This window comes from Paenibacillus sp. UMB7766-LJ446, assembly GCF_030226665.1.
Classification (GTDB): Bacteria; Bacillota; Bacilli; order Paenibacillales; family Paenibacillaceae; genus Paenibacillus; species Paenibacillus vandeheii.
This window is the reverse complement of record NZ_JASOYM010000013.1, coordinates 173,015-225,304: the sequence shown is the minus strand read 5'-3', so window position 1 is coordinate 225,304 and position 52,290 is coordinate 173,015. Positions and strand designations below refer to the sequence as shown.

Here is a 52,290-nt window from a genome sequence, read left to right as displayed (position 1 = left end):
AAGTATTGAAAAGAGCGATATGCTCATTTTGAAACTGACGAGATTAAAAATCTCATTTATGCTTCGAAATCATACGGCCCGAAGACGCGTACCGATTTCTCAGCGTCGATCTTGCAAGCAAGATCGTTACTCACTCGTTGTTCAGTTTTCAAAGATCAAACTTGATTTGTGTTACTCTTTTTCGTCTCAACCGCGTTTTCGGCGGCGACTTAAATAATGTAACACATTCCGTTTGTTTTCGTCAAGAACTTTTTTTAATTTCTTTTTTTGAAGCTTTAGCTCTTCACGATTTCCTGTGCAGAATTTATCATTTGTTGACGATAAGCTCGTTTGAGGAACGAAATATAATGTATCATATTTCCTGAATAAGAGTCAACTTCTTTTTATAAATTATTAAACAAACAAAAAAGGAAGGTTTCCCCTCCTACGTTATTTACCATTTTGCGGTCGGCTTTACGAGTATTCACCCCTCAACCCAATAACGGATTTCCCGTCCATCTCCACCTATAAAGGATGGCCAACCTGCCGATTCTTTTACTATAGAACGAAATACCAGCTTACGAAGAATGAGCGGCAGATCCTCCCGTACAAATCTCAACTGCGGATGATGGACAAGTTCATCCATACTCCACGGTTCCCTTCGACTTCCCAGCACACGTAGAAGCAATCCGGAGCAATCGCTCATTTTTGACATCACTGAGAACTCACAAGCAAGCAGTACAAGCTCAACTCTCTGTTCCAGCGTCTCCGAACTTACTGTAAGCTCCTGATATAGCTTCCACAAAGCACGATCCAAACTCTGTACATGTGTCCAGACAGCATGATCCGGGTAAATCCCCTGCTCAATGAGTACAATTCGAGCCCAGTTCCCCAGTGCTTCAAGCACATTGTAGTAGGCATCTACAACATGACCCTCTTGAATGTAACGTTTGGCTTCCACATACATTTTTAAAAAACTAGCGAATTCATGAAGCAGCTTTTGCTCACGCAATTCGGTTCCAAAAGCAGATAGTTCCTCTCGCAAATCGCTCAAGGCGTTATCCGCTTCCCAGATAATCTCCCCTTCAATCAGACACTGCATGATGTTATTGTTATCCCCCGTAATTACACTGCTCTGCAATTCATGACGACTGACATAGATCATTTGATAACGAACATCACCATATTTGTAGTGTCCAACCTTGGATATCAACTGGTCGGTATTATGAACAACAAGTACGAGCAATTCAAAATCCTGGATTAGGGAGCCGTGGAATCGCTCACCCGGGTGGGAATAAGCGATAGCACCAACTGCCCCTGTCTCTTCCGACTGTTCGGACAAAAAAGCAAGGTTCTTTAGTTCCACGATTCCCTCCATACAATTCATGGCAGATAAGCGCCAAGTCAGTTATAATGTAATTCTACATGCTGACTAAAGTTTCCTTCTTATCCAGGTCCGATACTACTCATACGATAGGAGCATTTTTCATGATTTTTAAATCAGCAAAAATTAATGCTTTTCGCACTTGGGGACTACTACTTACCATGCTAGGCATGGGCCTAATGGTACTGGGAACTGCCGGAATTGTGTTCTGGGGACACGCGGGTAAAGTATTTGCCGCTGTGGGACTGGTGATCGGACTGATTGCCATGATGGCTAGTCTGGCCATTTATTTCTGGGCTGGTATGCTTTCCACAAGCGCTGTACAAGTGGACTGTCCGGAATGTGGCAAGTTAACCAAAATGCTCGGCAAGACGGATCGTTGTATGTTCTGTCACACCATCCTTACCCTGGACCCTAATCAGGCCAATATAACAAGTTCACAGCTGAAAGCGCATTCCACTCCTCCATCCCCTTCCGACACAGATCATGGCGTGAGTTCCAACAGCTAGATTTTCTTTTCATCAAAGCCCAGAGACAGAAAAAAGGCCCGGTATCTTCACCGGACCTTTTTTTTGAATTCAGAAAGACTTTAAAATAATTGATATAAGTTCAATACAGCTATTTCAGGTCTATTTCGAATACCCTGCCTGTTTGAGCGTCTCCCATGCGGATGCATCGGCAAAGCTTCGATTCCATGCAGCTACGCCTCCCAATTTCAGCGAAGCAACCAAATCAACACGTGCCTGAAGTGAAACGGTATCCTCTATCCAGATTTTCTTGGTGGCCCCATCCTCGGAATATTCCACATAATTCTGTCCGCTTTGTTTATCCAAGACAGGTTTGAGTTTCTTTTCCTTGATCAGGTCTGCGATAGTACTCATGCCTACCGCTTTGGAAGACACTTTCACTTCTCCTTGATCATTGGCCTCTTCCGTCCAGATTCGAGTATATAGCGGTACAGCCATAATCAATTTGTTCGAGGGTACTTCATCCTCCTCCAGGATCCGTCTCATAGAAGATTCGGTCCAAGGAAGCGAGGCAACCGAACCAGCCTTTGGACTTGCGGCCCAGTGCTCATCATATGCCATAACGACAATATAATCGGCAAAAGAGCCTAACGAGCGACGATCCAGAAAAGCGGACCACATCTCACTGTTCGATTTCGGCGTGACATCAACCGAGAGCATCAAGCCATGTATACGCGCCATCGCCTTGATTTCGCGGACAAATTGAGTGATATTCGGTCCATCGTCTGTATAGACGTTTTCAAAATCAATGTTAATGCCGTCCAAATGATAAGTCTGTGCATATTCCAGCATCTGCTCAATAATATGCGTACGTGTCTCATATGAGGCCACGGCTTCTTTCGTAATATCCGGGTCAAAGCTGTTATCCATCAAGGCCCACACTTCCATACCGGAACGGTGAGCCCAGTTGACGTATGCTTTATCCCCTTTGCTTTTTACGTTGCCTTGTCCATCTGTAATATGGAACCACGTGGGGCTGACGACGTTGACTCCAGGCATTTTGCCGATCGAAGCCACATCAGGCTGTCGATTGTATACGGCTTCCCAAACCAGGTTTACCGGTTTATTCTGCCACTTTTTCTCCGCTGCGGTCAGTGTGAATGCGGGCTTGTCCAGCTCCTTTTTCTCCGTAAGGGTGACATATTTATTAGCTACATAACCGGCATAACCATTATCCAACTGCACAAAGCTCTGGTCATCACCCGTTTGCCAAACTCTTACTCGTGCGTCCTGCTCCATATCGGCAATGATGGGAGAAGATGCTCCCCCACGCTTATACAAAGGAACCGTTTTGTCTGCCTTGGAAGACAAGGTATCAATCTCTGCATACTGAATGGTGTCGCCTCCACGCATCAGTATCACTGCACCCGTTGTAGCATCTTCCTGTATAGCTAATCCGTATACTTCTTTGAGTGGCTTGAGCGGAATATAAGCTTCTCCCCCAACGACCTCCGGTTTAACCGTCATAGGATAATCTCGATGATTAAGTTCTGCCTTCGTACTACCTTCCTTCATATGAAGCACTCGCTGCGGTGTTGCAATAATGATATCTCCTGTGTCAGCTTCGTACCGTATTCCGGAATCAATCGCCTCTTGCAGCACCGATACAGGCAACTTAAGCTGATCTCCCGTTCCTGCAGCCTCACCATCCATCAATTGTCCGTCCACAAAAATAGGTTGATTCATGCCAATCCAGTCGGGGTCTTCGTGACTCTGACTAAGCCAAACATTCGTTATTAGCCAATAAGCACCGCCTGCAATAACACAGGCAGCCAAAAATCCAGGCCAGAACGAGCGGCGCTTCTGACGTGTATATCTGCTTTTTCTACTCAAACGTCTACCTCCGTTAATCAATCATACTGAATCATGAAATATCTAACCTGCTGAGAGCTATATACATTCTATCGTCCTAAAAACAAAAAACGTGAAGAATCCAAACTGAATTCTGCACGTTAATATTGTAATTCAACTCTCTTAATCCCTGCAACTTTTACAAACACCATATACTTCCAGTCGGTGACCATGTACTTCAAAGCCTGTACTTGACTCCGCCTGAAGCTCCACGCTTTTTAGCGAAGGATAACTAAAGTCTTCAATCTTGCCGCATTTATCACAGATAACATGGTAATGATCCGTCACATTGGCATCGAAGCGACTTGAGTTATCTCCGTATGTCAACTCCCGGACCATGCCCGCTTCCAGAAACATCTTCAAATTGTTATATACAGTCGCCACGCTCATACTGGGAAACTGGGGTTCAAGCGCACGGTAAATTTCATCGGCTGTCGGATGCCCCATGGATTCCATCAGATAATTCAATATGGCATGACGCTGGGGTGTAATACGGACACCGGTCGTTTTCAGATGCTCCAACGCATGTTGGACACGTGTTGCCATAAAACCCACCGCCTTACCTTTCATTACTCTGTCGAGACAAAAGCATTATCATGTTGTCTCTTCTTTCAGAGTTGATCCTCGGCTGGAACAACAGCATTACATTGGCCTGCCGTGTAACCTTGCCAGTTTATATTTATTGTACGGCGATTGCAAGTTTATTGTCAACGCGCCAGTCAGGGAACTTCGGACGTTTCGTCTTGGGAATTCTGTCCGTCTTCGGTCATTTGTTCCAAGTTATCATCCGTATTTTCCGAATCCAGTGAATTCGTCCCAACAGGAGGCACTGCAGGATTACGATCAATAGTGAGGTCGCTGTTCCCCTCAACTTTAACCGTATACTCTCCTTCACCAAGCTGACCCTCAATCGTTTTATTCTTCACGGTAAACGGCAGATCCGTTTGCAAATCTCCATAACTGCTGGAACCACTTAGGCTATAATCCCCACGCTCCGGAAGCAGAATGTTAATCGCACCTACAGCGCTATAAATGTCCCAGTCACCGCCTACTTTGGCGGATACAATGCTTATGCTTCCATTGAGGGATTGAGCTTTGACCGCCAAACTCGCGCCGTCTACATTAATACTTCCGTTTCTGGTATCCGCTGTGATCTCTCCAACCGAGTCGGTAATGCTAATACTTCCGACTTGTGTAGTCAGATTCACATTTCCAGAAATCCCACGAGCCTTCATATCTCCTCGATTACTGTTCAAGTCCACATTCCCGATCGCATTTGCCACAATGACATCACCATTCAGTGTTTTACCCGAAATATCACCTACGGCATTCGTAATTCGTATACGTCCATTCCCTGTCTCAGCCAAAATGGTGCTAATAGCTTCCGGACGATTCAGCAATATGGCTCCATTAGACGTTCGAATATCGAGATTGAAACGACGATCATCCGGGATCGTTATGGTAATATTCATTCGTGGTTGTGTTTTCTCGTTTTCTCCATACGTTTTGCCTGTCGTCTTGATATGAATTACTTTTGTCCCGTCCGTCTCAACAAAGGAAGCGTCTGCCACAGCTTTGGCCTGTACTTCGGTTGTCTGATCCACCCAAACTACCGTGCGCACTTCAATCTCTTCCGTGTCCCCTCGCTGTACCGAGATATCCCCGTTCACTCCCTCAACAATAATGTCCGAAGTATCCATACCTACAGGCACCCGAATCGTACCCTTATCTTCCATGTACCCTGCTGCCTGGCTATAATCCATAGATGCCGCTCCCAGGTTAAGACTCACCCTGTTCCACAAATGCATGTAATGATCCTGCTCTGTAACGATAAATACAGAGGCTGTCAGGAGAAGGGAAGTCAGGATACCTTTCGCATCGGGTCTGAAGCGCATTTTAATTTTGTCACCTTGATCTGAAGCTACATTCCCTCTTCTGCGTGTTACTAAGAACAAAAGTATGTATTCCACACCCAATACTACGAGCAAGAGGGGCCACCAGTCGACCATCTCATATACATAGTCCGTTCCCCACCGTTTATCCAAAATCAACAGCACACCGACAGCTATGATTAAAGCGGCAGCCGTATAGCGGCCGACCCGGACTTTACGGTTCATGGCTATCCCTCCTTGAATAGTTCACACTAGATTTTCTTCTTGCGAAGCATGACCCAGATTTCTCGTCCAAAAAGGATAAGTCCTCCTGCGATCATCAGAACAGCAAAAGTGTATCCGCCATACACAGCGATTAGCTCTTTAAACCAACGCGGTTTGCGAAAGAACAAAACTAACAGCGATCCCCCTACAATAAGAAGCAGCCCAAACGAAATGCCTCTCTCCCACACCATCATAGCTTCCCCTGCAGAACGTTCATTAGGGATCGGCTTGTCCGAGCTATTGTGAGTAATCGCTCTTCTTCTGCGCATCATCACCCAGTCCGCAGACTGTAATACATCGAATACATTGTAAAAGTAAATCACCGGAATAAACAATGCCAGCAGGATAAGCAATGGTACATTGATCTGTATTCCAATAGATGAGAAGTACAAGAGTGCTGACAGGTCCAGAAGCACAAGCATCATGAAAGTCAGACCTCTCATATATAGTCGGAGATAGATATGGCCCAGACCCGGAATAACCGCACTTAGCAACCCGGCAATAAACTTGTGAGTCCGATTTCGGACAGGTTTTCCTCGCGTTCCGCTGGAATGAATGTTCGACTGACGTTTCCGATTCATAAACGACTCCTTTCTTCCGGGCTGATGTTCCCGCTCTTCATGCATTTGGTTAGATAGTACCCTAAAGAGCCGGGAGAGTAACTGGAAGAAATATGGTTATGAGCAAAAACCCTCCGGCACTAAAGGCTTCAGAGGGTTTAATTCATTTATTCGACCGACACCTTCGTTACATGTTCCCACTGTCTTAATTTGGATACAAGCTGTACTGCACTGAACTCATGTGGCATGTAAACATGCAGCACAATTTCAATTTTGCGTTCAACCGATATCATTTCTGCATAAGCCAAATCCTGCTCATTAACCGTTATTTTACGGATTTTGATCTTCTCCTGCTCCAGAAATGAAGATACCTGTTCCAGAAAGCCAGGCTCAGACAAGGTATGAAGCGTAACGACATGCAGTTTGTTTCCCCGTATATACCTAAGCTCCAACTTATTGAAAACCCAGAGGTTAAGCAATACTAAGACTGTTGACACGATGGAAGCAAAAAAGAATCCCGCGCCTGTTGCCAGTCCGATGGCTGCCACCACCCAAATGGAAGCTGCCGTTGTCAGTCCCGTAATCGACTTTCCGGTAAAAAGAATCGTGCCCGCTCCGAGAAACCCAACGCCAGTAATAACGGCTGTCGCCAAACGGGCCGGATCAATCCTAACATTTAATTCATTTGCAAAATCTTTAAAACCATAAACAGATAACATCATAATGAGTGCAGATCCAAGACATACCAGAATGTGGGTACGCAAACCGGCAGCATGATTGGAACGTTCCCGCTCCAGGCCTACAAGCCCTCCAAGCAGCATAGCCAGTAGTAATCTCAATAAAATGTGCCACTCATCTATCAACCAGGGATTGCCCAAAACCGGTGTTCCTCCTCCACGTTGTTTACATCATTAATCTTTATTCTTATGAAATGTCGTTAATTCCACTCCCGGTGCAATCTGTACAACTTCCACGGGTTTGAAACCGAATTTGGTATACAAGTGGACGGCTGGTTGATTCAACGTTCCTGTAGAAACGATATAACGCGGAAGATCCGGATGCTGTTCAAACACATACGTCATCAAAGCAGCAGCAATTCCTTTACGAAAATGTTCAGGGTGCACCATCATTCGTGTAATCGTCAATGTATTGATCTCTTCCTCATCCACTGCAACCGCACCAAGCAATTCGCCATCCGTGTCCAGATAGCCATAAAAAGTCTCTCCACAATTCTGCAGTGTCTCCATCGTATCCATTAAAGGCGGAATTTCCTGAAATCCGATGATTTCCGCTTCAAGCCGATAAGCCACATGCTGTAACCGCCACAACTGACCTACCATCTCCACATCGTTCAAGGACAACGATTGAATCTTCATACCTTCTTCATCTCCTTCGTACATCACTGAATCCAGGACAACGAAATCAAACCTGTACCCCTAACACAAAAAGAGGCTGTCACAGGGACGAGCCTCTTTCTGTCCGGCCTCACCGGATGGATTAGCGGTTCAGTACATCTGTAAGCAGTTGGTTGGCCAGTCCCGGATTGGCTTTGCCTTTGCTTTCTTTCATGACTTGACCAACGAGGAAACCAATGGCCTTCTGCTTGCCAGCCTTGTAATCTTCCACGGACTGCGGGTTGTTCGCAACGACCTGCTCTACAATGGCGAGAATGGCACCTGAGTCACTAATCTGGACCAGACCTTTTTCTTCAACGATTTGCTGTGGAAGCTTGCCGCTCTCCAACATTTCCTTGAATACCGTTTTGGCGATCTTACTGTTAATTGTACCTTTTTCAAGCAATCCAATCATCTCACCCAGACCTTGGCCAGTCAGTGGCACCTGAGTCAATTCAAGGTTGCTTGTATTCAAATAACCGAGCAAATCGCCCATAATCCAGTTGGATACGGCTTTGGCATCATTGGTGTATTTCAGACTGTCTTCAAAAAGATCAGCGACCGCTTTGGATGACGTAATAACCTCTGCATCATAATTAGGCAGACCATAGTCAGCGGTATAACGGGCTTTACGCTCGTCCGGAAGCTCCGGTATGGAAGCTCTGATCCGTTCTTTCCAGGCTGCATCGATATGCAGCTTCACCAAATCAGGGTCCGGGAAATAACGATAGTCATGGGCTTGCTCTTTACCACGCATCGACAGTGTTTTCCCTTGAGCCTCATCCCAGCGACGAGTTTCCTGAACCACTTCACCGCCGTCGTCCAAAATTTCCGCTTGGCGATACTGTTCATATTCCAGACCACGCTGAACACCGCGGAAGGAGTTCATGTTTTTCAGCTCGGCTCTCGTGCCCAGCTTCTCCTGTCCATGCGGACGCAAACTGATGTTGGCATCACAACGCAGGGAGCCTTCTTCCATCTTCACATCAGACACATCACAGTACTGCATGATGGCACGTAATTTTTCAAGATATGCACGCGCTTCTTCCGGGGAAGAAATTTCAGGTTCGGAGACAATCTCCACCAGCGGGGTACCGACACGGTTGAAATCGACCAATGAAGCATAGCCGCCGTCAACGTGGGTAAGCTTCCCTGCATCTTCTTCCAGATGAAGACGCGTAATGCCGATTCGTTTCGTTTCACCGTTGACTTCAATATCGATCCAGCCGTTCTCACCAATTGGTTGATCAAATTGTGAGATCTGATAAGCTTTCGGAGAATCGGGGTAGAAGTAGTTTTTGCGGTCAAACTTGCTGACATCAGCAATGGTGCAGTTAAGGGCCATGGCTGCTTTCATCGCGTAATCTACAGCTTGGCGATTCAATACAGGCAATACGCCTGGATGTCCGAGACAAACCGGACAAGTATGTGTATTGGGCGGAGCTCCAAAGGCAGTGGAGCAGCCGCAAAAGATTTTGGAGTTTGTATGCAACTCGACATGGACTTCAAGTCCAACGACCGTTTCATATTTAGATGCGGACATTTCTATATTCCTCCGTTCCTGGCAGTCTACAGCTGCGGACGCTGCTTGTGGAATTCCGTATTTTGTTCAAACGCATGTGCTACGCGCAGTACGGTCGTTTCATCAAAGGCTTTACCGATAATCTGCATGCCGACAGGTAGGCCATCCGAGAATCCGCAAGGGATGCTGACTGCAGGTACACCAGCCAAGCTGACCGGGATGGTCAGAATGTCATTGAGATACATGGTAAGTGGGTCATCAACTTGGGAACCAAGTTTGAATGCCGTTGTTGGCGCAGTTGGTCCAATGATGACATCATAATTGGCAAATACGTCGTCGAAGTCCTGTTTGATCAACGTACGCACTTTCTGAGCTTTCAAATAATACGCATCGTAGTAACCCGAGCTGAGCGCATAGGTTCCAAGCATGATGCGTCGTTTTACTTCGGGACCAAAACCTTGACTGCGGGACTGGTGGTACAGATCCAGCAAGTTTTCCGGATTGTCTGCACGAACACCATAACGCACGCCGTCGAAGCGAGCCAGGTTCGAAGAAGCTTCCGAGGAAGCGAGAAGATAATACGTAGCCACCGCATATTCGGTATGCGGAAGGGATACTTCTTCCCATGTTGCGCCGAGTCCTTCGAGGACTTTCAAGGCAGAAAGAACGGTCTCTTTTACTTGCGGATCAACGCCTTCACCAATGTATTCCTTCGGAACAGCGATGCGAAGCCCTTTGACATCCCCTGTCAGTCCGCTCAAGTAATCCGGGATATCCACTTTCGCAGATGTCGAATCTTTGGCGTCATAACCAGCAATGGCTTGCAGCACATAGGCTGAATCCTCGACATTTTTCGTCAAAGGTCCAATCTGGTCCAGGGAGGATGCGAATGCAACCAGACCAAAACGTGAAACGAGTCCGTAGGTAGGTTTCAAACCGACAACGCCGCAATAGGAAGCAGGCTGTCTGATGGAGCCCCCTGTGTCTGATCCCAATGTGAAATAAGCTTCTCCAGCAGCCACAGCAGCAGCCGATCCACCGCTGGAACCACCTGGAACACGATCGAGTGCCCATGGGTTACGTACAGGGTAAAAGCTTGAATTTTCATTGGAGCCGCCCATGGCAAATTCGTCCATGTTCAGTTTTCCGATCGTGACGGTATCCGCCAATTTCAGCTTCTCGACAACCGTTGCATCATATACCGGGTCGAAGTTGCGTAAAAACTGGCTGCCGCATGTTGTGCGAAGTCCATTTGTCACGATGTTATCCTTAATGCCGACGGGCAGACCGAAAAGCAACCCTTTCTCCTCGCCACTGACGAGTCGATCATCCAGTTGACGTGCACGAGCACGCGCTTGTTCTTCATCCAGTGCCAGATAAGCCTTAACTTTCTCTTCACGTGCACCAATGTTCTGATATGCCTGATCCACCAGATCGCTTACCGACAGCTCCTTGGCGTGCAGCTTGTTATGTATCTCCGGCAACGATTGTTCAAATAAACTCACGTAATTCGTCCTCCTTCCGGTTATCCGTTATTCCATTACAGCAGGCACTTTGAACTGCCCGTCTTCTTCTTCCGGTGCATTGCGCATCACCTGTTCAATTGACAAACTTTCCTTCGTCTCATCATCACGCATCACATTGCTGACGTGCAGCACGTGAGTGGTAGGTTCAATGTCATCAGTGTCCAGCTCATTCAGCTTCTCAGCATATTTTAAAATCGCGTTCAGCTGCCCTGTCAGGGTCTGCTCTTCTTCAGCAGTCAAATTAAGCCGGGCCAGCTTGGCTACATGCTGAACGTCATTATTCGAAATACTCATTTCCGGATGCCTCCTTCATTTCGTTCTGATTCCTGAAACCGCCGCAAACGAATCGTTCGTTTAACGGGCTAAAGTCCCAAGATAACTTTTTTCATTATAGGTGAGATAGTTCGACAATTCAATGCATACGACTCGAGTTACCGAATATGCAAAATAACCCCACAACGGTGGAGTCCTCCTGTAATGCATATTTCAAAACCCATTTAGCAAAATTACCACATGCAATATCAAGATTACACGCGCTTCAAAGTTCAACCGTTCTAAATCTAATCAAAAAAGAGCCGGCATCAGCCGACTCTTCAAATTCTAAATCCATGCACGCAGATTAACCTGCTTTATAAAATCCGCCTGTGACATAACATCGTTCGCGGTTTCCTCTTCCTCTTCCACAGCTTGAAAGTCTCCGTTCATCAGATGATGAAACAGTTTCTCATTGTGTGTCGCAAGGGCGTAATCTATCAACGCTTCCCGCTCGACCCGCTCAGCTTCTTGCTTCAGCAGAACCTCTTCCAGATCGACGTCGCCGGATGGAACAAAAAAGTTCCGATTTACCTGCGGCACTCGAAGAACGTAATCGAACGCATTGTCCGGATTCCGGTCATAAGCGATGATGAAACCATATTCCCCCACAGGAAGATTCTGCTCAAACGCATCCGCGACGATGACAACCTTCTCTCCTAATCGCAGCATCGTCTAACCTCCTGGTAGTCTATCTTTTTATTATTTGTATAGTCTACTAGAAAAGAATAGCGCTGTCTACGATTACTAGAATTAAACAAAACATTTGTGCAAAATCTTTTTTTTAGTTGCATAATGTTATTATTTTTTCGATGTTTGCTTAGGGGGCCTGCGGTTTGCTCGAACAGCAACAAACCAGTATATGATCAAAGGCATCGGGAAACTGGTAATTCCCCACAATCCCCATAACCAGGGAAAGCGGCCACGCCTGCGTGCATCCCGAAAGATCCATGTTCCCTGAACAAGCAGTACAATGGCAAGTAGAATAAGCCATACGAGCGGAATCTCTTCTAATGAATAATGAAAATCATTCATGATGAGTCGTCTCCTTCCGGCGTCGCCCTGACCAGATGGCTGCCACGGCAATCGCTGCGACCAAGCTAGCAACCTGAATACCCAAATATAGCGCCGGAGCCGAATGTAACAATAATGCACCAAAGGCGACAATGAACAGTCCCACAATCCAGAACAAAATCAATTCGACCCGATTGGCTCGCCTTCTTAGCTGCCTTCGTTCCTTAACTTGGGCTTCAAGTGAGGCTAATGAAGGGATGTTTACAGGCTCATAAGCATCATCAAGCACTTTCATCTGTTGTTGCATCCGTGCCAGAATTTCTTGTTCATCCTGTTCTTCAGATCTGCTCATGCTCATCCCAGCTCCTTTCTCAATTGGCGAAGACCATAGGCTGTACGGGACTTCGCCGTTCCGGATGGAATACCCAGCATTTCACCAATCTCATCATATCCATAGCCATAATAATGTTTCAAAAGAACGGCTATGCGATGCTCAGGCGTTAACCTTGTCATGGCATCCATGACATCCGTCCATTCTTCATTCCGACTCTCGAATTGCCATCGCAACTTTCTTACAGCTTGGTTACGAACGGCCTCCAGCCATATCTGCTCTCTTCGCCTGCGCCTTGTCTTGTCAATATATATCCGGGTCGCAATCGTAATCATCCATGACGAAAAGGCAGACGAACCATCGTACCTCTGAATATTTTCCATACATCGAATCATGGTATCCTGCACCGTCTCCTCCGCAACGTTAGGGTCCATCGTTACTTTGACAAGATACTTATACACAAAAGCGTAGTGACGCTGGAGCAGTTCTGCCAGTGCACTGTCATCTCCCTGTATTGCCCTCTGTACTTCTTCCAGTTCGGCTGCCTGCATCTGGATTGTCACCTGCTCTCCGCTAAGTCTTATGTTATTACGACAGGCTCTGCAGAAACGTTCAATTCAATCCAAAAAAAAAATCTGAAGCCGACAATTTCCCGGGCAATCAGACTTCATTTCGGTAATCTTGCAGTTTGTCGAACCACGGTTGGTTGTGGGCACCGCTGCTTAATAAACGACTTCTCCATATATTTTGCTGTTGATCCTTGATTTGATTCATCTCATTACTGATGTAGCTATGTAGTTGAGGACGCTGGGGAATTGATTCTATTTTGCCATTCTCCATTGCTCGAAGGTTTTCTTCAATGATCAGATGCTCGGGACGTTGTCCCAACTGGATAACTCGGTTTTTCTCCACTTCTATTTCCTCGCTCTCCTTAGCTATTATTCCATGATTCTTCTGACTATTATTAGAGCTCAAGCTTTATTATGATTCGACTTGCTAAATGGAAAAGAACAATCTTCTGTAGAAACTTGTCACTGATCTGTATGTAGGGTTAAACGGGATGTATCTTGGATATAAAAGAGGCTGAAAACAAAAAAAGAACGCAAACCGGGTATAGACCACAGTCTGCGTGCTTCGCAAGTTAGGGTGTTTCTTTTTATTGCCTCAGTTAGATGGTGCTTTAACGCTTGTAACAACTAATTGCTATTCTAATGAAAAAGTTGTCACTTGTCCAGACATTCTTCACATAAATTGTCGGATCATCTGGCAGAGACGTATGGATTGTTCTTCTTTTCATAACCGATGGTCGTTTTGGGACCATGACCTGGATATACTTTGACCTCATCCACAAAGGTGTACAACTTGTTCTGGATCGAATCAATCAAATCCCGTTCACGGCCTCCAGTAAGATCCGTTCTGCCTACACCCATACGGAACAGAACATCACCTGCAAACAGGTCATCACCACATAACAGACTTACACTGCCTGGTGAATGTCCCGGTGTATGATACACTTTGAACGTATGACCAATAAAATTCAGAGTCTGCCCTTCGTCCATGGCATATTCAGCTGGTTCTGTCGAAAGCGGTGGGGTAGCCTGAGGCCAGTTCAAAGAACCATTCAACTTCGGCGTCGTGAGCCAGTCACTCTCTAAGTCATGCAAATAAACAGGACAGCCTTTCAATTTGCGAATTTCATCCACGCCGCCCATATGATCAAAATGCGCGTGAGTCAGCAGGATCGCTTCAATCTCCAGGTCCTGAATGGCTTTGAGCAACGGTCCCGGATTCATTCCGGGGTCAATAATTACAGCTTTATCAGGATCATCACCCTGCAACAGATACGCATTGGTCTGGAGCGGTCCCAATGAAAATGTACGAATGTTAAGCATATCGGCTCAGTAACCCGAAATCAGTTCACGCAGCTCACGAATAATGGCTGCATTTGACTCCGTTCCTTCCCCATAACGTTTCCCGATCTCTTGACGCGCAACAGCCAAATTATCCTGATAATCTGCCGCTTCACGGTCCGGATTGAGACGTTTGAATTCAATCATAACCTCTTGCACATGTTGCGGACGAGGCCCCCATTGGCCCAGCACATGTCCGCCTGTATCTGCAAAAATAACAACAGGTACAGAGCGTCCGCCCATCGTAAGAAACTCATCCATCACTTCAGGATGATTTTCCATAATAAGAACTTCTGTCGGAATGCCCGAGATTTCCAACGCCTGGAACACGACCGGAATATTGCGTACCACATCGCCACACCAGTCAGCAGCCAAAATTAACACACGCAAATCATCGCGGTGATTCAGGCTTTCGAAAAATTCACGATCATCCTCGTTCGGCCATACAAAGCTGTCATAGTTTGCCTGAAACACACTTTGGTTCTTCGTCATGCTCTCAATGAATTCTTTCGGCGGCAGACCTTTACCGAATTTGTGAGACAAGTTTGGTTTTCCCATAACTAGACACTTCCCTTCTTTTTACGAACATTCATCCATTTAATAAGTACATAAATAATCATAAGTGCCAGAGCAACGAGCAGAATCGGCATAATATAAGGTGCCGCCTTTTCGTTGATATGTTGCCATTGATCTCCAAGTATCATCCCTAAATATATAAACAATGCAGACCAAGGTATAACAGCGAGGGTTGTCAGCAAAATAAATCGACCCGTATGCATTTTGGATATACCAGCAGGAATCGATATGGCATGTCTTACGACCGGAACAAAACGCGCTGTGAAAATGACACCTGTCCCATACTTGCGGAACCACTCTTCGGAATGGTCGATGTGCTTTTTCTGGATCAGTATGTATTTTCCGTAGCGTTCAAGTACAGGTCTTCCACCATAACGGCCAATCCAGTAAATAAATAGCTGGGCTATGACACCGCCCACGGTACCAAAAATCATTGCACCGAAAAAATTAATATGGCCTTGTGAAACGAGAAAACCTCCATATGCCAGTACAATTTCACTCGGAATAACTTCAAGCATTAGTCCAAGCATAATTCCAAAGTATCCAAGGCTTTGGATCCAATCAAATAATTGATTGACAATGTTATGAATAACGTCCATCTCGACCCTCTTTCTTCATCCTGATTGGCAGTGCCCTTCGCACCATGGATGTTCGTCCCTATTTTATCACAGGCCTGTAGCTGTTGCTACTTCACCCGTTTAGGATAGTGTCCCGCAGGCGGCCGTTTGCATATGGTATCGGGAGAGGAGCGTGAGAAGATGTCACCCAAATCAGCACCCGGTACTCCCCCGGTAAAACATAGCACCCCAGGCCAGAAACTGCCTTCTGCCCGAGGGATCCGAAGGGCATGCAGCAAAGAGCTGTATCGAACAGCCAAAAAGCTAAAGGTATACATCTCCCCAGAACGGATGAAGCAGGCAGAAGAATTGTATTATGGGAAAGTCATCGCCAATCTGCTCTGGATCGGTGAAAACCGGGATAATCGCAAAAAATTATGCGAATGGTGGAACGCAGATGTCAGCGTTGAGATTGCGACTCTATGGGGTCTGGAGGTAGAACCGCTGCAAGGTGCCTTCAAGGAAGCGTTTGGCGGATATCGCCTGTAGATTCGGAGTAATGGACAGGTAACCAAACAGTTTATGTGTGACATAGGGCTTGATGTTGAATTTGAATAGGACCTGAATTGAACCTGAATCAAGCGTAAAACCACTACTCTCGGTGGAAATGTGATTTGTTTATCCCATTACATGTTGAATCATTCGTTTTCATGGATTTAGTTCAACATCGACGTTGCGTGAGGTTAGTTGTTCAGGGATACTTTCTGCTCACCTCTGAAGCAAGTGGATTAAAAGCAAGGATACGCAGATTATCCCCATAACGTAATGCGACTTCATTAAGCCCAAAGCGCCGATCATTTCTCGCCTTCCCTGCCGCCACTTCTTCAGCCAGCTGTCTATACTTTTCGTATAACCTTACTCCGGCAGAAGCGGTCTGCCTTCCTCGCTCAGCATAGCCTGCCGCCAGCTCCCTCCGTGATGCCTGTTCCATCCAATATAAAGCCAGGGACTGGCTGGAGGCGTCAAAACGATTGAGGGCTATGGCTTGTTCAAAATAGTTCCCGGCTGACTCTCCTCTACCCGATCGAGCAGCCAACTGCCCCAGCTCTCCGTAGAGTTGGGGGTAAACTGGTGAATAGGACAGGCTCTGCACTAACATTAATTCAGCCTTTTTCGCAGGAAGCGTACGAGACAGGGAGATGGCGATATCCGGCCTGTAGGGGTTAAACTTGTACGCCGCAGTAAGCAGCGTCTTGCGTTCAGCACTTCCTGCATCATTGGAAATTGCTAGACGGTAGTGTTGATCTGCCGCCAATTGATGTCCAGCAAACCAGGCTGTCCCACCAAGCCAAAATATGACGAACAGTCCTGCTAGTATCAGTTGAGGCCACGGAATCAACTGATGGAAAAAGCGGGGGCGTTTTTTGTAAGCTGCGGCCTCCTGTAGAGTTTGCGACGAAAGGGCCCAGCCCCCCAGCCAAATGAACATCATCCAGAGGAAGGTAAAGCTCCAGTCAAAGTCCACTGCACCATGGAGGCCAAAAACAATAACCGAAGGCAGCAGCCGAGGAGCCTGCCTCCACATGGTTCGCAGGGTGGAAAAGAACCAGCCAGCGATGAGCAACAGCCCGATTATGCCTGCATCGAGGGCAAGATCAAGGATGCCGTTATGGACCTCGCCTCCAACATAAGGCGAGGATTGGATGGCGCGAAACATGCTGCGCCATGTCTCTCCCCCGTGGCCCATCCATGGGGCCTCGGTCCAGAGCTTCAGGGCGTCCCGCCACATCTGAAGGCGGGACAGCCCTGTGCCGACACCAGCCGCCATGCGGTCGGCGGTGGAGGACACGGCCAGGGCTGCGGCGGTAATCCCAGCCAGCCCCGTGGCCGTGAGGGCAGCGGCGCGTGCACGAGCGCCGCTGTGCCACAAACGGCACAGCAGCAGCGTGCCGAGCAGCGCAGCTGCCCATGCCCCGGCCAGTGCCAGCAGGCCGGGCACGGGTGCAGGCGCCAGCTGGGCAGCAGCCAGCTGGCGGTAGAGCCAGGCCGCGCACGCCAGTGGCGCGGCCGTGGCCAGCAGCAGCGGCAGGCGGGCACCGCGCCGCTGCAAAGCGAAGGCGGCGACCGCGGCGCTGCCGGTCGCCAGCCAGGCGCCGCGCGACTCGCTCAGCAGGAGCGCGGCTTGCGCGGGCATGAGCGGCAGCACTGCCGCGATGAGCCGCCCGGCCGACAATGGCCGGGCTATAGCTCGCGCGGCGGCAGCCAGCCGCTCCAGTGCGTACATGCCGGCAACGGCGCCGTACGCATTGGGGTACTGCAGCAATCCGCCGAGCCGGGCTCCGGCGGAGCTGATCTCGGGGTCAGCGGTTCGCATGACCCCATAAGGCAGCGGCAGCACACCGCACGCGGCAAGCACGCCGCTTAACACAAACAGGCCGCCTGCCATTTGCCAGCCGCAGGCAAACCATCGCGCTCCGTTCGCGCGCGAGGCCAGCATCGCTGTTAGCAACGCAAATATCGCCAGCAGGCTCCAGCGCAGCATCTCATCCAAGCTTCCCTGTACGCTGACAGAGCCTATCCAAGCATGCAGGCCAAACCAAATTGCAAGAGCCAAGGGCCAAAACATCCAGCGGAGATGAGCGTACTGCATAAGGGCCACATACAATCGTTTGAAGTAATTCAACCACTGAGAAATCCCTAGTTTCCCATTTGTCTTCGGTGCATTGAAGCACATCATGAACAGGATCAACCAAATAAGCGCACTGCCTGATGCCATCAGCACCAACGGGTATACGTCCGTAAAATAAAACAATCCCCTGCGTAGACATCCTGCCAACAGTAAAACCACCAGGATTAAACCAAGCACTACCGTTAATGCTGGCTCTGATAATCGGGAAAACATCATCCCCTGATTTGCTCGGTCCAACTTTTCCACCTTGTCCAAGCTGCCCCAATTATCTGACTTACTCCACTTAACCTTTTTATCCGATTTTACTTCCTCCATGCGTCTACCTCCTTTCTCACGTCATCGTATTCATCCAAATTCCAACTAAAAAACAAAAAAAGGCAGAAGCTCCCGTTAGGGTCTTCTGCCTAATTACATGCCTCTGGCACCTTATGTTGTTTTCACGGGACCCTCTTACCAGTATGTCCCGTCAAGGACGATGGCAGACGATCTGCATCAACGATTCAACAGTGATCACAGCGGCTAGGATCTTGGGTGACATCTTTAATGAATTCCCCATTTGAATTCTCTTGGCTCAAATCTGCTCCATCGTTCGGAACAGCTTCTTTCAACTTGCCTCCACCTGGAAGTAAGTCCGCACAAGCCCGCTCCAAATAAGGATCTGCCTGAATGAAGTCACGAAATGCGGTATATTCATTCCACATTTCCATTGTCTGCCCAGCCTGACCGCGTACTGCACGGATTAATATGTTTTTTGGCGTATGCTCCATATCGATAAATTCCAGCAGCTGCGTTTTGTATCCCATCAGATCCAGCAGCTTCGCCCGGATGGCGTCCGTTGCCAATGCGGAGAAACGTTCCTTCAAAATACCGTGTGACAACAACGGATTCATCACGCTGGATTCAATCTGGTCAAACAGCTCGTGCTGACAGCACGGTACAGACAGAATGACGGAAGCCCCCCAACGAACGGCTTTCTCCAAAGCAGCATCGGTTGCTGTATCGCAGGCATGCAGCGTCACGACCATATCCACTTCATTCAGCTCATCATAGTCGGCGATGTCTCCCACAAGGAACTTCAGGTCACCGTAATGCAATTTGTTTGCCAGATCATTGCAGTGTTCAATAACATCGGCTTTTAAGTCCAAACCAATGATCTTTAGCGATCTGCGCTGCTGTACAGACAAATAGTGATATAAAGCAAAGGTCAGATAAGACTTCCCGCACCCAAAATCAACAATCGTAAGTGGACGGCCCTCTGGCAAATGCGGGATGACATCCTGTACCATCTCGAGGAAACGGTTGATCTGTCTAAACTTATCGTACTTGCGAGCCAAAACTCGGCCTTCCTCGCTCATAATCCCCAGCTCGACCAGGAAAGAGACGGGAACTCCATCTTCCAGCACATATTGTTTTTTACGATTATGCGAGAGGTCCACCGCAGTCTTGGAAGCAGACTTGGTCAAGATGGACACTTTATATTTTTTGCTGATCAAAATTTGATAATCTGCGTCTGCTGTACAGAGCAGTCCTTGACGAAACGTCTCCTCGCATAACAAAGTCATGCGTTCTGCCGCTTCAGCCGGATTCAAATTCTCGTGCAGCACTTTGTTGGTATAATGAAATGCGAATTGATAATGCAACTGATTCTTGAGCGTTACCGGCTTGACTTGCACTTTGGTATACGAGACATTGTCCCGTCTGCGCAGCTGGCTCCAGGTCGCTGTAATCAGCGAATTCTGTTCAAAGATGTCTTGTATAAGCTTTCGCAATGAATCCACGGGGGTACATCTCACTTTCGGTTTGGTTTGGTCAACCGTTACCATACCACAATTCCGTTCCCTCTCCAAGTTAAGGTGCGTATTCATGGGGTTTAACGATTTAGCTCGGCAAGCCCCTCTTCCACTTCCTCACGAGGCAAGCCCCCTTGCTGCAGTTGCTCATCTTCCAGTTGTCTTAACCTTTCATAGAAAGCCTGCACCTCACCCCGATAATGAATGGGATGACTGTCGTCTACCTGCAACAGTCTGTACCAGCTATTCTCTGCCTGATCATAACGCCCCTGTTGTTCACGATACAGGGCAAGCTGCTTTTCCGTTCGTGCCGGAAGTTCGTATGCTTTCGTTTGCTCCAATATTCCCTCTACACGATCTGGTGCATCCAGCAGCTTCGGATTAGCCCCATGATTCAGTGCATACAGGTAAAAATGAAGTGATCTCATCAGACGAATAAGTGCTTCATCCTCTGACTCCATTTTTTCATGGTCATCTATGCCCTCTACTTTAGCCTTTTCATTATAAATGTACGCCTCTTCTTCGATCAGCCTGGCGGCTTGCTGCAGATTGTCCACTTCAATGACGCCGCGAAAACGGAACATTTCAATGACATCCTCGGCAGGCAGTGAGTTCAGCAACGATAAATTCAAGCCAAACTGCCTGCGTAGCAGCTCGTCCAACTCGGACAGAGCCTCCGTGTGTTTTCGCTGTTGTTTGAGAGTGAATACCTTGCCGATCGCTTCTGTCATTTCCTCCATCATACGGAGCAGATAATCTTTCCTGAACATGCTATATGCCCCCTCATCGTTCGATCGTGTACATTCCAGTTTCACTTACATGATCCATTCTCATCATTTTAATTCATGCCATGACAAAAAGCCAAAACATGGTGAATGCCCCCCCCATGCTCTGACCTGAACAAATAAAACCCCTGCCGTTCTTGAGCGAACGTTGCAGGGGTTTAGCAAGGCCCAGACACTTCGCAAAGAAGGCGAAATCATCTGGTACTATTCATGTTCCAGTAAATTACTTCGATAATCCCGTCAAAAATTGTTTAATGACCTGAATTAATTCTTCCGGAGCTTCATACATGCTCATATGTCCTGCTCCAGGAATCACAGCTTGCGTGATATGTGGCTTGTCACTTGTAAATGTACGTTCCGGCGGAATGACGGAGTCCTTCTCTCCGGCAACCAGCAGGACAGGAAGTGGTGTAGCGGATAATACATCACGGCGGTCCGGCCGTTCCCGCATAGCCAGAGCAGCTCCAGTTGCCCCTTGCGGCGCCGTCTGGTAACCGATTTCTTTCACACGTGTCACTTGCGCTGATAGCGATTCCACATGTTCTGGTGCAAACAAACCGGGAACCAGCCCATCCACAAAGTGAACCATGCCTTCCGTCTGAATGGTGGATACTGCACGAAGGCGTTTTTCCTTGCCCTCTTCACTATCCGGATACGCTGTGGAATGAATCAAGCCGAAGGCATTCAATCGTTCCGGGTGGCGCTGTGCGATGGAGAGTGCGATATATCCACCCATAGAGTGACCGAGCAAGACAGCCTTATCCACCTTGAGCTCGTCCATTAATTGCAATACGTCATTGCCCATCTGATCGATGGTATAGCTACCTACAGGTGCGTCCGTTTTGCCATGTCCACGCAGATCGGGCACGATGCAACGATAGCTGCGTGCAAGCTCAGGCACAACTTCATCCCAATAGGATGAACTTCCGCAGTATCCATGGAGCAAAATGAGTGCTTCTCCCTTACCCTGTTCGGCATAACAAATCGTCGTTCCGTCACACATCACTTTTTCCATATAAATCCCTCTCTCTGCGCAAATTAAATTCATTCAAGTTGTATATTATTAAGCCTGCAACTCATTTATGAAACGTTTGTCTGTATTTTACTGCTTCGGATACCGCCTCAGCAATCGTTCGGGACATACCCATAACGAAATGCAGCGAGGTCATCTGAAGAATGGAATAAGGTCTCGGTCCATTCGCATTCACCACAGCAGCCACGCTGTAATGACCAACCGGCGGCAGCTTGCCGCCAACCGATCGGGCCGGAATAAGTGCATGTTCCGCGAGATAGTATGTACCTTCTGCCTGTTTTGGACCCAGACAAGCATCAATGGCGATGATGGCATGATGGGACGGGACAAGCGCCAGCCTCTTCTCCAGCGTATCGGCATCGCAGGGTGAAGCCAGTGTCCCGATCACGTGGTTCACTCCGTACTCCTGCAGCAGGCTCCCTGTCAGCGGGCCCAGTGCATCCCCGGTAGAACGGTCCGTCCCGATACAGACAAAGGTAATTTCATCGGGTGAATGAAGTTGGTAGATGTGCTTGAAAAATAATACCAAATCTTCTCCCTGCACATTTTTGCGGGCTTCCCTGCTTTGATGGCGAACCAATTCCCGCTTGTACACAGTCAATCTCTTTCCCCTCCTTTACATATGTACTCCCTACCTGAAGCTCTATTGTTGTATTCCTCATTTTACCCGATGCTTCGTTACGCCGCAAAAGCATTGGCCTGTGCCTGTCCAAACATGATACAATGACAACAGTTTCCGATATGGAAGGGATGGACATAACGATGGATTTAACGCAAGCAAGCGCAGCCAACATGGAATATATGATTGAAGCGATCAAAACGAAGCTGCGGATGGCCAGTGGAGCTGCCATGCAGGCTTCGGCTTTCCCACTCGACAAGTATGAAGATCTGTTTGACCTGTATGAGATGGTCCTGGGCAAGGAACATCTCAGTATTTCTGAAGTGGAAGCTGTTGCTTCCGAACTGGGTAACCTTCGTAAATCCTAGGCGACATTGTTCATGGAACTTTGAGCGGCTCTTTTTATGAGCTATGAAGGTAAATCATCAACCCGTACAAAGAGGACCTGCCTTCCACGTCACAGTGGAATCAGGTCCTCTTGCGGTTGTTATATTCCAAGACTGTCCTTGCCGGACAGTCTGCTTCATGTTTTAAACCCTATTCCATCGGTTTAAGTTACACCCTTTTCCTCAAGGCAAGTCCACCAGTACAAATTCAGCAGTCTCGCTGCCTGTACCTGTAATTTGCAGATCACAGCTCTTACGGATCCGTGCAGCATCACCCGGCTTGAGATTGAAGTTACCATCTGAACATACAATCTCGATATGACCACTAATCAGGAAGAGATGTGTACGCCTGTCTTCATGTTGAGGGTACATTAATTTTTTGCCGGATTCCAGATGGGATAGATAGCAAGTTACATCCTGTGAAATAGGTAATGCTCCCTCGGCTGCCTCTCCCCCTTGTCCCGATACAATCGGACAAAGACGGTTCAGTTGCTCCTGAGCCTCCAGTCGACGATTGGTATACGAGGGTTTGAGCATGCGCTGGGATGGCAAAAACCACATTTGTAAAAAGCGTACAGGTTCATCCTCAGAGGGGTTAGTCTCCGAATGCTCGACCCCGGTCCCCGCACTCATGACCTGAACTGTTCCCGGTTCCAGCAATTGCTCCGTTCCCATACTGTCCGTATGTTTCAACGTACCTGATATCACATAACTAACAATCTCCAAGTCATGATGTGGATGTCTCTTAAAGCCTTCCTGCGGCATCAGTGTGTTGTCATTATGAGCCAGAAGACAACCAAAGTGGGCATTGCTTGGATCATCATAGTCCGCAAAGGAAAAGCTGAATTCACTGTGTATCCAACCTCGATCCGACGTGTGCCTTTCTTCCGATGTCACTACTTTAATCATATTCATCCACCTCCAAAGGTTTAGAGCTGCCACATCTTCGCAGCAGTTCATGCGTGTATATTTAGAATTCTATAGATCAATACCAGTTGGTATGTCATCTTTACCCGTGGCCCGGAAATTCTAATCACGCCCCTTGCTTAAGGTTATACGCTTTCTTCAGGTGAGTATAGCTTGAATTCGCTGTCTGCCCGCCCCACGACTTTACCCGCGTCGTTCCGAATATCAGGTGGATATACCTCTGCCAGTCGTTCGATGGTTTTTCGATTGCTATATCCAATCTGCTCCAAGATGGATTGTGCAATCCAGGCCCATTCTTCTTCCGAACCGTCAAGCACTTTGAACGTGATTCCAAGGCGTTCCTTTTTCAGAGCAAAACCAAACACACCCTTGAAGCCGCCCTTGGCTACAATGTTGCTGTCTTCAAGCAGCACGGAGTCCACGCGTCCGGTTCCTCCTACCATTAGCGGATATTCGTTCATGGCTCCAGTGATGCTCTCTACCGCAGAGCGTGTAGATGGATCTTCAATCAGATCCGGGCAAGCCAGCTTCAAGTATGCGTTCGACAATGCCGATAACGGCAATGAAAATACCGGAAAGCCGCAGCCATCCGTCCCAAGTTTAATCTCTTTCTCTTCAATACCCGCCATGTAGGCCATGGTCTCCAGAATTTCACGCTGTACTGGATGTTCTGGCTCTGCATAACTACCCAAGTCAGCCTGTATCATCTGAGTGTATGCGAGAATGCCCAGATGTTTACCGGAACAGTTGTGGAGGATACGACGCTTTTCTCCTTGAGCACGCAGCCATTGATTCCGGCTTTCTTCATTCAGGGGATAACTTGGTGCACATATGAGGCATTCTTCTCCCAATCCTATTTTGCTTTCCAACTGCTCCAGCACCTGAATATGAATCGGTTCCGATCGGTGCGAGGAAGACATGATGGCAATCTCCTGAGCTGTCAGACCATAATGCCCGGCAATACCGGCCCGAATCCCCGGAATGGCCTGAAAAGGTTTGGCAGATGAACGGGTAAACGCTCTAAAATGAGGATCGCCAGCTGAATATACAATCTTGCCGTTCTCATCCGTAATACTTATGTGTCCGTAATGGGCGCATTCCATAACGCCTGCACGGTATTCTTTAATTAACAGGGCACTCTCCATGCGAGTTCTCTCCTTTATACTCCCAAATTCATCTCTGCTTTGCGTCACGACGCCGCATGGGATATCTTAAATAGTATAGTACAAAAGCGACGTTTTTACAGTTTTTTCGACAGACATTTCGGGTAATCCTTTATCAATCTTTATCCACCTACTACCATCACTGAAGGAGACACTCATTTATGCAGCGCAAAACGCATTCATCCTCATCCGGGTTAAATCGCAAAAATTCATTACGTCCACTGCTCAAGTGGGCTGGTTTTGGAATGATAGCCAGCGTTTCGGTCGTCTTCTTGCTGGCGGCTCTGGGAGCGTTGCTTGGTAACGATGCTATCCTTTCATTGGATGACCGTATCCAGCAGCTGGTCTATCTGAACTCCGAATCACGTATTTATCTACTGCCTTTCATTTCTTTCATTACTGCGCTCGGTTCTTTTAACCTTTCTGCCATGGCAGCTGTCGGTTTTTCAATCCTTTTCTTGCTGCAGCGACGTCCCCGTTTCCTCATATATGGATATGCGTTACTCAGCAGTTTTGCCATGATGTGGATTCTGAACACCTTATTGAAGGAAATATTCAGACGCAGCAGACCTGAGCTGGAACATCTGTTGATCGTTCATGGATATAGTTTTCCAAGCGGTCATGCGATGATCTCGATGGGGTTTTACGGCATGTTATTTGTCATCTGGGCGATTGAAAGACAGCAACGGTTGTCTGGAGTTGCCCTGCCTGTCCTTTGCGGAATGGCATTTATATTCCTGATCGGTATTAGCCGGATCATGCTTGGCGTACATTATCCAACCGATGTTTTCACCGGATTTGCTGCCGGACTGGCTTGGATCTGCTGTATGATTCAGGGGATTAAACGCTCCTTCTGAATTGCATTATCCTATATTTTCCATATCATTTCTCCACACGTTGATTGTTTCACCTCGAAGCACAGCGTTTATATACGAAGTAAGCAAACGCGAATAGACAACATCCTACATCAAGTATAAAGGAGGCGGTTGTTATGTGGGGTATCATTATCAGCATTGTGATGGCAGTCATTATTGGTGTAATTGGTGATGCACTTGCCGGTCACAACATGCCTGGAGGAATCATCGGTGCAATGATTGCCGGATTTGTCGGCGCCTGGCTAGGAGCACTTTTGCTTGGTAACTGGGGGCCGGTCATCGGTAACTTCGCCGTCATTCCTGCCATCATTGGAACAGCGCTCTTTGTCTTCTTGCTGGGGCTTGCGTCCAGACTGTTCAGACAGGCTGCCTGATCGGTCAACAAGGTGTTCATTGTTTCGTATCCGTTTTTTAAATTTGAAGAAGGAGTGATTTGACATGAATAAAGCAGAAGAGCAATATCCTGTACAAAGCGGTTCCAATTTCGCCAAAGGTATTTTCATCGGAGGTTTGCTGGGTGCTGCAGCTGCGCTGCTCTTTGCCCCTAAACCAGGACGCGAATTGCGTGGTGACCTTTCAGAGAAAGTGGGCATCGTTACGGATCGCACGAAAGAAGTTGCAGCAGTTGTAGGTGATAAAGCTTCCGAACTGGCTAAAACGGTCTCTTCCAAAACTTCTGATATTGCAAAAACGGTAAACCAAGGACGTAATGACGTCATGGATTCCGTGAGAAAAGCTTCCGCTGATGTAGCGAATGAAGCAACCAAGGCGACAGAAGAAGTGGCTGCTGCTTCTGTAGAAGCCAAGGAAGATACACGTAAAGAAATAAACTCGACCAGCCTGTAAGGCTTGTGATCGAGTGCCCAATAGCCAGCTGTATTCCAGCTGGCTATTTTTTATCCACACCGCGAGATTAAAGGAGGAAGAACATGAGTAAAGTCACAATGAACGGCAATACGCCCATTACCGGAGGAAAACCCGCACAACAGTATGATACCAGTGAGCACCCTTTTGAATTGCGTCATGAGGTAAAACGCCTGAACACAAGGCTAGATCAAATTGCTGACAGTCTGGAAAAATCTCAAATCAAGGATATTATCGAAAATTACAGCAGTCCCAAAAAACGCATCATTACCAATTTTACAGCCGGTATGGCACGTGGTTTGGGTTTGACCGTAGGGACCTTTGTTGTTCTTGGTCTGCTCGCCTTTATTCTTAGTCAATTCGTGAATATGCCGATTGTAGGACAATACATTGCTGACTTATTGGGATACATTGAAGATTATAAAAAATAAAGGAAGCATGTGATGCTTCATAAATCATTGCCTTCGTTTACCAATGCCACGTTTCTCTGTTTCCTTACCTGACGGCTGGGAGGACTTTACTTTGAGCAGATCCCCTGTCCAGCCTTTCATCATCATCCATACATACATGCCGACCATGCTAATGATGATAAGTACAAGGACCAGTACAACCCCCCAGGTTTTATCGATCCAAGGCAGATTCTCAAAGTTCATTCCCCATATGGCTCCAGCAGCCGTTGCGGGCGTGAATACCGAGGTAACGAGGGTCAATGTCTTCATAATCTCATTGCCACGCACCCCTGAAATCGCATTATCAATGGAAATCAGTGTATCGATCTCTTTCTCATAATGTTTGAACAAACGCTCCATGCGTTCGATCCGGTGCTGGAGCTGCTGAAAAAACCGGTTCTCCTTCAGCTCGTCCAGATAAGCCTCTCTGGCGGCGGCCAACAATTCGGAATACGGGATGAACAGGTTACTCCAATACAGCAACTCAAACCGGGCAGCAAGAATCTGATCCATCAGCGTTCGGGCATTGCGGGATTCCATCGTCCGCTCTAAATCACGCAGGTTCATCTCAAATTGATCCATGCCCACATGGTAATAATGCAAGATGGCTCGAAACAGCACAAACATGCCGTCCCGGGCTTCATTGCATTGTTGTAACATGGCTGCACGTTCACCTGTATTCATAATCCCTCTGGTATTGTCATCTACATTCAAGGTAACCAGTCTTTCTTGATCCACATAGAAAAACATCTGATTAACTTTACGTTGATCGTCTCTTTCATTCTTGACCGCATATAATAATGACCCGAATATGACGGGCTCCGTGCCGTTCATGAAGCGGACAGACAGGTAATTGGACTCTACCGCCGGTATTTTGCGAAGCCAGTACTGCATTTCTGGAAATTCGCTCGTTAGTTCCTCCAAGGCTTCTGCCATACTTTCCTCATCCGGTGCCACCCAGTCCCACCATTCCCAATGGTCTAAGTAGGTAGCCTTGTCCCGACGCGCTTCCAGTTTGACTTTATCCACAATCACTAACATCCACTCCTGCATTCATACTGTTCTTAAGAAATCATTGATCCCAAAAAAGGACACGTATGCATTCCATTGGAATCACGTGTCCTTCTTTATGCCGTGCTCAATATCATCACCGATCTGCATCTCATAATAATGAGGCGTTCGACATAATCTGTTTTAATTTCTCAGTGGCTCGCTTCTGGATACGGGATACACTCATTTGGGATACTCCCAGTTTCTGAGCAATTGCCCGCTGCGACTGACCATCCTGAAATGCCAAAATAAGCACCTTTTGTTCCTGTTCCTTTAACTGTCCCAATGCCTGCTGCAAGTCCATCCGCTTCTCGACCGAATCGAAGTCATTTACATCTGAACTGATCAGTTCGCCCAATGTGGCTGCACTCTCATCCTGTGAAAGCGGAGAATCCAGTGACACATAGTGGTAACATTCCCGACCAGCCAAGACTTCGATGGTTTCCTCAGGGGTTAAATCCAGGTATTCTGCAATCTCGTTCACACCTGGTGAACGCTCCAGCTTCACTGTCAATTCATCAATAGCATGCTGGACAAGTGCTCCCTTTTCCTTAATTCTGCGGGGCACCTGAATGTACCAGGACTTGTCCCTTAAATAATTTTTCATATGACCGATCATGCTCTTCATGGCATAAGGTTCAAACGGAATACCCAGATTGATATCGTATTGCTTAAGCAAACGAATTAGAGCCATCTGCCCGGTCTGATACAAATCTTCATACAGATCGGGTCGGTTCCGCGCAATTTTACCTGCTGCCATTTTCACCATCGGTTCATATTTGCGGATAAGAACTGTTGCAATTTCGTTATCCTGGGTCTGCTGGTATTCCCAGATCAAACCTATAGCTTCAGACATGGACTCTGGGGGAGTCACTTTTTCATTCATACTTTCTCCTCACTTCTTGCAAGACGTTTTACGAGTACTACTTTCGTACCTTTGCCCGTCTCACTTTCCACACTGACATCATCCATCAGAGCTTGCATCAGGTAAAATCCAAGTCCACCGATTTGGGCTTCAGACAGTTCTTTGTCGTGAAGGCCTGCGCGGGATACCGCCGGGTTAATGTTCTCGAAGCTGGCACCTTCATCTTTGACGGTAATGGCCAACGTGTCACTATCGACTTCGAACACAACCTCTACCATGCCGCCTTCGTGTGAGTAAGCATACAGTACAGAGTTATTACAGGCCTCGGATACAGCAACCTTCATATCCTCAATGTCCTCATAAGAAAATCCCATTTTGGACGCAACACCATATAGATTGAGTCTTACAATATCAACGTAATCAGCTGTCGCCGGTAAATTAAGGGTGACTCTTTGAACTTCTGCATTCATTCCTTTTTCGATCCTTTCCTATTGGGAATTCTTCTGTGGGACAAAGAATTTGGCAATACCCGTCATATCAAAAAGTTTCTGAATTTGCGCAGGAACTTCCTGTACTTCAAAGCGAGCTTCCATTCCATGCCGTGCTTTCAGAACAGATAACAGGATACCAATCCCTGTACTATCGATGTACTTTAGATCCTGCATGTTAATAATCAAATCTTGTTCCTTGTTATCCACGAGCGGCTCCATCACCAAACGGAATTCAGGAGCAACTGACAAATCCAGTTCGCCAGTCAGATACACCGTGCACACGCCATCAAGTGTTTCTGTTCTTGCATTGAATTTTTCATTTTTGTTTGTATTCATTAGACATCTCTCTCCTGATCAATGGTTTCTTTACCTAATAACCCATCTACAGCACATATGAAACAGTAATCGAATTAGCAAATATTTCAATTGGCCTGATTTATGGCCGATGTTTTGGATTTGAACAATCGCCTTTCTTCCTGAAATCGGGACAACTTCTGTTTCACATTGCCCATTTTCACAGGTTTGCTGATGTAATCGTCCATACCTACAGTGGAACATCGCTGCTGAATACCATCCATGACATTGGCGGTCATCGCTACTATAACCGGCTGCTGGTCTTGAGGAAGGCTCTCACGAATTCGGCGAGTACACTCCAATCCATCCATCACGGGCATTTGTAAATCCATAAATATATAATCATAGCTGCGATTGGCCAACACCATATCCAGCGCCTTCTTGCCATCTTCGGCGATATCTGCGATGAGTCCAAGCTTGCTCAGCATGATGGACATTAGTTTCTGATTAATGGGGTGATCATCGACGATTAATACGCTTGGATGCATTTCATAATTTTTAATATCCGTATGCTGATCTTCCCCCATACCATTCGTGAGCTCAGTTTCGACATACCGCTGCGCCTGAATGGTAAATACAAACGTTGCTCCACGCATCTCCGTCGTATCCAGATATATCTGTCCACCCATCATTTCAACGAGCGTTTTGCATATAGCCAACCCCAGACCGGTTCCTCCATACTTGCGCGTCATGGATGTATCCAGTTGGGAAAACGGCTGGAACAGGCGGTCGACTTTGTCTGCAGCTATACCTATTCCGGTATCTTTTACAGCAAACTCCAGCGTCATTCGCCCGTCCTTTTCTTCATTAACGGATACGATCAGATACACACCGCCATGGTCCGTGAACTTGATGGCATTGGCAATCAAATTCAGCAGAACCTGACGCAGCCTTGCCATATCTCCATAGATCAATTGAGGTACCGAATCTTCGAGGAAATATTCCAGCTCAATATTCTTTTTGCCGGCTTCTGCCGCAAACAGTTTCAGTACTTCACGAATACAGGAAACAAGTTCAAACGGATGCTCTTCCAGTTCCATTTTTCCGGATTCCATCTTGGTAAAATCAAGAATATCGTTAATCACCGTAACAAGTGCATCCGCACTGCGACGTACAATGTCCACGTATTCCTTTTGATCTTCTTTCAGCTCCGTGTCCATCAACAGATCAACCATACCGATAACGCCATTCATGGGTGTGCGAATCTCATGACTCATCATGGCAAGGAACTCGGTCTTCGCGTTTGCAGCGATTTCCGCTTCCTCTTTGGCCTGAATGAGCTGCTGATTCATCTTCTCCAATTCCTGCGTCTTCTGGTGCAGAAGCATGGTCTGTGTTTTCAAACGTTTATTCGTGATAAACATTTCCACAAAGCCCTCGATTTTGGACTTTAAAATCTGAGGAATAAACGGTTTGACCATATAATCAATGGCCCCCGCGGAATAACCTGCAAATAAGTGCTCTGCCTCTCTGCTATTGGCAGAGATGAAAATGATCGGCACGTCCTTGGACTTGTCACGCGCCTTGATTAATTTTGCTGTCTCAATACCGTCCATCCCAGGCATCTGCACATCAAGCACAATGACCGCAAATTCGTCTTTCAGCAAACAACGAAGTGCCTCTTCCCCGGAGGTTGCCTTGACGAGCTTGTACTGTTCCGATTCCAGAACCGCTTCGAGAGCAAGCAGGTTCTCGGGGCGGTCATCTACCAATAATATGTGGATTGGTTCATTGAGCCCCATGACTAAGCCTAACCCCCTATTTAATCTTCCGGTATATTTTTTCCGTCCGGTCTAACGGCTCGTAGGCATCGCTGAATTCCGTAAAATGTATTGATTCTTTAGAACCCAGAACAAGGATGCCAAAGTGGCTCAAACTTTCATGAAAAAGTCCGTGCACATGGTTCCGCAGTTCATCATTGAAATAAATCATGACATTGCGGCAAAAGATCACATTAAACTCGTTAAATGAACGGTCTGTTGCCAGGTTATGCTCGGCAAAAATAATATTTTTGCGTAAATAAGGATGAAAAATAACAGAATTATATTTGGCCGTGTAATACTCTGAGAATGCACGCGTGCCCCCGGCTTCAAGGTAATTTGTAGTGTATAGTTTCATTTTCTCGATGCCATATACGCCTTCCTTGGCCTGCTGCAAAGAGCGATCATTCATATCTGTCGCATATATTCTTGCCTTGTCATACAGTCCTTCCTCGTGCAGCATAATCGCCATGGAATAGACTTCTTCTCCTGTAGAACAGCCAGCATGCCATATTCGGATATACGGATATGTTCTTAAGATCGGAATAATCTGTTCGCGAAACATTCGGAAAAGCGTAGGATCACGAAACATTTCCGTCACGGGAATGGACAAGTTCTGTACAAAACGATCAAACGCAGAACGGTCATGCAGCACCCGTTCTTGTAAGCCAGAAATGGTCTTAACGCCTTCGGCATGTGCATAATGCCAGATTCTGCGCTTTAATGAAGGCAACGCATAGTTTCTAAAATCATATCCATATAAACGGTGCATACCTTCCAACAGCAACTCGATCTCGATCAATTCACGCTCTTCATCTTGCGGCATGCGGATCGATTCTGCCTCCGCCTCGGTAGGTTCCCACGGTGTCATATTTTCTCTCCACTTCTTCATTTGTTACTTGCGTATTAGATGTATTGTCTTTCATTACCCAAACTATTGGGTTACGAATACAACCATACCCGCATTAAGGATAACAATTGATCCGTTTGGATCGGTTTTTTTACATAATCGGATGCTCCAGCCTCAATACACTTGCCGCGATCATCTTTCATCGCTTTTGCGGTTAAGGCGATAATTGGCAATTTTTCGAATCTCGGTATTTGTCTGATCCGCGTCATGGCCTCATAACCATCCATTTCCGGCATCATCATGTCCATTAACACCAGATCGATTTCCGGGTTCTTATCCAGAATCTCCAGAGCTTCACGGCCGTTCTCTGCAAATGTCACATCCATCCGATAACCTTCGAGCACACTTGAAAGGGCAAATACATTACGGATGTCATCATCCACAAGCAATATTTTCTTACCTTCAAACAAGGTTTCCTTGTTATGCAGCTTCTGCAGAATCCGACGTTTGTCTTCCGGCAGGTTGGCTTCTACCCGGTGCAGGAACAAGGTCGTCTCATCGAGCAGACGTTCAGGTGATTTCACGTCCTTGATGATAATGGACTCCGCATATTTGCGAAGCTTCATCTCTTCTTTACTGTCCAGCTCTTTGCCTGTATAAATAATGATCGGCAGATCATTCAAATATTGATCGTCCCGAATCTGATCAAGCAATTCAAATCCGGTCATATCTGTCAGCATCAAGTCCAGTACCATACAGTCATAGCGTTGACTGTGCAATTCGTTCAAGGCCTCACTGCCGGTGGACACTGCCGTAATTGCAACATCATCGTGGCCGATCAGTTCAATGATTGCTTTGCGCTGAATTTCATCATCTTCCACAATCAACAGACGTTTCAATTGATTCTCTGTATAGGATTCGATATGCGAGAAAGCTTTATCCAGCGAATCTTTACTGGAAGGTTTTTTGAGATAAGCAATGGCTCCCATCATCAAACCTTGTTTCATATCATCGATTACCGAAATCACATGGACCGGGATATGACGTGTCGCGGAGCTGCTTTTCAGTTCGCCCAGAATCGCCCAGCCATCCATGACAGGCAACTGAATATCAAGGATTATCGCATCCGGCAAATATTGACGGGCCATTTCGAGTCCTTTGTCTCCCTGAAGCGCCACAATCGCCTTAAATCCTCTGCCTCTCGCCATATCCATCAAAATATGCGCAAAATTCACATCATCCTCAATGATAAGGAGAATCTTGTCGCCTTCCATCAGGTTCTTCTGATCATCTTCCAGCTGGGCAAGTACAGGTGAGTCGGGTTGAGGCATTTTCATAAACGAATTACTATCCGGATCCGATGTAAGGACCATCTGTCTGCCTGAACGCATCGTCCAGGTCTCTCTTGCAGACTGTTCGATCTCAGAAGAAGCGGCAGCTTCTGTCATAGCTTCGTCCACCTGAATCTCTTCTTCGTGATTATCCGGCAGGTACAGAGTAAAGCTGCTGCCCACACCTTCGGATGATTCGACCTGAATGGCACCACCAAGCAGGCGAGCAAGTTCGCGACTGATGGACAGTCCAAGGCCCGTTCCGCCATATTTGCGGCTCGTTGTACCATCCACCTGCTGGAATGCTTCAAAGATCAAATCCGTTTTGTCCGAAGGAATTCCGATTCCGGTATCCTTCACGGTAAAGCCTACATATTCCTGATTCGTATTCAAGTATCCAGGAAGCTCTTCCATTTTCATCTTCCGTCCAATCAGGCTTACCGATCCCCTGTTGGTAAATTTGAACGCATTCGACAACAGATTCCGCAAAATCTGCTTCACGCGATGGCTGTCGGTGTATACCCATTCCGGCAAATTGCTGTCGAACTCAATGTTCAGGCTGAGTTCTTTTTTGTTCGCCATTGGACCGAAATTCTGTTGAACAAAGCTGGTCAGTTCATCCATGCGAACCGTCTCATAGTTGATGTCCATTTTGCCCGCATCCACTTTGGACAGATCCAAAATTTCATCAATCATTTTCAGCAGATCTGCACCCGACATATAGATCGTTTGGGCATATTCCTGCTGTTTAACGCTCAGATTTCCATCCTTGTTCTCCGATAACAATTGGGACAGAATCAAAAGACTGTTAAGTGGCGTACGAAGTTCATGCGACATATTTGCCAAAAATTCGGATTTGTACTTGCTAGTCATCGACAATTGCATGGCTTGCTGTTCAAGCTGTGTTTTTGTTTTCTCAATCTCGTCGTTCTTCTCTTCCACTTCACGAACTTGTTCTTCCAATGCTCGTGTCTTGGCAATCAGTTCGGTATTGAAGTGCTCCAATTCTTCCTGTTGACGCTGAAGAAGCTCTTCCGAACGTTTGAGGGCCCCCGTCTGCTCTTCCAGATTTTCATTGGAACGGCGCAGTTCTTCCTGCTGGGTCTGAAGTTCTTCAGATTGAACCTGTAATTCCTCCGTAAGCGCCTGGGATTCGCGCAGCAGTTCCTCCACCCGCAAACGGCGGCGAACGTTGTTAAGAATGACGCCCAGATTCATAATCAGCTGCGAGAACAGCTGTGTATGCAGATTCGTAAACCCTTCAAACGAAGCTAGTTCGACCACACCAATCAGTTCATCCTCAAATACGACAGGATAGATCATCACACCCGAAGCACGCGATGATCCCGTTGCTGATCCAATGTTCACATAATCCTCCGGAGTTTTTTCCATGATTATTGGAGTCATATCCAATGCGGCTTGTCCAATTAATCCCTCTCCGATCCGGTAAACCTCTTTGCCAACATCTTCATTCTCTTCAAACGCATAAGCACCATAACGTCTCAGTTCGTCCGGATGCTTCTCTTCATCGATCAGATATACAACGCCCAGTTGAGCTCCAAGTACAGGCGTAAATTCACTGATAAACATCTGTGAGATCTGGCGAATGGAGCCAATACCTCGCAGCAATTCCGGAACTCTGGCTATGTTGGAACTCATCCAGTTCTGATCTTGCTGTGCTTGTAAATAAGCTTTCTCGACTTCCAGTTTCTCCTCCAAATCATTGGAGACATCCTTGAACACACTGGCAATCTGTCCAATCTCGTCGGTGGACTTCACCTGTATACGACGAATGGTTCGATATCGACCTTTACCAAAACTGGTAATCATCATCGACACCGTATTCAGACCACGCGTAATACTAGGCAGTACCCACATAATAACCCCGAGAGCAAGCAGAAGCCCCGCAATCATGATGCCTACAGTAATCTGAACTGCTCGTGTATATGCTGCGTTAGCAGCCTTAATTTCACTATCAATCTCCTGATCCTGAAAACGGGAAAGTGCATTCAGACTGTCCACAGCTTCCTTTTGCACAGCAAGACCGGTTGAATTCCTGTAGTTGTTGCCATCTTCCGCACGTCCTTGAGACATCAAGCTGAGCTGTTTGGCAGCATAAGAATTATAAGAATTCCAAGCCACATTTACACGGTCAACCAGTTGATGCTCCGACGCACTGTCAGCCCGTTGACGAACTTCCTTAAGGTAACCTTCTCCCCGTCCCTGCATTTCCTTAAGCTCATTTTCTGCAGTGCCGGTTGAGTTATTCGGGTTAAGTAACAAGTTAGCCAGCACTTTCGCGATATCATTAACTTCTCCACGTACGGATGAGGTGTATCTAACCTTTAAATATCGCTCCTGATACATTTGGTCAACCTGTTTATTGCTGCTGTTCAGCCGTTCGTAGCTCACAAACGTAAGCACGATCAATATGGCCATCAGAGCTGTAAAGCCGATCAGCAGTTTATTTCTGATTTTCATTCAGCTTCGCCCCCTTTATTTAAGGTAATCCAGACCAAACATTTATCATCATCCCGCTCTTGCGGAATTTCATCATCGAAGAATAATGCCTGCATGGCCGCTTCATCCCATTGGTGGGAGCCCGCCAGTTGTTCCTTCAGAAATGCCTGCTGCATTTCCTGGTCGCCCTGAACGGCTTCGGTTAATCCATCCGTATACAGCGCAATGTGCCCGTCACCTTCATAGTGAATCGTCTGTGGTTCAATGTCCATCTTGTCGAACAAACCGACAGGACAGCAGACGCTGTCAAACGTGGTCACACTTCCATCATGACGGAAAAAGAGTGCTGGTGGATGGCCTGCATTCACGTAGTCAATCCGCTTCATTCGGGTATCCACTACCAGATAGATCGCTGTAAAATAGTACTGCACCAGCTGTTTTTCCAAATGCAGCTGATTAAAGCGACGATTCAGCTCCTGAATGACCTTCTCCGGGTCTACATACGTTGTAACGGTGTCTTTCAGCACGGAAGCAATAAACATCGTAAATAGTGATGAAGATATTCCATGCCCCATCATATCCAGCAGCAGAACTCCATATCTGCCTTCGCCAAGCGGATACCAAGAGTAAAGATCACCCGCGAGTTCAAATGAAGGTTTGTAAATGGCATTAACGTGAAATAGCGGATCTTCAATAGCAGGGCTTAACACGGCATTCTGTACCATCGCCGCAAGTTTCAGCTCATCCTGAATCCGCTGATCCCGCTCTTTATGCCAGTCCTTCTCTTGCTTCAGACGAAGCGCAAGACGGATTCTGGCCATCAGTTCCACTTTATTGATTGGTTTGGTCACGTAATCGGATGCCCCTGCATCCAGCGCCTCGGCCAATTTCTTGGAATCTCCGATTGCAGTAACCATAATAATAGGTATGTCCTTGAGATTCTCAAATTTCTGCACAATGCTGCAGGCTTCGATTCCATCCATCTCCGGCATCATCATATCCAGCAAAATCAGGTCAATATCCGACGGTTTGGGACGAAGTTCATTGTTTTCCTCCCCAATCCCTAGAACTTCAAACATCTCCATGGCAGAACTTGCCGTTACAATGTCACGATAGTTTTCTTTTTTCAGAATTTCTCGAATGATAATGACATTCGTCGGATTGTCGTCAACAATAAGTATTCTCATTTCTATCTCCTTATCTGTGGCGTCCGGGTTTGTCGATTCTTATCAGGTCCGCTAACAACCTTAATTATACAAATTTCGCATTCAAGACAGCGGTAGACATAATAATTCCTAGTCTAACTATAATCGTATTATCAAAAAACTTCTATCAGTAAATGGCACCATCGTAGGAGAATTCCCCCGCTTGTCACCCTGTTTTTGCTGCGTTCTGATCCCGCTTCCAAACTTGCAAAAACATAGATAAGGAATGGGGATATCCCCATTCCTTATCTATGTTTTTGGTTAAGCATTCTGCATCATCAACTGTAAAACTTCTTTGATTCAAACAAAATACTCGATTCTGAAGCTTGTCCCTTGTCAGAAGGCTCCAGCTTACGTTTGTATCGGCTATGCTATTCTTTCTTTTTGGCAATCACAAGCACTTTGCCTTTATCGAGTTCACTCTCATAAAAATCTGCCTCAGCTTCGGTGAAGCCCATCGAAACAATTTTGGCCCGGAGTTCATCGCCACGGGAGCGGAACAGATTCGCCATGGAATCAAATACGCCTTCTTCCTTAATACCAATCTCTTTGGCGTCGGCCGTATCGGCAATCCGATCTGTACGATCCTTTTCATGGGCCAGAACGAAGATATGATCAGCAAGGTATCCGGTAATCTGCAATTCTTTCACCGCTTCTACCGCTTGGACTCCGTTTTCTACCACTTTTGCATAAGCTTGCGCATTGGTTGAATTCATCGTTTCCACTCTCCTCTGATTGATCTTCTTTATCGAGCTACTTAATATATAACCATATGGTATGGGACTGAAACGTTTCTGGATTAACCAATCCTAGGAAACTGATTCATCAAAGAGATCTATTCCTTCAATCTGATTGGAGCCTGGCTTCATATACACTTTCAGCGCCTGACTTCCCCGAAGGAATACTTCTCCATCCTCTGCTACATAATACGGCTTGCCCAAAGCATCCCGAATGTCCTCAATATCCATATCAATCCACTCCTGATTAAGCTTCAGACGTTTCTCGTAAGCATCAATATGCACATAATTGACCACTCCTGTATCTTCGCAGAGCCCAACGGTTACATCTTTGAATTCATACTCCGGACAACCCAGATAGGGATCATGTTCCTTATGAACCGGTTGACCTTTATTGGCTAAAATATCATCGATGCTGTCATCCAGAGAAATGTCATTCAGAGTCCGAAAATGCTGGACAGTTCCGGAACGATCAGCAGCCAGAACTATTTCTGGTGTCTCCTCTTTCGCTACCGTCCATTGCATATCATGAGCAGCGGGTACCGCTGCCGGTTGAACGGAAAAGGGAGAAATTACGCTAAACATAACAAGCAGTAGTTTCATCATGATTCTCACCCTTTCTTCAGGTTCATCACCGCTCTGAAGACTTCTATTGATTACAAAACGGTCATGCTATTTCCGCATACGTTGCCATACATTAGCGGCTACATCCACATATTTCAGCCAGCTTTTTGCGCCCTTGGCATCATCATGATATGTAGCTTCATAGGATTGCAGTGTCCGATCTGTCGATGTCGCGGGCGGCGTCTGTACTACATTCGCTACTTCTGATCGTTTGCTCTGTTCACTGCTGCTGCGTTTCGTCTGAAACTTAGCCATCAGCGTGGATGATACCTGCTTAGCGGCTTCCGTCACTTCGTTCAGCACTTCTCCCAAATTTTGTACAGATTCCATAACAGGATCAATTTGTTTCATTTTGTGCTGCACATCAACTGTAATATCATTGGCATGCCTTACCGTCTGTTTTACTTCATAACTAAGCTCATCAATGGTCTTTTGAACTTCCTGCAGTGTCTGTGACACATTGTCGAGTGAACCCTGAGCGGACTTCAAGGTACGAATTAAAAAGAATACAAGTACTGCAAATGCAATTGCAATTAAAGCCACACTAATTTGATAGATCATAAAAGAACCTCACTTTCCAGTATAAATCGGTTTTGTTATTGCTTAGTTACCCGACCAATTCCGAGGCGAAACAAATAGAAGATGAACTGTGAAATCAGCACAACCTGGTAAAATATCACAATGTTTCAACCCGAAAGGCCTCGGTTAAAGAACAACTACACACGGCAGTGAGACGAACACTTCTCGCTACCCAGTTCTATAAACGAAAGGATGATACCCATGTTGAAATGGTCGGTACTATTTCTAATTATTGCTCTTGTTGCAGGTATTTTCGGATTCTTCGGTATTGTTGAAGCAGCTGCTTCTATTGCCAAAGTACTCTTCTTCATCTTTGTTGTACTGTTCGTCATCTCCCTGATTACGGGACGCAGCCGAATGCGATGAATGGGGCTTCTCCCCTTATGAACAGCACACGATACATACAAAAGCCTATCGCGCTTGCAAAAGCCGGTAGGCTTTTGTGCGTTTATAGCATCTTTTTTTGCAACAATGATGCCCAAGCAAATTATGACTTATCTCTATTATGTATTACGCTCCCTTCTCGTCTATTCCACCCCTTCTCCCCGACTAGATCATAAAAAACAGGACCATTATGACGTAGTCAACCCGGTTTTCTCCCACCGAAGTATGATATTTACAGGCTCTCCTTATACCCACATATGCTCCAGTTGACACTGGAGAAACCAAGAAAATATTGTTATAATTTGTGTTTCACAAGTGAGCTCGCTTGGTTACTTTTAACACAGGACAACAAAACTACATACCTAACCGAGGAGGAAAAACAAATGAAAAAAATCGTAAGTTTTGCCGCTGCTCTGACTTTGATGGGTTCCATGGCTGCTGCCGCAGGTGCTGAGGAAGCGGTTACCGGGTCGGTAACTCCAGAAACAGGAACACAGGCAACCACAACAACGCCTGCGGTTGAAGTGAACAAACCTGCTGTAGACACTGTAGAAGGCACAGCTGAGACTGTTACTGGCACAACAGAGGACACAACGGGTACGAAGGGTACTTCAACAACTACTGAAACTACAACTCCAACAACGGACGACAAAATGTTTGATGAACCTGTTGTGAAAGCAGGAGATGAGGTTCTGGTCCCTACGATGCTGCTCAACCTGTTGGAGCGCACATGGTTCTATGACACACCTAATGGCAAGCCGATCGGTGCACTGGGTTCCCAAATCATCGATACAACAGGTGAAGTTGTAGATGGATTCGACGGCGGTCAGTGGGTACAAGTATATACGTGGAAAGGCAAAGCTTGGATCCACGTTGCTATTCAATAGTATCGTATAATCGTTCTAACGATAAGTAAAGATAAGTAAAGAGGACAGCGCTCAGGCAGCGGCTGTCCTCTTTTCATTTCATAAGCGTTTATTTCGGGTTTGTCTCTCCCGGTCTCAAGGGCTTCCCGCGGTTCCTTCTTTCATCTTAGGCTCCACATGTACATGTACATGCATAATATTATGCGAACGTTTCAATCGCTCTTCGACCCGGTCACAGATCTGATGACCTTCGATCAGGCTCAGTCCTCCATCCACCTCAATAACCACATCCACCAATACATGACTACCATGCACACGCGCCTTCACGTCCTTGATCATCTCTACACCAGGCACCCGAGCCACAGATGATCTTAGATCGGTCAGGTCTTTCTGATCAAATCCGTCTGTCAGACGATGTGTTGAATCCCGGAAGATCTCCCATGCTGTCTTACAGATCAACAGACCTACAGCAATTGCAGCTACTTTGTCCAACCAAGGAAGACCGAATTGCGCACCGACGATCCCAATTGCAGCTCCGATGCTGACCCAAGCATCCGATCGATTATCTTTGGCTGCAGCCATCAGGGCCTGACTGTTAATTTGTTTGGCAAGACGATGATTGTAACGATATACGCCCAGCATCACCAGCGCACAGGCAACCGCAACCGCTGCTGACCACAGGTTCGGTGCAACAAAGTTCCCTTCATACCAGGAACGAACCGCTTCAACCAATACCTGCAGGCCAACCATGGCCATAATAAATGAAGCAATTAGGGCAGCGACCGTTTCCGCTCTAAAGTGACCATAGGCATGATCGGAATCAGGCGGCTTCTGGGATATGCGAAGTCCGATCAATACAGCAACAGACGCAACAATATCTGTAAGGTTATTGAAACCATCTGCCAGCAAAGCACTGGAAGCAAATAAATATCCGCAGATCAACTTAAAAGCAGACAAGACCAGATAGGCCACAATACTGACCCAAGCCCCGCGCTCTCCTTTGCGTATTTCTTCATAGGCGTTCAAACCGGGCGACACTCCTTTAACGTTTCGTATTACGGTTGTTCCATGTTACCAAATGCGTCCTGTGTGGGTCTATAGAAACAGTGTTGCCAAGCTGCATTGCTGTAGGGGAGCCGAAACAAAGTTGCCAGACCGCAGGGCTGTAGACGAAGAGAAAAAATGTTGGTCCAGTCAAAAAAGTGAAGGATTTCAGCATTTTATCAGGTTGCCCTTGTGGGGCTTTTGTAAAACGTATAAAATGAGTACATCCCGTCCAATTCGGACGGCTTACTGTAAGACCGGGAGGGAATAACGATGAGCGATAATACTGAACCGAAAAAAGTCAGTTTGCAGGATGCCATACGCCAAAAACTGGCGCAGAAGAAAGAACAGGCAAACACGGGTAACCAATCCAGTGCCTATTTTGAAGGCGGCCCCAAAGCAATGAAGAGCCAGAACAACAAAAAGCCTAACAACCAACGCCGCCGTACTGGCGGGTCATAGACCGTAAGAAGCTCTTGTATGAGATGTTTCTAAGGTTACAGGATCACCCTGTATGACCAAAAAAAGAACCGCAAGCCCTCCACTGGAGAGCTTGCGGTTCTTTTAGTTCACCATACGCAATGTAAACAGATTAGCTTATCTTAAGCTTCTACTGGATACATTTTGTTACGCAATTCTTTAATTTCGTCACTTTCCAGATACTCATCATAGCTCATTTGACGGTCAATGACGCCATTTGGCGTGATTTCGATAATCCGGTTAGCAATGGTTTGAATGAACTGATGGTCATGCGATGTAAACAGCATGGTACCGTCAAAATCAATCATACCGTTGTTCAGTGCGGTAATGGATTCGAGATCCAAGTGGTTCGTTGGCTCATCCAGAATCAGAGCATTGGCGCCCGTTTGCATCATTTTTGCCAGCATACAGCGGACTTTCTCGCCCCCGGAGAGTACACTTGCTTTCTTCAGGGATTCCTCACCTGAGAACAGCATACGACCCAAGAATCCACGCAGGTACGTTTCATCCTGATCCTTGGAATATTGACGCAGCCAATCTACGAGACTCATATCTACTCCGTCAAAATACTTGGAGTTGTCTTTCGGGAAATAAGCCTGGGTTGTCGTAATCCCCCAAGTGTATTCGCCACTATCCGCTTCTGTTTCACCCATAAGGATATCAAACAACAACGATTTGGCATTACCGTTCGGGCCAACAAAGGCGATTTTATCCCCTTTATTCACCACAAAGCTGAGATCATTCAGCATGTTCACACCATCAATCGTTTTGCTGATGCGGTCAACGGTCAACAATTGTTTACCCGCTTCACGCTCCGGCTTGAAGTTGATGAACGGGTATTTCCGGTTTGATGGACGAAGATCATCCAACGTGATTTTGTCGAGTTGTTTCTTCCGTGAAGTCGCTTGCTTCGATTTGGAAGCATTCGCAGAGAAACGTTGAATAAAGGCTTGCAGCTCTTTAATCTTCTCTTCTTTTTTCTTGTTAGCATCACGTTGCAAAGCAAGAGCCAATTGACTGGATTCATACCAGAAATCGTAGTTACCTACGTACAGCTGAATTTTACCAAAGTCGATATCGGCAATGTGTGTACATACTTTGTTCAGGAAGTGACGGTCATGGGATACCACAATAACAGTACCTTCATAATCCATCAGGAAGTTCTCCAGCCATTGAATGGATTCGAGATCCAAGTGGTTGGTAGGCTCATCGAGCAGCAGGTTGTTTGGACGACCAAACAATGCTTGTGCCAGCAGGACACGAACTTTTTCGTTACCGCTTAGATCAACCATTTTCTTCTCATGCATGTCACGTTCGATACCCAGACCGATCAGGAGTGCCGCTGCATCCGGCTCAGCATCCCAGCCGTTCAACTCAGCAAACTCTCCTTCAAGCTCACCTGCGCGCAATCCATCTTCTTCTGTAAAGTCCGCTTTGGCATACAATGCGTCCTTCTCCTTCATGATGGAATAGAGACGGCTGTGGCCCATAATTACCGTTTCGAGAACCGGATACTCATCATATTCAAAGTGGTTTTGCTTCAAAACGGCCATGCGTTCGCCCGGGGTGATGTGCACCTCTCCCGAGTTCGATTCAATTTCACCGGACAAAATTTTCAAAAATGTTGATTTGCCGGCTCCGTTGGCGCCGATCAGACCGTAACAGTTGCCTGGCGTGAACTTGATATTCACATCTTCAAAAAGTGCACGTTTTCCGTAGCGGAGCGTGATGCCGCTTGTACTAATCATTAAGCATACCATCCTTTATTTAATATTCTGCATACTGCATGAATAGCAACTAATTCAATCATGGATTCAATATCCCGTAGCCTATTCTGGCACCATATTATAACACAAAAAAGCGGCAAATTCGAAAATTGGCCGCTTTTTAATCGCTAAAGATTTGGTAAATGTACCGTTCATGCGGGTATACCCTTACATTAGCATATCTAGCTCACTTTTGTTAGTCTTGTTTACTTTCCTCGTGCCGGATGCGGAGTGTCTCGCCATGCCCCAGCACCCGAATGCGCTCTGGGTTGATTCCTAGTCGTTCTCGTTCCGCTTCCATTCGATCGAGTGCTTCCTTGGGTGTATCATCCGCCAGCTTAAACGTTCCATAATGCATGGGGACCATAAGCTGGGAGCCTGTTTCTACAAAGCCCTGCAGCGCTTCTTCCGGCGTCACATGCTGGGATGTCATGAACCACTCTGGTTCGTATGCGCCGATTGGCATCAGGGTGACACCGATGTCGAAGCGTTCACCAATGGTTTTGAATCCCTGAAAGTATCCTGTATCCCCCACAAAATAAATAACAGGCGGGCCGCCGGGAGGATTAGCAGCTGATGCTGATGCTGATGCTTCTGATGGATCATCCGTTCCAGCTGCTCGGGAATTTTCATGAGCACGGTCTTGGCTCGTCGCAGCAGTCTCTTCAGACGGGACAACCGCGGGATGATGCTGTTCCAATACATAACCGCCCCAATGGGACGTGTTGGTATCAAATAAGGTTCGGCGCGTCCAGTGCTGCGCAGGCACAAAGGTTATTTTAACACGGCCAAGCGTAATATGTTCCCACCATTTCATCTCATGACACCGATGGAATCCTTTGCGCACCATTTTGCGCTTCAGTCCATCGGGAACAATGAGCAGCGTCTTGGCCGTGACCAATTTCCGCAGCGATGCGAGATGCAAATGATCATAGTGGGAATGCGAGATGAGAATGACATCCAGAGGCGGAATATCCTGAATCGGAATGCCAGGCGCACCGAGTCTGCGCTGAAATCCCATTTTTTCGGCCCAAACCGGGTCTGTCACGATGTTTAATCCATGATATTGAATAAAAAATGTGGAATGTCCAATCCAGGTAATCGTGGTTTCAGCCTGGTTGGCATGCAGATAATCTAGTTCAGGTGGGTGCTTGGGCACGGTGTAGGAATAATCCTTCATCTTGCTGCGCCGTTGCTCCCTCCATTGCTTGAATTCCTTCAGCGTTTTGTCCGTACTTACATTATCAATGTTGTTATAACGGATTTTCGGCATGAAAGGGCCCTCCTCCCCTCCTCTGTATCTTAACAAAAGATTACCCCGAATTGGAAAGTACGTACCAACGAATCAATCCCTTGGATTTTTGCATTTCGCCAAATAGATGAACAAAAACGCAATTGCAGCCACAATGATCAGTGGTGGGGCGTACATAATCGTAAAGGTCTCAAAAAAACTCAACCCCGTTATACCGGGAATCCCCGTCACTCCCGCGTCAGAGCTGAGAAGCAACCTAGGAAGCATGATGAACAGCATGTTGGGAAGCATGAACGGACTCATCCTTTCTTTTTACCAGCATTACCGCGCACATAATTGGCATCAAACAGAAACAGCTTCATAATGAGCACGAGTGAAGGAATGAGCACCAGCAGTCCAAGGCTGAACGCCGTAATAAGCGCAATACCCATCGTCTTGTTCGTAAAGCTGTCGTAAATATTAATGTACGGATACAGAATGTATGGAAGATGCGAGCGCCCATAGCCGTACCAGGCAAAGGCAAACTGCAGCATGACGGCGATAAAGCACCAGCCCATATATTTACGTTTCCATACCAGCGAGACGGCGATCACAAAACAGATAAAAGATGCGATGAACATCCAAGAGATATTTAACATCTGCTCAAAGTGTGCGGGATTCTGTTTGTTGATCTGCAAAAATGCCAGAAAGCTGGCAAAGATCGTAGGCAGACTCCATAGGAGCGCATATTCCCGCAGGACTTCAAACGCAGTCTCATCCTCCGCCCGCTTGGCGTAGTAGGAAAGAAACATCGCAGAGATATACAGCACGCTTACCAAAGCAAGCAATACAACAGACCAGGTATACGGATTCGTCAGAAACTCACGCCAGCGAAAAAATACCTGGTCACCCACCTGCTCAATAATTCCACCTTCGGATATCGCCAAAATGGTGGAAAACACCGCCGGAATCAGCAATCCCGTTGCTCCGTACAATGCCATGTAGATCCGGCTGTTCTGCCCATGGTTCCCGTAGGTATTATAGGCGTAGTACACGCCCCGGATGGCAAGCAGCACAATGGCCAATGAACCTGGAACAAGCAGCGCTGTCCCGTAATAAAAAGCGCTATCCGGATAAAATCCGACCAGACCGACAACAAAAAAGATCAGAAACACATTCGTCACTTCCCACACGGGGGAGAGATAACGCTGAATAATGTTATGAATTTTGTTCTCGTGTCCGCTTAATATGCTGTAAAAGCTGAAAAATCCGGCTCCAAAATCAATCGAAGCCACGATCAGATATCCAAACAGAAACGTCCACAAGATCGCGATGCCTGCAATTTCAAAACTCAATGCACGATCCCTCCTTCCAGGCCGAGAGACTCCAGTTCCTTCTCTGCTTCCTTGTTACGGAACAGCTTGCTGAGTACCCGGATTGCGGAGAAGCAAAGGATTAGGTACAGCAGAATAAACAGAATCAGCATCCACCCCACGGAGGTTGACGTTGTTGCGGCTTCCGACACGTTCATGTAACCGCGCAATATCCAGGGCTGCCTGCCGACCTCGGCAAACATCCAGCCCAGTTCAATGGCAATCATGGCCAGCGGCCCGAGCAGGACGATGCCGAGCAGCAGCCATTTGGGATAAGGCTTGCGCCCCGGCAGCCAGCGACGGATTACATAGAGCACCGGAATCAGCAGAATGATCACGCCGGTCGTCACTTTCAGGTCAAACATATAGTGAATGGACAACGGCGGTCTGAGATCGGCCGGAAATTCTTCCAGCCCTTTCACTTCCGTGTCGGGTCTGTTTCCCGCCAATATGCTGAGTGCATAGGGAATCTCAATGGCGTATTTCACTTCATTGTTCTCGTCAAGAATGCCCCCATAGACCAGCGGCGCCTTCGTCATTGTTTTGAAATGCCACTCCGCGGCGGCCAGCTTCTCCGGTTGGTATTTCGCTAGAAATTTACCGGACGAATCTCCGATCATGACCGTGCTGACCGCAAATACGAGTGCACATACCGTTGTGAGTTTAAGTGCCTTTTTATAATAGACATGGTTCCGACCCCGCAGCAGACTGAACGCGGCGATACCTGCGAGAACCCCTGCACTTAAGGTATACGAAGAGGCAAGCACATGAGATACCTTCGTTGGGGTAGCCGGATTCAGCATCGCGGCAATCGGATGGATATCCTTCATAATGCCATTAATCAGGGTAAACCCCTGAGGTTGGTTCATAAAAGAATTCACCGTTGTGATGAATATCGCAGAGGCAGAGGAACCCAACGCCACCGGAATAAGCAGCAGCATATGCGTATATTTCTTTTTGAAACGGTCCCATGTGTAAAGGTAAATGCCAAGAAAGATCGCCTCCACAAAAAAGGCGAACGTCTCCATAAACAGTGGCAAGGCAATCGCCTGCCCCGCTACTCGCATAAACATCGGCCACAGCAAGCTGAGCTGTAAACCGATGGAGGTGCCTGTAACCACACCCACGGCAACGGTAATGACAAAACCACGCGCCCATCTGCGCGCCAGCAAGGTGTAATGGATATCATTGGTGCGCAATCCGCGCCATTCAGCCAAGGCAATCATGAGTGGAACACCTACACCGATGGAGGCAAAAATGATGTGCACAAACAGGGTAAGACCGGTAAGCATCCGGCTGAGTAGAACAGGGTCCAGGGATGACATGGGGTTACACTCCTCTTTCACATAATCATTATGTACGACTTCATACCGCCTGGATGACGATATAACTCAATAACTCATGATCCGGATAATACTTTTGACAACGGCATATAGCACAATCACGGCTGCGACCAAGCAGACGATAATAAGGGTTTTCTCTTGTTTACGGAACATAGACCTGCCGTCCTCCTTTTGCATGGAATGCAAATTATTGGCTCTATATACAGTTTGCAAAAGAAGTTGTTTTTTTATCCGGGAAATTTTGAAAAACAAAAAAGCCCTTATCGATTTCAGGATGAAAGCATCCTTTCCGATAAAGACTTTCTCTTGCCTTACACGAGTTCGTCTTGCTTGGGCAATCGAACCTTGAACGTACTTCCTTTGAGCGGCGCGGATATAAAGGTTAGCGTACCCTGGTGATCCTCTACAATTTTGCGCGAAATGTAAAGCCCCAGTCCAGTCCCGCCAATCTGGCGATGATCCGAATTGTCCACACGATAAAACTTTGAAAACAGTAGGTCCTGCACGTTCTCTGGAATACCTATGCCATAATCACGTACATCGATGCATAACCATTCTTTCTCTTCCCACAGCGTAATATCAATTCGGTCTGCTCCAGGCGAGTACTTGACCGCGTTACCAATCAAATTATGGAGCACCTGAACCATACGGTTCTGGTCCGCATAAGCAAAAAAGTCTCCATTAAATGCATGCACATAGATGCGCTGAATGGATTGCATATTCCATTGCTCTGCAACACCCTCAACCAGTTCAAGCAAAGGTACATAGGTCTTGTGGTAGGTCATACCTTCATTGTCCAAACGTTGAATATCAAGTACATCATCCAGCAGACTACTCAGCCGCGAACCTTCCGAGGATATGGTTTCCATGAACTCCTGACGCTGTGAAGCAGGAAGATCATACATCATCATTAGTTCCACATAGCCCATAATGGTCGCTACAGGGGTTCGAAGCTCATGCGAGACCACACTGATCAGTTCGTTTTTCATCCGATTCAGACGTTCTTCCTCCGTACGATCGCGGAACACCAGCAGAAATCCATGGTTTTTACCGGGAACATCCACTTGCTTCATGTACAGGGAAAATACACTCTTTTCCACATCATTGAATATAAATTCAGTTTCAACAAAAGCCCGTTGTCCGTCCAGAAATGCACGCGTCTGCTCCATCAAATTGAAATCGGGGGTTAACACCATGGTGTCAATCGCATTAGCTAGATCCTCAATGGATCTGCCCGAAAAATCTCCGAGACCAAACATTTCTTCAATTCTTCTGTTCACTATCGTGATGGTGCCAGACCGATCAGACATGACCAGACCTTCCCGAACGGATTCAATGAAATGCTCGCTAATGTCCCGCTGCTCCTGAATGGCAACTTTTTCGTGAAACAGTTCAGCATTCAGTTTCTCCAAGGCCAGTGCATGACGTACACGCTCTTCCTCAGCTCTTGTCCGCTCGGTAATATCCTTGATAAACAAGTTATACAGCGTTTCGTTATTGCCCAACTGAATTTCTACAATTTTGTACTCAATCGGAAAAACTGAACCATCCCGGCGTATGCCTGAAATCTCTTCCACAATGACATGCCGTTTACCCAAGATAAACTCAAATCTTTCCAGCATTTTTTTGATTTCCATATAGCTCGCTCCCTGGAATAGGGATGGGGCTTCCTTCTTGAATACCACTTCTTCCCGTTTCAGTCCAAACATTCTTTCGGCTTCGGGATTAAACTCGATAATCAGCCCGTTCAAATCCACAGCAATAATGGCATCGATGGATGAATCAATAATCGCTCGTTTGATCTCCTCACTATTCTTCAGCTCTTTCGTTCGTTCTTTGACTCTATCTTCCAGGGTGTGCTTGTCCTGGCGAATCTGTTCGAATTGTTCAAGGAGCACATCGGCCATTTTGCGCAGATTGCCAATCAAAATCTGTACTTCGGTTACATGACTGCTCGGCCACTCCATTTTTCCATTACGAAATAACAGCCTTGGCAGAGAGCCAGTCATGCGTGTAAGGCGCTTCAATGGACTTACCACTTTTCGACTGAGCGGAGCGGCTACAATCATGGAAACCATGAAAATGATAAACAACGATTGAAGTGTAGTCAGATAGATCGACTCGATTCGTGTATAATAATGGGCTGAACTGGTCTCAACGAATACTCGGTATGCTGTACTTGTAGTCATATCTGCTTCGTACATGAACGAAGCCTCTTTCCAGTGAGTAAGCACATCACTGTAATAAGCATCACCGGAGCGAAATAAAATGCTGTTCTCCCCTGGATTCAGAAAACGATAATTATTGAAATCCAGATGTTCTCCTACCCGAAGTGTATCCAGCCCTGAAGCAATGACCCTATCATTGGAATCCAGAATAATGACGTTTACGTCCAGCAGATGATGATAGCGCTCCATGCTCTGCTGCATGTTCTCATTGGTTAAATATTGTTCATTTAAATCCTTGATAACTGCATTGGCAGCATGTTTCAGGTTCAGCATGATGGTATCATTTATTTGCCCCAATTGTCTGCGACTATCCGCGGACAACAGGGTAAGGGAAACAACTACTACAAAGGCTACAACGTATTTAAAAGCAATTCTCGTGAGCGGAATGGTTCCTGTTCGTTTCGACTTCAGTTCACCATTTATAATCCAGAAGTCCACCACTATGCCTGCAATCAGCGCGTTAACCATGCTGATTACAGCGACATGCATATAGCCATACTTTAATTCGTCAAGACTGATGCCCATGATGAAATATCCGTAAAAAATCACTGGCAGTAACATCACAACCCAAAATACGGCGTTGGCTTTTATGATGCTTCCATTTTTCGAGCGTATCTGCCACAGCAGCATCCAGATCAATTCGATGAAATGAGCTCCGATCATAAACAGGCTGTTAGGGACCAATTCTGTGCATAACACACCCAAAGAGCTGATCCCTATATAGGTAATGAATCCGTAAATAGCCCCATGTAAGCGCAGGGCAATAAAAGCTGCGGCTATACCGAACATTAGCTGTACACCATAAAATAAAGTTAAGGGAAATATCGTTCCAAGCGTCCCAAGGATAATAAGTATGGCAGTGCCCAGCCACGGAATACGGAGTTTGATTATCACCCAATCTAACACCTTGCTAGCCTTTATGTAGTCCATAGGCAGTTGCCCTCATGACTGATTTCTATGTTTGCATTCAACAACAACGTTGGTTCCTCCCGTAAAATAAAGCTCGTAAAATCGACTTTTTTCCCTTTCATCGATCTGATACATTATACTGTAATTACCTCTCCATGTAGCTTTGGGAAATTTTGAATGATCGGCAAATAAGCTACATTCATGGTAAAATACTGAGGTTTGGCTCGAACTCTATACAATTCTCTACATATGCATCCTATATTCTGGAATACAAACATTAAAAAATTTGCAGTATTCCCTCACAAAATTACGACAAATTTCTAGAAATTTCTTAACAAATTCATTTCATCAGGAGTGTGACCTCAATGGCTATTAAAGTACTTCTTATAGAAGATGAGAAAAATCTGGCCGACATGATTGCTTTCTTTCTTGAGGAGGAGGGTTACATAACTGAACGGGTTCATCATGCACGCGAAGCTCTTCAACTTTTCCCACGATTCCAGCCTGATATTGTAGTGACTGACTTGATGCTGCCTGAAATGGACGGCAATGATCTGGTTGATGCGTTTCGTCAGCACTCCACTGTACCCATACTCATGATCTCAGCCAGCACCATGCTGAATGATCGGCTCAGAGCATTGCATAATGGTGCGGATGATTTTCTATGTAAACCCTTTAGTCTGAAAGAGCTGGATGCCCGCATGAAGGCTTTACTCCGCAGATCGGCAATCGCCTATCCGAACAAACCGGTAAAAGAGGACAAGCCTGCTGAAGTCGCTGGACATGTCAGTGTAAATGAGTACAGACGAACCTTGTTTGTGGATGGTCATGAAATCGAGGTTACGCATATCGAATTTGAGATTATGAAGGAATTGTACCGGAATCCCGGCAAGGTATTTACCCGCAATGAACTTATGGACCGAATTAAGGGCTCAGAGCGGGCATATCTTGACCGTACAATCGATGTACACATCTCCAGTCTGCGCAAAAAAATTGAGCCCGACCCCAAAAATCCACGGTATATCAAGACGGTTTGGGGAACGGGATATAAATACGTCATTTAGTACACGGCGAAATTACATAACGGCTCATGTCCTCTCTCTGTCATCGTCTCATCGACCGGGTTGAGGGCAGAGCTGTTTTTGATTTGCAGGCAACAGAATGCAGCCACCGCTGGATTT

At 46.7% G+C, this 52,290-nt stretch carries 55 protein-coding genes (1 of these 55 running past the window's edge); 11 read left to right on the top strand and 44 right to left on the bottom strand.

Going from position 1 to position 52,290, the window contains the following annotated elements:
- Positions 1–463 precede the first annotated feature (463 nt).
- Positions 464–1,345: a nucleotidyltransferase-like protein gene (locus QP794_RS26790; protein ID WP_256984835.1), complete on the bottom strand. Its 882-nt coding sequence runs from the start codon at positions 1,343–1,345 to the stop codon at positions 464–466.
- A gap of 122 nt (positions 1,346–1,467) precedes the next feature.
- On the opposite strand from QP794_RS26790, the gene QP794_RS26785 reads away from it, so the two are divergent.
- Positions 1,468–1,872: a YgzB family protein gene (locus tag QP794_RS26785; RefSeq protein WP_079350042.1), complete on the top strand. Its 405-nt coding sequence runs from the start codon at positions 1,468–1,470 to the stop codon at positions 1,870–1,872.
- Between the two features lie 120 nt (positions 1,873–1,992).
- Here the strand turns inward: QP794_RS26785 and QP794_RS26780 are convergent, their stop codons facing one another.
- The 17 genes from QP794_RS26780 to uptA all read right to left on the bottom strand — a co-directional run bounded on the left by QP794_RS26780 (position 1,993) and on the right by uptA (position 15,641).
- A complete protein-coding gene (locus QP794_RS26780; RefSeq protein WP_285079773.1) occupies positions 1,993–3,723 on the bottom strand; it encodes a glycosyl hydrolase family 18 protein in 1,731 nt (576 codons plus the stop codon).
- Positions 3,724–3,864: 141 nt separating this feature from the next.
- The gene (perR, locus tag QP794_RS26775; RefSeq protein WP_024631328.1) at positions 3,865–4,287 is read right to left on the bottom strand and encodes a peroxide-responsive transcriptional repressor PerR; all 423 of its coding nucleotides are present in this window, start codon (positions 4,285–4,287) and stop codon (positions 3,865–3,867) included.
- 173 nt (positions 4,288–4,460) lie between these two features.
- Positions 4,461–5,858, bottom strand: coding sequence for a DUF4097 family beta strand repeat-containing protein (locus tag QP794_RS26770; RefSeq protein WP_285079772.1), 1,398 nt, complete (start codon positions 5,856–5,858; stop codon positions 4,461–4,463).
- A 26-nt stretch (positions 5,859–5,884) separates the two neighbouring features.
- Positions 5,885–6,478: a hypothetical protein gene (locus QP794_RS26765; RefSeq protein ID WP_024631330.1), complete on the bottom strand. Its 594-nt coding sequence runs from the start codon at positions 6,476–6,478 to the stop codon at positions 5,885–5,887.
- 146 nt (positions 6,479–6,624) lie between these two features.
- Entirely contained in the window at positions 6,625–7,335 is a 711-nt protein-coding gene (locus tag QP794_RS26760) for an MgtC/SapB family protein (RefSeq protein WP_024631331.1), read from the bottom strand.
- A gap of 33 nt (positions 7,336–7,368) precedes the next feature.
- Positions 7,369–7,833 (bottom strand): GNAT family N-acetyltransferase, encoded by a 465-nt coding sequence (locus QP794_RS26755; protein WP_285079771.1) that lies wholly within the window; start codon positions 7,831–7,833, stop codon positions 7,369–7,371.
- Between the two features lie 121 nt (positions 7,834–7,954).
- A complete protein-coding gene (gene gatB, locus QP794_RS26750; RefSeq protein ID WP_285079770.1) occupies positions 7,955–9,394 on the bottom strand; it encodes an Asp-tRNA(Asn)/Glu-tRNA(Gln) amidotransferase subunit GatB in 1,440 nt (479 codons plus the stop codon).
- A gap of 26 nt (positions 9,395–9,420) precedes the next feature.
- Entirely contained in the window at positions 9,421–10,878 is a 1,458-nt protein-coding gene (gene gatA, locus QP794_RS26745) for an Asp-tRNA(Asn)/Glu-tRNA(Gln) amidotransferase subunit GatA (RefSeq protein ID WP_285079769.1), read from the bottom strand.
- 27 nt (positions 10,879–10,905) lie between these two features.
- Positions 10,906–11,193 (bottom strand): Asp-tRNA(Asn)/Glu-tRNA(Gln) amidotransferase subunit GatC, encoded by a 288-nt coding sequence (gene gatC, locus QP794_RS26740; protein ID WP_024631335.1) that lies wholly within the window; start codon positions 11,191–11,193, stop codon positions 10,906–10,908.
- A gap of 306 nt (positions 11,194–11,499) precedes the next feature.
- Complete coding sequence (locus tag QP794_RS26735) at positions 11,500–11,883, bottom strand: hypothetical protein (protein ID WP_024631336.1); 384 nt, start codon at positions 11,881–11,883, stop codon at positions 11,500–11,502.
- A gap of 129 nt (positions 11,884–12,012) precedes the next feature.
- On the bottom strand, positions 12,013–12,246 hold the full coding sequence (locus QP794_RS26730) for a hypothetical protein (protein ID WP_285079768.1): 234 nt from the start codon (positions 12,244–12,246) through the stop codon (positions 12,013–12,015).
- Complete coding sequence (locus QP794_RS26725; RefSeq protein ID WP_285079767.1) at positions 12,239–12,577, bottom strand: YxlC family protein; 339 nt, start codon at positions 12,575–12,577, stop codon at positions 12,239–12,241. The genes QP794_RS26730 and QP794_RS26725 overlap by 8 nt, the downstream gene beginning before the upstream one ends.
- 2 nt (positions 12,578–12,579) lie before the next feature.
- Entirely contained in the window at positions 12,580–13,107 is a 528-nt protein-coding gene (gene sigY / locus QP794_RS26720; protein WP_285079766.1) for an RNA polymerase sigma factor SigY, read from the bottom strand.
- A gap of 109 nt (positions 13,108–13,216) precedes the next feature.
- Positions 13,217–13,468, bottom strand: coding sequence for a hypothetical protein (locus QP794_RS26715; protein ID WP_285079765.1), 252 nt, complete (start codon positions 13,466–13,468; stop codon positions 13,217–13,219).
- 347 nt (positions 13,469–13,815) lie between these two features.
- Entirely contained in the window at positions 13,816–14,448 is a 633-nt protein-coding gene (locus tag QP794_RS26710; protein ID WP_285079764.1) for an MBL fold metallo-hydrolase, read from the bottom strand.
- A gap of 6 nt (positions 14,449–14,454) precedes the next feature.
- Positions 14,455–15,024, bottom strand: coding sequence for a thioredoxin family protein (locus QP794_RS26705; RefSeq protein WP_285079763.1), 570 nt, complete (start codon positions 15,022–15,024; stop codon positions 14,455–14,457).
- Between the two features lie 2 nt (positions 15,025–15,026).
- Positions 15,027–15,641, bottom strand: a complete 615-nt coding sequence (gene uptA / locus QP794_RS26700; RefSeq protein ID WP_024631343.1) for an undecaprenyl phosphate transporter UptA — start codon at positions 15,639–15,641, stop codon at positions 15,027–15,029.
- A 159-nt stretch (positions 15,642–15,800) separates the two neighbouring features.
- Here uptA and QP794_RS26695 point away from each other — a divergent pair, with 159 nt between their 5' ends.
- Positions 15,801–16,148 carry a dehydrogenase gene (locus QP794_RS26695; RefSeq protein WP_285079762.1) on the top strand — a complete coding sequence of 116 codons (348 nt, stop codon included), beginning with the start codon at positions 15,801–15,803 and terminating at the stop codon, positions 16,146–16,148.
- A 202-nt stretch (positions 16,149–16,350) separates the two neighbouring features.
- Here the strand turns inward: QP794_RS26695 and QP794_RS26690 are convergent, their stop codons facing one another.
- The 5 genes from QP794_RS26690 to yyaC all read right to left on the bottom strand — a co-directional run bounded on the left by QP794_RS26690 (position 16,351) and on the right by yyaC (position 22,491).
- Entirely contained in the window at positions 16,351–18,603 is a 2,253-nt protein-coding gene (locus QP794_RS26690) for an O-antigen ligase family protein (RefSeq protein ID WP_285079760.1), read from the bottom strand.
- A gap of 185 nt (positions 18,604–18,788) precedes the next feature.
- Positions 18,789–20,066, bottom strand: coding sequence for a class I SAM-dependent methyltransferase (locus QP794_RS26685; protein ID WP_285079783.1), 1,278 nt, complete (start codon positions 20,064–20,066; stop codon positions 18,789–18,791).
- 92 nt (positions 20,067–20,158) lie between these two features.
- The gene (locus QP794_RS26680) at positions 20,159–20,848 is read right to left on the bottom strand and encodes a DUF6483 family protein (protein WP_285079758.1); all 690 of its coding nucleotides are present in this window, start codon (positions 20,846–20,848) and stop codon (positions 20,159–20,161) included.
- Positions 20,849–21,086: 238 nt separating this feature from the next.
- Positions 21,087–21,878, bottom strand: coding sequence for an alpha/beta fold hydrolase (locus QP794_RS26675; RefSeq protein ID WP_285079757.1), 792 nt, complete (start codon positions 21,876–21,878; stop codon positions 21,087–21,089).
- Between the two features lie 61 nt (positions 21,879–21,939).
- On the bottom strand, positions 21,940–22,491 hold the full coding sequence (gene yyaC / locus QP794_RS26670; RefSeq protein ID WP_052016667.1) for a spore protease YyaC: 552 nt from the start codon (positions 22,489–22,491) through the stop codon (positions 21,940–21,942).
- A gap of 167 nt (positions 22,492–22,658) precedes the next feature.
- Here yyaC and QP794_RS26665 point away from each other — a divergent pair, with 167 nt between their 5' ends.
- A complete protein-coding gene (locus QP794_RS26665; RefSeq protein WP_024631350.1) occupies positions 22,659–22,883 on the top strand; it encodes a DUF1128 domain-containing protein in 225 nt (74 codons plus the stop codon).
- Positions 22,884–23,084: 201 nt separating this feature from the next.
- On the opposite strand, the gene QP794_RS26660 is transcribed toward QP794_RS26665, so the two are convergent.
- Together QP794_RS26660 and QP794_RS26655 are read right to left on the bottom strand one after the other, a co-directional pair.
- Positions 23,085–23,810 carry a pirin family protein gene (locus tag QP794_RS26660; protein WP_285079755.1) on the bottom strand — a complete coding sequence of 242 codons (726 nt, stop codon included), beginning with the start codon at positions 23,808–23,810 and terminating at the stop codon, positions 23,085–23,087.
- A 143-nt stretch (positions 23,811–23,953) separates the two neighbouring features.
- On the bottom strand, positions 23,954–24,973 hold the full coding sequence (locus QP794_RS26655; RefSeq protein WP_285079754.1) for an asparaginase: 1,020 nt from the start codon (positions 24,971–24,973) through the stop codon (positions 23,954–23,956).
- A gap of 179 nt (positions 24,974–25,152) precedes the next feature.
- Between QP794_RS26655 and QP794_RS26650 the strand changes: the two genes are divergently transcribed.
- The 4 genes from QP794_RS26650 to QP794_RS26635 all read left to right on the top strand — a co-directional run bounded on the left by QP794_RS26650 (position 25,153) and on the right by QP794_RS26635 (position 27,161).
- A complete protein-coding gene (locus QP794_RS26650) occupies positions 25,153–25,848 on the top strand; it encodes a phosphatase PAP2 family protein (RefSeq protein ID WP_285079753.1) in 696 nt (231 codons plus the stop codon).
- A 134-nt stretch (positions 25,849–25,982) separates the two neighbouring features.
- On the top strand, positions 25,983–26,240 hold the full coding sequence (locus QP794_RS26645; protein ID WP_024631354.1) for a GlsB/YeaQ/YmgE family stress response membrane protein: 258 nt from the start codon (positions 25,983–25,985) through the stop codon (positions 26,238–26,240).
- Between the two features lie 64 nt (positions 26,241–26,304).
- A complete protein-coding gene (locus tag QP794_RS26640) occupies positions 26,305–26,712 on the top strand; it encodes a YtxH domain-containing protein (RefSeq protein ID WP_024631355.1) in 408 nt (135 codons plus the stop codon).
- Between the two features lie 83 nt (positions 26,713–26,795).
- A complete protein-coding gene (locus QP794_RS26635) occupies positions 26,796–27,161 on the top strand; it encodes a DUF5665 domain-containing protein (RefSeq protein ID WP_024631356.1) in 366 nt (121 codons plus the stop codon).
- Positions 27,162–27,185: 24 nt separating this feature from the next.
- On the opposite strand, the gene QP794_RS26630 is transcribed toward QP794_RS26635, so the two are convergent.
- The 11 genes from QP794_RS26630 to QP794_RS26580 all read right to left on the bottom strand — a co-directional run bounded on the left by QP794_RS26630 (position 27,186) and on the right by QP794_RS26580 (position 39,467).
- Positions 27,186–28,214, bottom strand: coding sequence for a magnesium transporter CorA family protein (locus QP794_RS26630; RefSeq protein ID WP_285079752.1), 1,029 nt, complete (start codon positions 28,212–28,214; stop codon positions 27,186–27,188).
- A 127-nt stretch (positions 28,215–28,341) separates the two neighbouring features.
- Positions 28,342–29,115 carry a sigma-70 family RNA polymerase sigma factor gene (locus QP794_RS26625; protein WP_024631358.1) on the bottom strand — a complete coding sequence of 258 codons (774 nt, stop codon included), beginning with the start codon at positions 29,113–29,115 and terminating at the stop codon, positions 28,342–28,344.
- Positions 29,112–29,564, bottom strand: coding sequence for an anti-sigma B factor RsbW (gene rsbW / locus QP794_RS26620; protein ID WP_024631359.1), 453 nt, complete (start codon positions 29,562–29,564; stop codon positions 29,112–29,114). The genes QP794_RS26625 and rsbW overlap by 4 nt, the downstream gene beginning before the upstream one ends.
- An 18-nt stretch (positions 29,565–29,582) precedes the next feature.
- Positions 29,583–29,921 carry an STAS domain-containing protein gene (locus tag QP794_RS26615; protein ID WP_024631360.1) on the bottom strand — a complete coding sequence of 113 codons (339 nt, stop codon included), beginning with the start codon at positions 29,919–29,921 and terminating at the stop codon, positions 29,583–29,585.
- An 86-nt stretch (positions 29,922–30,007) separates the two neighbouring features.
- Positions 30,008–31,681, bottom strand: coding sequence for a response regulator (locus QP794_RS26610; RefSeq protein ID WP_285079751.1), 1,674 nt, complete (start codon positions 31,679–31,681; stop codon positions 30,008–30,010).
- Positions 31,682–31,697: 16 nt separating this feature from the next.
- The gene (locus QP794_RS26605) at positions 31,698–32,570 is read right to left on the bottom strand and encodes a CheR family methyltransferase (protein ID WP_285079750.1); all 873 of its coding nucleotides are present in this window, start codon (positions 32,568–32,570) and stop codon (positions 31,698–31,700) included.
- A 71-nt stretch (positions 32,571–32,641) separates the two neighbouring features.
- Entirely contained in the window at positions 32,642–36,361 is a 3,720-nt protein-coding gene (locus QP794_RS26600; RefSeq protein WP_285079749.1) for a response regulator, read from the bottom strand.
- Positions 36,358–37,527, bottom strand: a complete 1,170-nt coding sequence (locus QP794_RS26595) for a PP2C family protein-serine/threonine phosphatase (protein WP_024631364.1) — start codon at positions 37,525–37,527, stop codon at positions 36,358–36,360. The genes QP794_RS26600 and QP794_RS26595 overlap by 4 nt, the downstream gene beginning before the upstream one ends.
- Before the next feature lie 389 nt (positions 37,528–37,916).
- On the bottom strand, positions 37,917–38,261 hold the full coding sequence (locus QP794_RS26590; RefSeq protein WP_024631365.1) for a YflT domain-containing protein: 345 nt from the start codon (positions 38,259–38,261) through the stop codon (positions 37,917–37,919).
- A 93-nt stretch (positions 38,262–38,354) separates the two neighbouring features.
- The gene (locus tag QP794_RS26585) at positions 38,355–38,867 is read right to left on the bottom strand and encodes a hypothetical protein (RefSeq protein ID WP_285079748.1); all 513 of its coding nucleotides are present in this window, start codon (positions 38,865–38,867) and stop codon (positions 38,355–38,357) included.
- A gap of 87 nt (positions 38,868–38,954) precedes the next feature.
- The gene (locus tag QP794_RS26580) at positions 38,955–39,467 is read right to left on the bottom strand and encodes a DUF948 domain-containing protein (protein ID WP_285079747.1); all 513 of its coding nucleotides are present in this window, start codon (positions 39,465–39,467) and stop codon (positions 38,955–38,957) included.
- Positions 39,468–39,686: 219 nt separating this feature from the next.
- Here QP794_RS26580 and QP794_RS26575 point away from each other — a divergent pair, with 219 nt between their 5' ends.
- Positions 39,687–39,851 (top strand): DUF1328 domain-containing protein, encoded by a 165-nt coding sequence (locus QP794_RS26575; protein WP_017692264.1) that lies wholly within the window; start codon positions 39,687–39,689, stop codon positions 39,849–39,851.
- 401 nt (positions 39,852–40,252) lie between these two features.
- Positions 40,253–40,756, top strand: coding sequence for a hypothetical protein (locus QP794_RS26570; protein WP_285079746.1), 504 nt, complete (start codon positions 40,253–40,255; stop codon positions 40,754–40,756).
- Positions 40,757–40,870: 114 nt separating this feature from the next.
- Here the strand turns inward: QP794_RS26570 and QP794_RS26565 are convergent, their stop codons facing one another.
- The gene (locus tag QP794_RS26565) at positions 40,871–41,761 is read right to left on the bottom strand and encodes a cation diffusion facilitator family transporter (protein WP_285079745.1); all 891 of its coding nucleotides are present in this window, start codon (positions 41,759–41,761) and stop codon (positions 40,871–40,873) included.
- 291 nt (positions 41,762–42,052) lie between these two features.
- On the opposite strand from QP794_RS26565, the gene QP794_RS26560 reads away from it, so the two are divergent.
- Entirely contained in the window at positions 42,053–42,241 is a 189-nt protein-coding gene (locus QP794_RS26560) for a hypothetical protein (protein WP_024631370.1), read from the top strand.
- 140 nt (positions 42,242–42,381) lie between these two features.
- On the opposite strand, the gene QP794_RS26555 is transcribed toward QP794_RS26560, so the two are convergent.
- The 6 genes from QP794_RS26555 to QP794_RS26535 form a co-directional block, all read right to left on the bottom strand.
- Positions 42,382–44,007 (bottom strand): ABC-F family ATP-binding cassette domain-containing protein, encoded by a 1,626-nt coding sequence (locus QP794_RS26555; RefSeq protein WP_285079744.1) that lies wholly within the window; start codon positions 44,005–44,007, stop codon positions 42,382–42,384.
- 214 nt (positions 44,008–44,221) lie between these two features.
- Positions 44,222–45,298, bottom strand: coding sequence for an MBL fold metallo-hydrolase (locus tag QP794_RS26550; protein WP_285079743.1), 1,077 nt, complete (start codon positions 45,296–45,298; stop codon positions 44,222–44,224).
- A gap of 72 nt (positions 45,299–45,370) precedes the next feature.
- Positions 45,371–45,544, bottom strand: a complete 174-nt coding sequence (cydS, locus tag QP794_RS33390; RefSeq protein WP_443146349.1) for a cytochrome bd oxidase small subunit CydS family protein — start codon at positions 45,542–45,544, stop codon at positions 45,371–45,373.
- A 32-nt stretch (positions 45,545–45,576) separates the two neighbouring features.
- On the bottom strand, positions 45,577–46,611 hold the full coding sequence (locus QP794_RS26545) for a cytochrome d ubiquinol oxidase subunit II (RefSeq protein ID WP_024631373.1): 1,035 nt from the start codon (positions 46,609–46,611) through the stop codon (positions 45,577–45,579).
- Positions 46,608–47,954 carry a cytochrome ubiquinol oxidase subunit I gene (locus QP794_RS26540; RefSeq protein ID WP_285079742.1) on the bottom strand — a complete coding sequence of 449 codons (1,347 nt, stop codon included), beginning with the start codon at positions 47,952–47,954 and terminating at the stop codon, positions 46,608–46,610. Before QP794_RS26540 ends, QP794_RS26545 begins: the two co-directional genes overlap by 4 nt.
- A gap of 329 nt (positions 47,955–48,283) precedes the next feature.
- The gene (locus tag QP794_RS26535) at positions 48,284–51,094 is read right to left on the bottom strand and encodes an ATP-binding protein (RefSeq protein ID WP_285079741.1); all 2,811 of its coding nucleotides are present in this window, start codon (positions 51,092–51,094) and stop codon (positions 48,284–48,286) included.
- A gap of 380 nt (positions 51,095–51,474) precedes the next feature.
- Between QP794_RS26535 and QP794_RS26530 the strand changes: the two genes are divergently transcribed.
- Entirely contained in the window at positions 51,475–52,173 is a 699-nt protein-coding gene (locus QP794_RS26530; RefSeq protein WP_285079740.1) for a response regulator transcription factor, read from the top strand.
- A gap of 40 nt (positions 52,174–52,213) precedes the next feature.
- On the opposite strand, the gene QP794_RS26525 is transcribed toward QP794_RS26530, so the two are convergent.
- Positions 52,214–52,290, bottom strand: partial view of a hypothetical protein gene (locus QP794_RS26525; protein ID WP_285079739.1) — the 3' end only. Its footprint extends 364 nt past the window's final position; 77 of the gene's 441 nt are visible here — the last part of the coding sequence; its start codon lies off the right edge, out of view; it ends in the stop codon at positions 52,214–52,216.

Coding starts and splice junctions, on each gene's coding strand:
- QP794_RS26785 (WP_079350042.1), top strand. CDS start 1,468: ATGATTTTTAAATCAGCAAAAATTAATGCTTTTCGCACTTGGGGACTA.
- perR (WP_024631328.1), bottom strand. CDS start 4,287: ATGGCAACACGTGTCCAACATGCGTTGGAGCATCTGAAAACGACCGGT.
- QP794_RS26770 (WP_285079772.1), bottom strand. CDS start 5,858: ATGAACCGTAAAGTCCGGGTCGGCCGCTATACGGCTGCCGCTTTAATC.
- QP794_RS26765 (WP_024631330.1), bottom strand. CDS start 6,478: ATGAATCGGAAACGTCAGTCGAACATTCATTCCAGCGGAACGCGAGGA.
- QP794_RS26755 (WP_285079771.1), bottom strand. CDS start 7,833: ATGAAGATTCAATCGTTGTCCTTGAACGATGTGGAGATGGTAGGTCAG.
- gatB (WP_285079770.1), bottom strand. CDS start 9,394: ATGTCCGCATCTAAATATGAAACGGTCGTTGGACTTGAAGTCCATGTC.
- gatC (WP_024631335.1), bottom strand. CDS start 11,193: ATGAGTATTTCGAATAATGACGTTCAGCATGTAGCCAAGCTGGCCCGG.
- QP794_RS26735 (WP_024631336.1), bottom strand. CDS start 11,883: ATGCTGCGATTAGGAGAGAAGGTTGTCATCGTCGCGGATGCGTTTGAG.
- QP794_RS26730 (WP_285079768.1), bottom strand. CDS start 12,246: ATGAATGATTTTCATTATTCATTAGAAGAGATTCCGCTCGTATGGCTT.
- QP794_RS26725 (WP_285079767.1), bottom strand. CDS start 12,577: ATGAGCAGATCTGAAGAACAGGATGAACAAGAAATTCTGGCACGGATG.
- sigY (WP_285079766.1), bottom strand. CDS start 13,107: ATGCAGGCAGCCGAACTGGAAGAAGTACAGAGGGCAATACAGGGAGAT.
- QP794_RS26710 (WP_285079764.1), bottom strand. CDS start 14,448: ATGCTTAACATTCGTACATTTTCATTGGGACCGCTCCAGACCAATGCG.
- QP794_RS26705 (WP_285079763.1), bottom strand. CDS start 15,024: ATGGGAAAACCAAACTTGTCTCACAAATTCGGTAAAGGTCTGCCGCCG.
- uptA (WP_024631343.1), bottom strand. CDS start 15,641: ATGGACGTTATTCATAACATTGTCAATCAATTATTTGATTGGATCCAA.
- QP794_RS26695 (WP_285079762.1), top strand. CDS start 15,801: ATGTCACCCAAATCAGCACCCGGTACTCCCCCGGTAAAACATAGCACC.
- QP794_RS26690 (WP_285079760.1), bottom strand. CDS start 18,603: ATGGAGGAAGTAAAATCGGATAAAAAGGTTAAGTGGAGTAAGTCAGAT.
- QP794_RS26680 (WP_285079758.1), bottom strand. CDS start 20,848: ATGTTCAGGAAAGATTATCTGCTCCGTATGATGGAGGAAATGACAGAA.
- QP794_RS26675 (WP_285079757.1), bottom strand. CDS start 21,878: ATGGAAAAAGTGATGTGTGACGGAACGACGATTTGTTATGCCGAACAG.
- QP794_RS26665 (WP_024631350.1), top strand. CDS start 22,659: ATGGATTTAACGCAAGCAAGCGCAGCCAACATGGAATATATGATTGAA.
- QP794_RS26660 (WP_285079755.1), bottom strand. CDS start 23,810: ATGATTAAAGTAGTGACATCGGAAGAAAGGCACACGTCGGATCGAGGT.
- QP794_RS26655 (WP_285079754.1), bottom strand. CDS start 24,973: ATGGAGAGTGCCCTGTTAATTAAAGAATACCGTGCAGGCGTTATGGAA.
- QP794_RS26650 (WP_285079753.1), top strand. CDS start 25,153: ATGCAGCGCAAAACGCATTCATCCTCATCCGGGTTAAATCGCAAAAAT.
- QP794_RS26645 (WP_024631354.1), top strand. CDS start 25,983: ATGTGGGGTATCATTATCAGCATTGTGATGGCAGTCATTATTGGTGTA.
- QP794_RS26640 (WP_024631355.1), top strand. CDS start 26,305: ATGAATAAAGCAGAAGAGCAATATCCTGTACAAAGCGGTTCCAATTTC.
- QP794_RS26635 (WP_024631356.1), top strand. CDS start 26,796: ATGAGTAAAGTCACAATGAACGGCAATACGCCCATTACCGGAGGAAAA.
- QP794_RS26625 (WP_024631358.1), bottom strand. CDS start 29,115: ATGAATGAAAAAGTGACTCCCCCAGAGTCCATGTCTGAAGCTATAGGT.
- rsbW (WP_024631359.1), bottom strand. CDS start 29,564: ATGAATGCAGAAGTTCAAAGAGTCACCCTTAATTTACCGGCGACAGCT.
- QP794_RS26615 (WP_024631360.1), bottom strand. CDS start 29,921: ATGAATACAAACAAAAATGAAAAATTCAATGCAAGAACAGAAACACTT.
- QP794_RS26610 (WP_285079751.1), bottom strand. CDS start 31,681: ATGGGGCTCAATGAACCAATCCACATATTATTGGTAGATGACCGCCCC.
- QP794_RS26605 (WP_285079750.1), bottom strand. CDS start 32,570: ATGACACCGTGGGAACCTACCGAGGCGGAGGCAGAATCGATCCGCATG.
- QP794_RS26600 (WP_285079749.1), bottom strand. CDS start 36,361: ATGAAAATCAGAAATAAACTGCTGATCGGCTTTACAGCTCTGATGGCC.
- QP794_RS26595 (WP_024631364.1), bottom strand. CDS start 37,527: ATGAGAATACTTATTGTTGACGACAATCCGACGAATGTCATTATCATT.
- QP794_RS26590 (WP_024631365.1), bottom strand. CDS start 38,261: ATGAATTCAACCAATGCGCAAGCTTATGCAAAAGTGGTAGAAAACGGA.
- QP794_RS26585 (WP_285079748.1), bottom strand. CDS start 38,867: ATGTTTAGCGTAATTTCTCCCTTTTCCGTTCAACCGGCAGCGGTACCC.
- QP794_RS26580 (WP_285079747.1), bottom strand. CDS start 39,467: ATGATCTATCAAATTAGTGTGGCTTTAATTGCAATTGCATTTGCAGTA.
- QP794_RS26575 (WP_017692264.1), top strand. CDS start 39,687: ATGTTGAAATGGTCGGTACTATTTCTAATTATTGCTCTTGTTGCAGGT.
- QP794_RS26570 (WP_285079746.1), top strand. CDS start 40,253: ATGAAAAAAATCGTAAGTTTTGCCGCTGCTCTGACTTTGATGGGTTCC.
- QP794_RS26560 (WP_024631370.1), top strand. CDS start 42,053: ATGAGCGATAATACTGAACCGAAAAAAGTCAGTTTGCAGGATGCCATA.
- QP794_RS26555 (WP_285079744.1), bottom strand. CDS start 44,007: ATGATTAGTACAAGCGGCATCACGCTCCGCTACGGAAAACGTGCACTT.
- QP794_RS26550 (WP_285079743.1), bottom strand. CDS start 45,298: ATGCCGAAAATCCGTTATAACAACATTGATAATGTAAGTACGGACAAA.
- cydS (WP_443146349.1), bottom strand. CDS start 45,544: ATGCTTCCTAGGTTGCTTCTCAGCTCTGACGCGGGAGTGACGGGGATT.
- QP794_RS26540 (WP_285079742.1), bottom strand. CDS start 47,954: ATGTCATCCCTGGACCCTGTTCTACTCAGCCGGATGCTTACCGGTCTT.
- QP794_RS26530 (WP_285079740.1), top strand. CDS start 51,475: ATGGCTATTAAAGTACTTCTTATAGAAGATGAGAAAAATCTGGCCGAC.